Source organism: Streptomyces sp. Ag109_O5-1 (assembly GCF_003814875.1).
GTDB classification, from domain to species: domain Bacteria; phylum Actinomycetota; class Actinomycetes; order Streptomycetales; family Streptomycetaceae; genus Streptomyces; species Streptomyces sasae.
Window position 1 is genome coordinate 6,444,492 of the sequence record NZ_RKQF01000001.1, and the last position, 57,671, is coordinate 6,502,162.

The following is a 57,671-nucleotide window of genomic DNA, read 5'->3' on the forward strand; positions in this document are numbered from 1 at the left end:
GGGAGAGCACCGAGGCCCGACGCGGCCCATGATGAAGTTATGAGACAGGTAGTTCTTTCGTCGGCCGACCCTGCCGCGCGTGTTCATGCGGATCACGGTGGGTGAGCGGATGACGGCCGGACCGGGCGCGGACCGCTCCGAGAGCTTCGGGGAAGCGCTTCTGGGGGCGGTTCTCGACCGGGCGCACGAACTCCCGCCCCACCTCGTCGGACCGCTGTTCGCCGACGTGGTGGAGCGGCTGGGGGGCCGCCGTCCGCAGGTGCTGCTCCAGGACTACGGCCAACTGCTGCTCGTACCTCTGCGCGGTGAGGGCCTCACGGGCGGGGATCCGCAGGACATCGACGACTCCGCCGCGGGCCGGTGTTTTCTCGATGCCCAGCGCGTCGAGGTGCCCGAGGACGACGGCGTGCGGGTCTACCTGCCGCTGCTGGACGGCGGTGACCAGGTGGGCGTCATGGCCGTGACGCTGGACCGGGTCGACGACGACGACCGACGGCTGCTGGGCAGGCTCTCCGGCCTGGTTGCCGACCTGCTGGTGACCAAGCACGGCTACTCCGACCTGTTCTTCTCCACCCGCCGTGGAGAAGAGATGAGCGTCGCCGCCGAGATCCAGTGGTCCCTGCTGCCGCCCCTGGCCATGATCATGCCGCGGGTCGCCGTGGCCGGGATCCTGGAACCCGCCTACGACGTGGCGGGAGACAGCTTCGACTACGCGCTCAACGGTGACATCCTCCACGTGGCCATGATCGACGCGATGGGCCACGGCCTGGGCGCGGCCACGATGGCCACGGTGGCCATCGGCGCCTACCGTCACGCCCGCCGCCTCGGTACCGGCCTGTCGGAGATCTACGCCGCCATGGATGACGCCGTGGCACAGCAGTTCGGTCCCGATCACTTCGTCACCGCGCAGATGATGCGGCTGGACACGGCCACGGGGCAGGTGCACCTGGTCAATGCGGGACACCCGCCACCGATACTCGTGCGCGATCACCGCGTCATGCGCCGGCTGGACGCCCCCACGACCCTCCCCGTCGGCCTGGGCGGCGCGGAGCCGGAGGTCAGCGAGCTGGAACTGGAGCGCGGAGACCGCGTCCTCTGCTTCACGGACGGACTGATCGAGGAGCACGCGGTGGGTGAGGAGCAGTTCGGGGAAGACCAGCTGATCGACTCGGTGAACCGGCTGGAGAGAACCGGCCGCGGGGTCCGGGCGGTGGCGCGCAGCCTGTCGCATACCCTCATGCGGGCGCGGGGCGGACAGACGACGGACGACGCGACGCTGCTCCTGGTGGAGTGGCGCGGCTGACCGCGTCACCGGCCACGACGACGGAGGTCAGCCGGACTGCCTCGCACCGCTTCCCGAGTCGATGAGGATCTGCTCCCCCTCGCTGGCGTTGCCAGCCAGGACGGCCTGTGCCATCGCCGCGCGGGCGGCCTCGGGTGGCGTGTCCGGCGGGACCACCAGCAGCGAGAAGAGGTCCCGGTCGCCCCGGGTGATCAGGACGGTGTCGTCACCCACCGGGAAGGAGTCCACGTGAACTACGTGGTCGCCGACGACGATCCGTGTCGGGAGCCCCTCCCAGGCCGTGGCATCCAGCCCGACGCGGGTCAGAGGCCCCAGGTGTTCGGTGAGGGCGCTCAGAAGCGCGGACAGCTCGGCACCGATGTCGCGCGATCTTGGCCACCACGCCCCGTCGAGGATGCCGTCGCGCGATGCCGTCGTCTTCAGCCGGAGCAGTGCACTTCCCGGCCGAACGGCATGGTGTACACCACTCGGCAGATGCCTGGAACCAGGGGATCTGTCGGAGCCGGTCATGGGGGACCACCCGTCCGGGATCCGTGCGAGCAGCGAATCCGTCTCGCCTTGTCCACGTTACTCCGGGTACTGCATGAGACCCGCGGCGTATTCGATCAGGCGGTCGACTCATCGGTTGCCGGACGGGAGCGGGGGATCAGCTTTGCCGCCTTCTCGGCGATCTTGCGGTCCAGCTCAGGGAGCAGGCTCGTGTACGTGTCCGAGGTCAGCGTGATGGTGGAGTGCCGGAGGGTCTCCTTCAGGGCGTGGATGTCGCCGCCGCCTCCGTGCGTGAGCGTTGCGGCGACGTGGCGCAGGTCCCGCAGGGTGATGGGCGGCAGGTCGGTCGTGGCGAGGATGCGTCGGAAGGTCTCGGAGACCGTCTCGGGGTGGAGCCAGGAGCCGTCCTCCTTGGTGAAGACCTTGCCGGTGTCCTGCCAGGCGTCGCCCCAGTCCGCGCGCTCCTTCTCCTGGCGGGCTTTGTGACGGCGCAGTTCGGCGACGGTCATGCCGTCGAGCGCGATCGTGTTCGCGCTGCCGTCCGTCTTCGGCTCGGACTCGTAGGGGTCCCGGCCGTCCACACCATGAGGCGGTCACAGATCATCTTCGAACCCTGCACATCTCCTCGTTCTGCGGTGAGCCTCTCCGCAACCGCCGGGCGCTGAGGCCGCATCGGTCCGGAAGGCGGTCGTTGCAGGCCGGGTACGCTGGGGCCGCTGCGGCACCCTCCACTGTCATCCGCGTCGGCGCGGTGATCCATGGCCTGCGGCGATCACGACGCGTTCGGGTTCGAGGAAGAGACACAGGTGCTGATAGCGGGCCGGTACCGGCTGCGGGACGCCATCGGGCGGGGAGCGATGGGGGAGGTCTGGAGGGCTTTCGACGAGACGCTCGGCCGGCCGGTGGCCGTAAAACTCCTGCTTCCCCAGGATTCCGACCCCACCGCCGCCTCCCGCTTTCGCCTGGAGGCGCAGACCGCAGGCCGCCTCAGCCATCCGCACGTGGTCGGCGTCCTCGACTTCGGCGAGGACGAGGGCCGCCTGTTCCTGGTGATGGAGCTGGTCGACGGGGACAGCCTCGCCCGGGTGCTCGCCGCCTCCGGTCCGCTGCCGGCCGAGCGGGTGGCCCGTATCGCCGAGCAGGCCGCGGCCGGGCTCGCAGCCGCGCACCGGGAGGGCATCGTCCACCGGGACATCAAGCCCGCCAACCTCCTGCTGGACGCGGACGGCACCCTGAAGATCGGCGACTTCGGCATCGCCCGCTTCCTCGACGACCCCGGTGCCGCGCTCACCGCCACCGGGCAGATCGTCGGCACCGGCCTCTACCTCGCGCCCGAGCGGGCCCTGGGCCGCACCGCCGGCCCGGCCTCCGACATGTACTCCCTCGGCTGCGTGCTCTACCAACTCCTCACCGGGCGACCGCCGTTCCAGGCCGACACTGCCGTCGCGGTGCTTCATCAGCACCTCGATGCCTCCCCCGTGCCGCCCCGGCAGATCGCCGCCGGCCTCCCGACCGCCTTCGAGAGCTATCTGCTCGCTCTGCTGGCCAAGGAACCCGGCCACCGGCCCACGGCCGAGGAGGCGGCCGACTGGTTCGGGCGCGGAGCCTGGCGCGGGGCGCCGGAGCCCCTGCCGCAGGAACGCCGGGACCACAGGCCCCCGGGCGGGCCGTCCATGACCGGCCCGGGTCCGGGTGCTCCCCCAACCTGGATGCCGGGCACGTCGGTGCCCAGCGCCCCCGCGCAGGGTGCCTTCGTCCCGGCGGCGGACGCCGAGTGGAAGACGAGCGTGCACCGAGCCGCGCCCCGCCGCTCACGTCTGCCGTTCCACCGCCGTTCCCCACTGGTGGCAGTGTTGGGCGGCGCCACTCTCTTCACCGTGGCGCTGCTCGTCGGCCTGGCCTGGTTCTCGCCCGGCACGGGCTCGGCACAGAATCCGCAGACCGAGCCGTCCACGAGCACGAGCCCCGCCACGCCACCCACCACCTCGATGCCGTACGGCGCCCCTTCCTCGCCCACGCCGCCGCTGGCCTCTTCCCCGGCGCAACCAGCCGACCAGGAGACGGCGGCCGACAGCGGTCCGGGCCCCGAGAAGGCCGACAAGCGCGGGAACAAGGGCAAGCACTGACCGCAGCACGCAGCAGTGCACAGTGGCTCAGGAACAGAAGCCGGCCCAGGGCATGGTCGACGCCCAGCAGCCGGAGAGGAAGGTCATGGCCGACCTGCTGCACGCACGGGGGTCGGCACCGCAATGATGCCTCGGAAGTTCCCCGCCGGCTGGCACGTCCCCATCGGCCAGCCCTCGGTCACCGGTGCTCCCGCAACAGCGTGAGCTGCCCCGAGGGTGATCAGTTGGCGCCCGGTGCCACCTGAAGACGCGTGACGTGGCCGGGCGGGAGCGGCCTCGGGCCGCGGCCCGGATCCCGCTCATCGCTCCGTTCGTCGCGGGCGCGGCCGTACCGGCAACACGCTGACGCACGACAGCGGCCCCGGCGCGCACAGGCGTACCAGGGCCGCGAACATCCGTACAGGAGGGTCAGTTGGCCGTCCACTGGGACCAGGGCATGTTCCAGCCGTTCCAGCCGTTGTCCGGGGCGATGGTCTTGTCGGGCGAGTTGACGACCTGGACCACGTCTCCGATGAGGGAGTTGGCGTAGAACCAGGCCGCCGGGGTGGACGGGGCGCCGCCGCCCTTGACGTCGTGCAGGCCCACGCAGCCGTGGCTGGTGTTCTCACTGCCGAAGACCGACACCGGCCGCCAGTAGTTGCCGTGCACGAACGTGCCGGAGGTGGACAGCCGCATGCCGTGCGGGACGTCCTTGATGTGGTAGGAGTTACCGAGACCGACGGTGCGGGAGTCCATGTCCACCACCGGGTCCTTCTCCATGATCACCATTTTGCCGTTGTACGTGGTGTGCTGCGGGTCGCCGAGGCTGGCGGGCAGCGTCTTGTACAGCGATCCGTTGCGGTAGATCTTCAAGGTGTGAGCGGTGTTGTCGGCCACCGAGGTCTGCGAGCGGCCGATGGTGAAGGAGACGTCCTTGGACTGCTGCCCGTACACGCCCGGCGCAGTCTTCACGCCGTTCAGCCGCAGGTGCAGCGTCACCTTGGTGCCTGGGGCCCAGTAGTTCTCGGGGCGGAAGTCCAGGCGCTGGTTGCTGAACCAGTGGCCCTGTACGTCCACCTGGGGGCTGGCAGTCACGGTGATCGCCTTGCGCACGGCGGCCTGATCGGCGACCGGCTTGTTGAAGTTCAGCGACACCTCCATGCCCACGCCGTACGTCGCGCCCGGGTCGACGTTGAAGACGCCGTAGTTCACCGCGGAGGGCTTCAACGTGGTGAAGGAGGACCGCTGGACGGTGCTGTGGCCGGCGGTGTCCGTCGCGGTGGCCGCCACCGTGTAGCGGGTGCCGGTGTGCAGGGCGGCGGACGGTATCCAGCTGCTTCCGTCGGCGGATATGGCCCCGTCGACCGTGGCGCCGTCCGCGGAGGCCATCGTCACCTTGGTCAGCTTGCCCTTGGCGGCGGAGACCTTCAGCGCGCCCGTGGTGTCGACGCCGGTCGCTCCGTTCTTCGGCAGGATGCTCACCCCTGCCTGCGACCCGGTAGCGGAACCCGATGCGTGCTTACTGTCGTTGGGCTGTGCTCCGGCGCTGCCGCCGCAGGCTGTGGCTCCGAGCAGGACGGCGCCGAGCGCGAGCGCCAGCAGCCCCTTCGTCGAGCGTCGGCTGCGGCCGCTGGTGCCGCCTGCGGGGGCGGTGCCTATCGCGGCGCCCGCCGTCTGTCGCGTGATCAAGCGAGTCTCCCCATCTCGGATGTCGCGTGGTAGGAGCGCGCGCCCGGGGCGTGCGGTTGCGGCTGTTGCCAGGCTGATACGTCTCATACGGTCCGGTCATATGGTCCGGGGCGGGTCCGGGCAGGCGTTCACCGGGTTGGCGCAGAGCCCGGGGCGGCGGCCCACCGGGGCCGCCACCACAGGAAGGCCGCGACGAGGGTGGCAGCCACGGCGCGGCAACCAGGGCTCAGTCGCGCTGGACGACGATCATCGCCATGTCGTCGTTCAGCCGGCTGCCCGCGTACGCCCGGACGTCCGCGGCGAGCCGCTCGACGAGCGGACCGGGTTCCTTGTCCGCCCAGGCCCCTGCGCGTTCCGCGAGCGGGTAGAAGTCGCCGTCCGCGTTGCGGGCCTCGCTGACGCCGTCGGTGTACAGGAACAACCTGTCGCCGTGTTCGAACGGGAAGGTCGCCGGTACGTAGTACCCGTCGGCACCGTCCGTGTCCCCCAGGCCGAGTGGCGGTGCCGGTTCGGGGACCGTCAGCGCCAGCGTCGTCCTGGTGCGGCCCAGCAGGAGGGGTGGCGGGTGCCCGCAGCTGATCAGATGCACCACGGGCTCGTCGTCCGGGATGTCCATGACGGCGGCGGTCACGAAGCGCTCGGCGGCGTCCTCCGCAGGCTCCGAGAACTCCGCGAGTCCCCAGCGGACGGCGTCCTCGATATAGGCGACCAGCTCCGGCAGCGGGATCCGACGGTGTGCGGCGGCGCGGAAGGCGCCCAGCACGATCGCCGTGTCGCTGATCGAGGGCAGCCCCTTGCCCCGGACGTCCCCGATGAGCAGCCGCGTGGAGCCGGGGATCCGGGCGGCCGCGTACAGGTCGCCGCCGATGGTCGCGTCCACTTCGGCGCTGCGGTAGTGCGAGGCGAGAGTGACGGGTCCGGCCCGCTTCGGCAACGGCCGCAGTACGACGCGCTGGGCCGCGTCCGATACCGAGCGCACCCTGACGAGCTCCCGTTCGCGCCGGTCCCGCAGGTGAGTGAAGAGGACGAGGAAGGCACAGACGGTGACGAGGGCGGCTAGCTCGACGAGGACACTCTCGGTGGCCAGCGTCCGTCGCTCCAGGCCGGCGAGGACCAGTGCGAGAACCGCCAGCGCCCCGATCAGCGCGGTGCTGAGCGGCCCGGTGCCGACCGCGGTGACGGCCACGGCGACGACAAGGAGGTGGGCGAGATGGATGTCCGGCGGCAGGAACCCGTCGGCCACCGGGATCGCGACGATCACCAGGATCGGCCCGGCCAGCCAGCGGGCCGCAGGCGCGGAACGGCGCCATCCTCGCAGGGTCTCGACCAAGGATGTCGTGATCATCGCAGCGCTCACGTCGTGCTCCGGTGCTCGTCCCCCTGCCCCGCCAACACACGGCGACGTCCCTCCCATTCCCGAGCGTCCCCGAGCACGCCCTCCTGCGATCGCGCGACCGCGTCACGTGCCGTCGGTAGGGGTGGGTGTCCGCCCACCTCAGATGTAGGTTTCGGCCCCCGCAACTGGCGCAGGCCGTCGGGATGAGCGATGCGGACCTGCAGGGCGGGATCGGCACTCGCGATCCCGCCCGTCTCGCCGAAGGAGGTCGCGGGGTGGCCCGTCCCCGAACTCGCGGCGATCAGCGGCCTGTCCCGAGCCGCCTTCGCACGCACCTTCCACGAGGCACTCGGCCAGACGCCCATGCAGTACCTGACCGACTGGCGCATGGCGCTCGCACGCGACCACCTGCGCATGGGCGAACCCGGCATGGCGAGCATCGCCAGGAACGTCGGCTACAGCTCGCCGTACGCGTTCGCAGCCGCCTTCCGTCGCCACCACGGCGAACCCCCCGGTGCCTGGCGGCTACGAGAGTCGGCGCGTGACAAGGAAGTCCAGCCGACCGGCCACCACATCCGCTGACACCGGCGACTGCAGGGAACTGGTCGAGACCTACGGTGGTGGCGTCTTCGACGGGACCGTCTGGCTGTTACGGCTGCTCGGGGTGGTGGTTCTCTTCGAGAGCGGGTGGGGAGGAGCCGTCATGGCGTCGGCGGGAAGGGCGGTCGCCTGTGCGGGAGTTGGTCGGTAGGCAGGCGTGCAGGCGTTGCCGGGCTCGGGTCTGCAGCCGTGTCATCAGCTGGAGGGCCTGGGCGGCCGGTACCGGGTCGCTGAGATCGTCGGTCAGGGCCACTTCGACTCCGCCGCTGAACCGCGCGGTGTAGTTGTACATGAAGCTGCACAGGCAGGCCAGGACGGTGCCCAGGACCACCTCCAGCGTGACCACCCCGGAGGCGATGATCAGCGTCTCCCACGGCGTCGGCCACTCGCCCGGGGCCACGATGTCCAGCAGCACCGACGCACCGAGCACGGCGCCGAGGACGCACACCCCCAGGCCTCCCAGGAAGAGGGAGCTCATCACCGTGACCGACCAGGGGTTGGTCTCGGATATGCGCATGTGGGTGGGCCGACGCGGTGGGGCGTGCGGGAGGGCGTGATCACGGGCCGGCGCGGGCTGCGGCGACTCGGGTCCGGGTGTCTTCGGGGTGGGCGCCGTCGGTGCCGTCACGATGCGGGACGCGATCCTCGGCACCCGCTTACGGGCCGTGCTGTGGGTCCTGCTGCGCTTGGTTCGGCTCATGTCCACTCCCTGGCTGGCCCCCACCTGCGACGTTATGTGCGGGTGTGCGGCCGCGCATCCCCGGCGACGACGGTGAGTGAGCGGGAGCGGGCCGGTCTCGGCGGGCTGGTGCGGGGCCCACCCGGTCCTGGGTCCGTACGACAGGACATCACCCGTTCGGCCTACATGCCCGGCCGGTAAGGGCTTGCCAAAGATTTCGGCGGGGGTTGTCCACCGAGGGCTGTGGATACAAGTGACGAGTCCAACAGACGAGTTCGTCAGCCGGGGGGATTCTTGACGCGGTCGGGCAGCCGGGCGTCGTGGTCGCTCGGGCGACGGCGGAGTTCACCCGGTGCACATCCCGCACGGCCCCGGCGGAACACGGCCGGGATCGCGGTCTTCCTCGTGCTGATGGTCGACTCCGTGGTGACCGGGCTGTTCGTCCCGTTGTCCCTGCTGTACCTGTCGGCGAGTTCGGGTGCGTCGCTGGTGCGGGTGGGGACCCTGTCGCCCCGCGCCTGCCGCACGCCGCGTCGGCGACGGGCGCAGCCGGGCGGAGCGCCGCCTGAGACCGCACGGAGTGAGCACGGCGGCGACCGCATCCGGCTGTGCCGCGTGCTGCTGCCACCACCGCGCTACAGCTGCCGGTCCCCTCGCCAGCTGACCGAAGTGATGGCCGCCAGGCCACCGTTGGCCAGGCCCTTGTAGGTCACCGTCCGCGACGAGCCGAGCTCGTGCGCGAGCCGTTGCGCCAACGCCGAGCCCGCGCGGAACAACCGCTCGCACTCGGCGCCGTACCTACCGTCCTCCCGGTCCCGCACGTACCGGTTGAGGGCGTCGTCGATGTCCTTCGCCCACGCGTACAGATCGGCGACGAGGCCCTCGGACAGGTCCAGCGCGGCGGCCGGGTCGTCGGGCAGGAAGTCCCCGAACCCGTCGGACCGCAGGGGACCGTACTTGAACTCGCCTTCGACCGTGATGTCGACCGGGTGCGGCGGCGCGCCGTGGCTGTCGCGCTCCCAGTGGAGACGGTCGCAGCCCCAGCACAGCCACTTCGTCGTGCGACGGCCTTCGTCCCAGTAGCAGACCGCCCAGGACGGGCCGAGGTGCCGGGCCAGCCGCCGGGCGAGGGCCAGGCCCTGTGCGGCGTGCCTGCGCAGGCCGGGACGGGAGGCGACTCCGTCCGCCGGGCGGGAGAGTGCCCATGAGCGCAGCGCGTCCGCCAGCTCCCCGGGCAGGGCGGGCCGGTCGTCGTCCAACGGGACGTCACGGGTGAAGGCGTCCGGGTGCGCTTCGGCCCAGGAGACCTCCGGCTCGTACAGCGGCGACGGACCGCCCCGGGCCCGCACGAGCAGGAACTGTGGTTCTTCGCGGGTCATACCGGGTCAGCGTAGCCGTACGCCGGTCAGCACCCCGTCGCCCACTTCGTGGAGTGCGACGGCGAACTCCTGCTCCATGGTGAGCAGTTCGTGGAACGCGGCCACCTGGTCCCGGTGGCTCGACGCGTTGTCGACGGCCACCACGCCGTACGGCTTCAGGATCCGCCGCAGATGCGGCCAGTAGTCCACGTACGCCGGCCGCTCGGCGTCGAGGACGACCAGGTCGACGGTCGCGTCCGGGGTGCCGGCCAGGACCTCGGCGCCGTCGCCGTGGACGACGTCCACCTGCTCCCGGACCCCGGCGCGCGCCAGGTTCGCCCGTGCGGCCGCGACCCGCGCCCCGTCGATCTCCACCGTCGTCAGCCGGCCGCCGGTGTCGCGGACCGCGTCGGCGAACCAGATCGCCGAGTAGCCGTTGGAGGTGCCGATCTCCAGTACGGACGACGCGCACCGGGCGCGGATCAGGGTGGCGATCAGCCGGGCGGCGTCCGGGGTCATGTTCCGCAGCCGGAGCAGCCGGTCGGCGAGCGGGCCGTCGTGCGCCCGCCCTTCCCGGTGGAGGTCGTCGAGAACATGCGCCAGCTGGTCGTCCACGGAGGCTCCCGTCACAGAGGTGCGTGAGTTCTCGTTGCTAGCACATCCGGCCGGTCCATGCCGGGGCTCAGCCCGCGTTGAGCTCCGTCAACTCGCCCAGCGGCAGGGTGTGCTGGGTGTGCAGGACCTTCGCTCGCAGGTAGCGGACGTTGTGGGCGGTGCTGAAGACACCGGTCGGGACGCGGTCCCGGACGGTGACGTCGAGTCCGCGCAACTGCTCGGCCTTGTCGGGGTTGTTGGAGAGCAGGTCGAGCTCGTCGATGCCGAGGGCGCGCAGCATCTGGGCGGCGGCGGTGTAGTCACGGGCGTCCTCGGGGAGGCCGAGGGCGGCGTTCGCCTCGTAGGTGTCGAGGCCCTGGTCCTGGAGGGCGTAGGCGTCGAGCTTGTTGTAGAGGCCGATGCCGCGTCCCTCCTGGCGCAGGTAGAGCAGGACGCCACCGCGGTCGGCGATGCGCTCGACGGCCTCGCGCAGCTGGGGGCCGCAGTCGCAGCGGGCGGAGCCGAAGACGTCGCCGGTCAGGCACTCGGAGTGCAGGCGGACCAGCGGAAGGGTGCCGGGGGCGGGGTCGCCCAGGACGACGGCCACGTGCTCCTGGCCGTCGGTCAGGCCGTGGAAGGTGACGAGCTCGGCGTTGACGCTGTAACCGTCGTTGAAGCGCAGCGGGACCCGGACGCGGGCGCGCTGGGTGGCGGCGGGGTGGTCGGTCATCGGGTTCTCCTGTGTCCGGGTGCAGGACGGTTGTCCCTGTGGGGGACCTCGCGGGCGCCTGCTTCAGATTTGAAGCAGATCCACGGCTGGAACCATACCCCATGTTTTAAATTTGAAGCAACAGATTTCTGTGGGGATGCTGAACCCGGGGTTCACTGAGAGGAGGAACCGGAACAGGGGGACGAACGGCGCCGCCACGGCACCTCGTCGGACGTCGGCCGCGGGGCCTCCTCACCCTCCAGCGCCCGCGCGATCACGGAGCTGATCTCCTCCAGCTGTTCCACCTGGTCCTCGGAGAGGCGGTCGAACACCGCCGCCCGTACGGTGTTCACATGTCCCGGCGCCGTGCGCTCCAGCGCCGCCATGCCCTCGTCCGTCAGGATCGCGAAGCTGCTCCGCTTGTCCCACTGGCAGTCCTCGCGCCGGATCAGCCCGTCCTTCTCCAGCCGGGTCACGGCATACGTCAGCCGGCTGCGGGTGATCTTCGCCTTCGCGGCGAGATCGGTCATCCGCAGCTTGCGCTCCGGCTCCTCGGAGAGGTTGGCCAGGATGCCGTAGTACAGGTGCGGCATGCCGGCGTCCTGCTGGAGCTGGCGGTCGATCGCGTCCTCCAAGAGGTTCGTCGCCGCCATGAATGCGCGCCATGCGCGCTGCTCCTTCGGGGTGAGCCAGCGAGTCGTCATGGGGCCAGTGTAGGTTTGTTTCAAACTTTAACCAAGCGTCCAGTTCGCAGACTGCGTCCCAACGCCCCCGCCCGCCCGCCGCCGAGAGTGAGCGCGTCCGATGCCGTACCCCCACGTCCTGCTGTCCGCCGCCGTCTCCCTCGACGGCTACCTCGACGACACCGGCCCCGACCGACTGCTGCTCTCGTCCCCGGCCGACTTCGACCGTGTCGACGAGGTGCGCGCGTCCGTCGACGCGATCCTGATCGGCGCCGGCACGATCCGCGCGGACAACCCGCGGCTCCTGGTCAACGACCCCGGGCGGCGCGCGGCCCGGGTCGCCGCCGGGAAGCCCGAGTACCCCCTCAAGGTCACGGTCACCGCGACCGGCGACCTCGACCCGGACGCGAACTTCTGGCACACGGGCGGCGAGAAGGTCCTCTACACGACGGATACGGGTGCGGAGCGGGCGGCCGCCCAGGGCGTCGCCGCCGACATCGTGGCCCTCGGCGCCGACCTCGACTGGCGCCGCCTCCTGGAGCATCTGCACGACGTACGGGGCGTACGGCGCCTGATGGTCGAGGGCGGCGGCACCGTCCACACCCAGCTCCTCCAGCAGGGCCTCGCCGACGAGGTCCAGCTGGTGCTGGCCCCGTTGTTCGTGGGCGACCCGAAGGCACCGCGCCTGTTCGGTCCCGGCGGCTACCAGGCCGGGCGGCTGCGGCTCCTGGAGAGCCGCCGTATCGAGGACGTCGTCCTCATGCGCTACGAGCCCACGGCCCCCGGCGAGGGCGCGCCGGCCTCCGCCGCCGACCGCCACTGGCTGCGGCTCGCCTGCGAGCTGGCGGCCGAGTGCCCGCCGTCCCGGACCGCGTTCAGCGTCGGCGCGGTGGTGGTCGCGGCCGACGGCACGGAGCTGGCCCGCGGCCACTCCCGGGAGGCCGGCGACCCCGTGGTCCACGCGGAGGAGGCGGCCCTGGCCAAGATCGACCCGGCCGACCCCCGCCTGCCCACGGCCACGGTCTACACCAGCCTCGAACCCTGCACCCACCGCTCCTCCCGCCCGCACCCCTGCGCCGAGCTGATCCTCAGGGCGGGGGTACGCCGGGTGGTGACGGCGTGGCGCGAGCCCGACACGTTCGTGGCGGCCGCCGACGGGACGGGGATGCTGCGGGACCGGGGGGTGGCGGTGGTGGTGCTGGGGGAGTACGAGGACCTGGCGAAGGTGCCGAACGCGCACCTCGTGTGACGAGGCCCCCTCGTAACCCGTGTGACTTCCCCTCTTCCGATGGCGTATGCTGGTTTCACCGACGCGGGGTGGAGCAGCTCGGTAGCTCGCTGGGCTCATAACCCAGAGGTCGCAGGTTCAAATCCTGTCCCCGCTACTGAAGACCAGGGCCGGAATCCGAATTCTAGGATTCCGGCCCTGAGTCGTATCCCGTCCGCGCTGATGGGCGCAGCCTCGCCGTTGTCACATCCGGTGTCCGGGCGACCGCCCTCCGCATAACATCTGAGACACCATCAAAACGCGTGTGACTCCTGGTGTGGACAGGAGGTCCGGTCAACTCGCCCGTTTTTCGCCTGTCGTGGCAGGTAAGTCCGTGCTGTGGAAGCTTAATGATCAAGGCGAACATCTTGGAATCTGACGGCTGGGTCTATTAACGTTCGATAACGCAGCGCGGTCGTCCCAGCCGTCACCCGCGACGGCTCCGTGCGCACGCGCCGAATCCCGTAAGGGAACCGGGGAACCACCACCTTGGGGTGAATCGCGAGGCTACCGCCGGGTACAAAACGGCCGGTATACGCGCGTAGGAGACCTTCTGCTCCGAACCCGTCAGCTAACCCGGTAGGCGGCGGAAGGAAAGGAGTGCGCCCGCGTGGCGTCCAACCCACCTGCCCCGACAGCTCCGTTCGTGCCCAGCCAGCGGCAACCCGACACCTTCGGCTACGGCAGCTACCGCACCGACGAGGGCCCCTGGGAGGAGTGGAACCCCACCGAGGAGTCCCTCGACCCGGTACGCGGCCGGCACCGGGTCGCCAAGCAGCGCGGCGGCGGGCTCGCCCGCAGCTCCACGGTTCTCGGCGTCGGTGTCATCGCCGCCGTCGGCGCGGGCGGCATGGCCAGCGCCAACACCGGCAAGCCGCCGGTCTCCATCTCCATGCCGGACCTGTCCTCCGTCGACTCCCTGTTCGGCGGGAACGGCGGCCACCAGGCCACCCAGACCGCGCTGAGCAGCGTCACCACGACGACCGCCACCGACGCGGACTCCTCCTCGTCCGACGCCGGCGAGGCGCTGCGCAACCGGATCATCGCCCAGGCCGAGCGGCAGCAGAACCAGCTCGACACCAAGGCCGTCGCCGCCGCCGACAAGGCGATCTCCGCCGCGGAGGCCAAGGCGGAGAAGGCGGCCGCGGCCAAGGCCGCCGACTCCAAGGAGAAGGCGCAGGTCGCCGAGAAGCAGAAGGCCGAGCAGGCCCGGCTCGCCGCGCTGGCCAAGCAGTACACGCTGCCGGTCGTCTCGTACACGATCACCGGCACCTTCGGCCAGGCCGGCTCCATGTGGTCCTCCGGCTACCACACCGGCCTCGACTTCGCGGCCCCCACCGGCACGCTGATCAAGGCCGTCCACAGCGGCACGGTCACCGAGGCGGGCTGGGCCGGCTCCTACGGCTACCGCACGATCCTGACCCTGGACGACGGCACCGAGCTGTGGTTCTGCCACCAGTCCTCGATCGGCGTCTCGGTCGGCCAGAAGGTCTCCACCGGCGACGTCATCGGCCGCGTGGGCGCCACCGGCAACGTCACCGGACCGCACCTCCACCTGGAGGTCCACCCCGGCGGCCAGGCCACCGGCATCGACCCGATGACCTGGCTGCGCGGCAAGGGCCTCAACCCCTGACGGACACCTCTTGATCCCCGGCGGTCCTGACGACAACCCCCCGACGTCAGGGCTGCCGGTCGGGCGTGTCGGGCCCGCTTCCTGTTCTCTGCCTGTTCTCCGCTTTTACGAGAACTTCGTATTGCCCAGGCATGGGGTGCCAGGTCACCGATGTTGAACTGAAGCATGACTGCTTCTTCCGCTTCCGCTTCCTTCCGTAAGCTCGGCGCCTCCGACCTGGAGGTCTTCCCGCTCGCCCTCGGCGGCAACGTCTTCGGCTGGACGGCCGACGAGGCCACCTCCTTCGCCGTCCTGGACGCCTACGCGGCCGCGGGCGGCAACTTCGTCGACACCGCCGACGCCTACACGGCTTGGATCGAGGGCAACAAGGGCGGCGAGTCCGAGACGATCATCGGCAAGTGGGTCAAGGCGCGCAGCAACCGCGACGACGTCGTCATCGCGACGAAGGTCAGCCAGCACCCCGACTACCCCGGTCTGTCGGCCGCCAACATCAAGGCCGCCGCCGACGCGTCCCTGCGCCGCCTCGACACCGACTACATCGACCTCTACTACACGCATTTCGACAAGCCCGAGGTCCCGGTCGAGGAGATCATCGGCGCGCTCGACGAACTGGTGAGGGCGGGCAAGGTCCGACACATCGCCGCGTCCAACATCACGCCGGAGCGCCTTCAGGAGTCCCTGGAGTTCTCCGACCGCGAGGGCCTCGCCCGGTACGTCGCGCTCCAGCCCCACTACAACCTGGTCTCCCGGGACACCTACGAGGGCCCTCTCCAGGACCTGGCCTCCCGCACCGGCCTCGCGGCGGTCCCCTACTTCTCCCTGGCCGCCGGCTTCCTCACGGGCAAGTACCGCCCCGGCACGACCGTCGACAGCCAGCGAGCGGGCCGCGCCGCCCAGTACCTGGAGTCCGAGCGCGGCCAGAAGGTCCTGACGGCCCTGGACGAGGTCGCCGAGACCCACAACGCCCCGATCCCCACGGTCTCCCTGGCCTGGCTGGCGGCCCAGCCCACGATCACCGCCCCGATCGCCTCGGCCCGCACGGTGGAACAGCTCCCGGCCCTGCTGGCAGTCGCGGACCTGCACCTGACAGAGGAAGACCTGACAAAGCTGACGACCGCGTCGGCATGAGCTGACGGGGGTGGTGGCGGTGGCTTCGGCATGAGCTGACGGGAGCCGGTGGCGGTCGCTCCGGGGCGACGTCGGCGAGGTGTGGCAGTGCTCTCCCCTCCGCCGCGCACCTTCTCTTCCGCCGCGACGGCGTGCAGCCGGGGCGGTGGGTTTCGGCGGTGCCGGGCGATCGCGGCCCTGACGGAGAGCTTTGGCGGCGTCGGGCTGGTGGCGGTGGCCTGGCGCCGTGGTCGGACTTTCGGGGCTGCCGCCTTCGCCGTCCACCCGCTACGCCGCGCACCTTCTCTTCCGCCGCGACGGCGCGCAGCCGCGGCGGTGGGTTTCGGCGGTGCCGACCGGCCGTGGCCCCGACGGCTACGTCTGGTACGGGTTGTACGCCGGATACGGTGCCGCCGTTCCGTACCACCCCGGCGTCCCGTAGGCCGGCGCCGTGTATCCGCCGTACCCCGGCCAGCCGGCCGGCGCGGCCGTCCGGGCCGCGTACTCCAGTGCCGGTCGTGTGATCTCCCGTCGGCTCCACAGCTCCGTCAGCAGCTCCCGCTCGCGCACCACGAAGTCGGCCCCCGCCCGCCCCCGCTGCCCGCGCCGCCGCAGCAGTGCGAGCGTCGTCGCGTACTGCTCGTACTCGGCGACGGCCTTCCCCGCCGTCTTGCCGAAGTGGTACGCGGCGTACTCCCGGGCCATCTGCCGTGCCCGCATCGAGCCGAGGACGAACGGCTCGGCCACTCCGATCCACCCCGCGTAGACGTACGCCGGCAGTTCCTCCCGCACGGTCCGAAGCTCCCGCTGCCGCGTCCAGACGGCCAGCCAGGTCAGCAGCCCGAACACCGGCACCATGAACATGCCGTACACGGCGAAGAACCCGAACTGCCCGAAGGCCGACGAGCCGTTCCAGAACGCGTGCATGCTCATGGCGCACAGCAGCCCGGCGATCGGCAGCAGCACGCGCCGCGCCCGCCGCCGTTCCCCGGAGAGCGCGGCGATGCCGAAGCCGATGCCGGTGAAGACCGTGAACAGGGGGTGCGCGAAGGGCGACATGACGATGCGCACGAAGAAGGTCGCGGCGGTGACGGAGGCGATCCCGCTGTCACCGGTCAGCTGGTCGGTCCCGAAGGCCGTACCGAGGTAGAGGATGTTCTCGGTGAACGCGAACCCGGTGGCGGTGAGCCCGGCTATCACCACCCCGTCGACGATCCCGGTGAAGTCCCGGCGACGGAAGAGGAAGACCAGCAGTACGGCGGCGGCCTTCGCCGACTCCTCGACGATCGGCGCTATGACGGTCGCCCCGAGCGTGTCCGCACTGCTCGGATCCGCGGTCGCGGTCGCTATCCAGCGCGTGGCGAAGCTGTTGGCGACGATGGCTATCAGCGCGGCCGCGCAGGCGCCCCAGGCGAAGGCGAAGAGCACGTTGCGCCAGGGACCCGGCTGGACCCGGTCGAGCCACCGGAACGCAGCCACGAGCAGCGGCACGGGCAGTACGGCGAGCCCCAGCCCGACGAGGAAGCCCTCCGTGCCCGTCTGCTCCCGCACCAGCGCCAGGATGACAAGGCCGGAGAGGGCGAGCAGCGTGCTCAGCGCCCCGTATCGCACCCAGCGCCGCTGCCACCAGTGGGGATGCCGCAGACCGTCGTCGGCGGGGTCCGGGGCATAGGGCGGATACGTCGGATATGACGGCTGCGACGGGTACGGCGGCGGGTAGCTGGCCACGGCATCGACCCTAACGAGGTGACTCCAGTCGGTGCTGCGGACTCTGCCGCACCCGATGCTGTACGCGACGGAAGAGCAGATCGTTCACCACATGTCCCTTGTCCAGTCCCTGGCCCTCGAAACGGGTCAGCGGCCGGTGCCCGGGACGTGGCGCGAAACCGCCGTCGGCCTGTGTGTTCTCGAACTCGGGGTGCGCGGTGAGCACTTCGAGCATCTGCTCGGCGTACGGCTCCCAGTCCGTCGCACAGTGCACAACCGCCCCCGGCTTCAGCCGGGTCGCGGCGAGATCGAGGAACTCGGGCTGGATCAGCCGCCGCTTGTGGTGCCGCTTCTTCGGCCAGGGGTCGGGGAAGTACACGCGCAGCCCGTCGAGGGAGTCGGGGCCGAGCATCTCCCGCAGCAGGATGATCGCGTCGCCGTTGCCGACCCGGACGTTGGACAGCCCCTGCTGGTCGGCGAGGTTGAGCAGATTGCCCTGCCCGGGGGTGTGCACGTCCACGGCGAGGATGTTGGTGTCCGGGTCCCCGGCGGCCATCTGGGCGGTCGCCTCGCCCATTCCGAACCCGATCTCCAGCACCACCGGGTTGCCGTTCCCGAACAGCTCGCCGAGGTCGATGGTCCGCCGGCCGTCGATGTCCAGCCCCCACTTGGGCCACAGCCGCTGCAGCGCGTCGGCCTGCCCGGCGGTCACCCGGCTGCGGCGCGGCTGGAAGCTGCGGATCCGCCGCTCGAAGTGCGAGCCGGCCGGATCGGCCTGGGGCCCGTCCGGGAACCGCGGCTCCCCCTTGGCCCGGGTGTGCCGGACGGACACACCGGGGATGTGGTGGGAGCCGGCGCCGGGGACGGTCCCGGCGGGCTGAGGGGCTTCGGGGGCATTGAGCGAGTCAGACACAGTGCAGTCGATTTTACGGCCCGTGCGCGGCTCGGAGGGGCCTCGGGGCAGCCTCGTGCTTCGGGGGCGCACAGGGCTCACACCGAACCCAGCATGTCCAGCGCCCTCCGTGCCACCTCCCGCCCGATCGGCAGGGAGGCCGTGGCCGCCGGAGAGGGCGCGTTCAGCACATGCACCGCCCGCGGGCCCTCCTTGATCAGGAAGTCGTCGACGAGTGTCCCGTCCCGCAGCACGGCCTGCGCTCGCACCCCGGCCGCCGCCTTCACCAGGTCCGCCTCCTCCGCCACGGGCAGCAGCCGCCGCACGGCCGTCGTGAACGCCCGCTTCGACACCGACCGCAGCAGCTCCCCGCCCCCGTACCGCCAGTGCCGCCGCGCCAGCGCCCACGCCCCCGGCCAGGCCAGCGTCCCGGCGATCTCCCGCGGCCGTACGACACCCCACCCGTATCCCTCCCGGGCCAGCGCCGGCACCGCGTTGGGCCCGATGTGCACGCCCCCGTCGATCCCGCGCGTGAGATGCACCCCGAGGAACGGGAACGCCGGATCCGGCACCGGATACACCAACCCCCGCACCAGCTCCGGGCGCGCCAGCTCGTAGTACTCCCCCCGGAACGGCACGATCCGCATCCCCGGCTCGTCCCCGGTCAGCCGGGCGACCTCGTCGCAGTACAGCCCGGCGCAGTTGACCAGCACGCGTGCGCGTACGACGTCCCCGCGCGAGGTGAGCACGGCCACGCCCCGCTCCGGCCGCCGGTCCACCCGGACGACCTGCGCGCCGTACCGGAGCTCCGCCCCCGAGGCGGCCCCGAGCTGCCGGGCGACGCCCACGAAGTCGGCCACCCCGGTCGTCCCGACGTGTATGGCGGCGAGCCCCCGCACCTCGGGCTCGTACTCCCCGATCTGCGCGGACCCCAGCTCCCGCACCGGTATCCCGTTCTCCCGGCCGCGCTGTACGAGTGCGTGCAGCCGGGGCAGCTCGGCCCGCTCGGTGGCGACGATCAGCTTGCCGGTGACGGCGTGCGTGATGCCGTACTCCGCACAGAACTTGACCATCTCGGCGGCACCCTTGACGGCGTACCGGGCCTTCAGCGACCCGGGCCGGTAGTAGATCCCGCTGTGGATGACCCCGCTGTTCCGCCCGGTCTGGTGCCGGGCGGGCCCGCTCTCCTTCTCCAGCACGGTGACCCGGGTCCCGGGCGCGGCACGGGTGATCGCATACGCGGTGGACAGCCCGACGATCCCCCCACCGACGACGAGCACATCACAGTCGTAAGCAATCCCGGCGCGCACCTGCACCACCTCCCACATCGATAGTGCACTGCGCCACTGACATCACTTTCAAACGCGGGTGCGTGCAGCGCGCCCCTTCAGGGGCGCAGGGAACTGCGCGAGCAACCACAACGCACCCGCACTCGCTCCATGACTGAACCCGGCAGACGCTTGGGCGACTCTCACGCCGGCGCCATCAACAACGGCCGTGCCCGCTCCCGAAGCTCCACCACCCTCGGCTCGTCGCCGTACGGCTCCAGCCGGTGCAGCAGATCCTTCACGTACTCCGTCGTCCGCGCCGACGAGATCCGCCCGGCCACCTCCACGGCCCGCACCCCCTGCTCGCACGCCGCGTCGAGATTCCCCGACTCCAGTTCGGCGACGGCGGAGACGACCAGCCGCAGCCCGTGCGACCGCACGAACTCCTCCGTCGGCTTGGAAAGGGCCTGCTCCGTGAAGCGCCGCACCTGCCGCGGGGCCTTGAGGTCCCGGTAGCACTCCGCGGCGTCCGCGGCGAACCGGTCGTAGCCGTAGAAGCCGAGCCAGGAGGGATCGTTGTCCCCCTCCCGCGCCCGCTCCAGCCACCCCTCCGCGGCCTTGAGCGCGGCCCCGGCGGCCTGTGCGTCATTGGCACGCGCGTGTGCCCGTGCCTCGACCAGCCGGAAGAAGCTCATCGTGCGCGCGGTGGCCAGGCCACGGTTGCGTTCGACGGCGGCCTGCGCGAGATCGACGCCCTCGTCGCCGAACCCGCGGTACGTCGCCTGCAACGACATCGATGCCAGCACATATCCGCCGAGCGGTACGTCCGCCGCCGCGCGGGCGAGCCGCAGCGCCTGGATGTAGTACCGCTGCGCGGCCTCCTGCTGCCCGGTGTCGAAGGCCATCCACCCGGCGAGGCGCGTCAGTTCCGCGCTCGCCCCGAACAGCGCCCGCCCGACCTCGTCGGAGTACGCGCCGAGCAGCAGCGGTGCCGCCTCCACTCGTAAACACTCCGGCACCATCGACGAACGCCAGTCGCCGCCCCCGTACTTGGAGTCCCAGCGTCTGGCGTCCTCGGCGGCCTCCCGCAGCTTCTGCACATCGCTGTGGCCGACTTTGAGCGGTGCGCCCGACCCCTCGGCGGTGTTCGCCTCGCGCGCGACCGAACTGTCGGCGGGGGTTATCAGCCAGCGCGAGGCGGGCGTTGCGTATGCGCTTACTGCGAACGATCCGGCCAGCGACTGCCAGATGCCACCGGAACCGGCCCGGCGGCCGGCGAGGTCGAGACGGTACAGCTCCGTCGCCGACCGCACCGCCTGTCCGACGTCTCTGGGGAAGGCGAGGCCCACTTCGGGCGCGGGATCCGCGTCCGCCAGGCCGATCTCGTGGAGCGGCACCGGGCGGCCGAGTTTCTGGCCGATCGCGGCGGCGATGAGGTGCGGCGCGGCGCCCTGCGGCACCATGCCCTTCGACACCCAGCGCGCCACCGACGTCTTGTCGTAGCGAAGAGTCAACCCGCGTTGAGCGCCAAGATCGTTGACGCGTCGTGCGAGTCCTGCGTTGCTGATTCCCGCGAGGGCGAGAACGGCGCCGAGCTTTTCGTTCGGCCCGCGTTGCTCCCTGGACATGCGCCACCCCTCGACACAGACGGCTGCCGCGCTGGCATAACCACGCGGCATTCGTAAACCCAGCGTAGTTCGCCGCATCCCAAGCGTTAAGGGGCATTGTTCCGGATGGCGGGATTGTGGTCCGTACGCGAGTGCGGCCCATATACGCACCGTGCACGGCCTGTCGCGGCGTGCCCCCGCCGTGTGGCCGTGCGCCTGCCCGTGCGCTCTTCTCCGGCCACCGGGGGAGCGGTTCCATGGCATTGCGTGGGTCGGCCCGCTGTACTGGATCCAGTGGGCTGGGGGACACCGCCACCTTCATCCCCGCGGGTGGCGGACCGGTCCGGGAGGCGATGCCCGCCTCCCGGACTGTGCGCGTTCGAGCACGTGCTCGTGTGATGCGCAAAGCATGTACGGAGCGTGCACAAGCCCGAGCCACCTTCGCCGATTTGGCCGAAAATCGCCCCCACCTTTTGCGGGCGATCAACGCTCCTACCACGGCAATTGAGGGCGTGAAGGGCGTTCTGGGGGAGCGTTCAGGGGGCGCATTCACGTCGCAGTCGCCCTGTGCCGTACGGCGGTTCGCTTCCGCCGCGGCTCCTCCGTGACTCTTCCGCGGCACGCGCGCACGTGCCCGTCCTGCGGCAACTCCCGGAAATCCGCCAGGGATCAATCAGGGATCAAAGGCGGCCCCACCGCCCCTCCGGAGCGCGTCCTTCATGGCAGCATGGGGTCCGGTTCGTACGGTGCACGGTTGTCCACACCCTGTGGAGGCGTCGATGCGGTGGTTGGTGGGATGGAGCAGCACCGCCTCCGGTGCCGCCACGATCGGCTCCGCCGGCGCCACGGGATACGACGGCGAGACCGTCCACCCGGTCGGCTCGATGCTCCTGTGGGGCGACCCGGATCCGCTCTGGGCGGTCGGCGACTGGCGCCCCGACGAGGTGCGGGTCATCAAGGCCGACGCCCAGAACCGCATCGCCGTCCTCGGCACCTGCGGCGCCACCGACGAGGAGCTGCGGCTCGGCCTGTTCACGGCGCGCGGGGGCGCACTCCGGCATCTGACGGCCTGGCCCGGCAGCTACACGGCCGTCGTCCAGGTCGGCCGCCGGGTCACCGTCTGCGGCGACCTCGCGGGCGCCCGCCCGGTCTTCTACAGCCCCTGGGCAGGCGGTACGGCCTACGCCACGGCCGCGCTGCCGCTCGCCGACCTCATCGAGGCCAACCTCGACTACGGCCACCTGGCCGCGCTCCTGGCCGCCCCCGACGTGCCCGCCGCGCTGCACGACTCGACCCCGTACGAGGGCGTACGGCGCATTCCGCCGGGGCATGCGCTGATCCTGCGCACCGGGGCGCGCGAGATCGCCGGGTACGAGCAGGTCGCCTCGCTGGCCGTCGCGGCCCCCTCCGCCGATCCCGACAGCGCGGTGGACGCCGTACGGGACGCGCTCGTAGAAGCCGTACGCGCGCGGCTGTCGGCGCCACGCCACGTACCGGACATCGACCCAGGTCCGGTGCCCGGAATGGGCCCCGCCGAGCGTCGCGCGGCGCGCGGGATGCCGGTCCCGGGCATCGGTGCCGACCTCTCCGGCGGCCCGGCGTCGGCCACCCTCGCCCTGCTGGCCGCGGGCCTGCCCGGCATGCCGGGCACGGTCCTGGGCCACGGCACCGGCGCCGGCGAACGCCTCCTCGCCGTCACCTTCAACGACCTCGCCTCCGGCGGCCGCGAGGCGGAACTCGAACGCGCGGGGACGCTGGCGGCCAACCCGCGCCTGCACCACGTGGTGGTGACCGGCGGCGAGGAGATACTGCCGTACGCCGACCTGGAGGGCCCGCTCACGGACGAGCCGGGCCCGTCCCTGGTCTCCGCCGCCCGGCACCGTGCCCGGCTCGCCGCCGGCAGCGCCGACCACTTCACCGGCTACGGCGCCCGCCAGGTCCTGGACGCGCACCCCGCGCGCCTCGCCGACCTGCTGATGGACCGCAAGCGCCGGCACCTCGTCCGCCCGGTCGCCGCGCTCGCCAAGGCGGACGGCTCGGTGATGGTCCCCGCGCGCGTGTACAGCGCGGCGCGGCGCCTGGCGCGTACGCCGTACGGCGCGGGCGTCGAGACGCTCGCCGAGCGCCTGCTCAGGCGCCGCTTCGACGACCCCGGAGGCGCGGTGGGCGCGTCCCTCGCGGCGCTCACCTGGGCGAGACCGGGGCCCGCGGCGCGCTGGCTGACCGGTGAGGCCCTGGCAGAAGTATCGGTTCTGCTCCAGGGGGCGGCGAACCGCTCCGGCGTCGGCCCCGGACAGCGCCCCGGCGACTACCGCGCGCGTGCCGTCCTCGCCCGCCACGCGGCCGACATCCGCGTCCTGGAACAGGCCGTGGAGATCCGCTCCCAGCGCCTGCACACCCCCTTCCTCGACAACCAGGTGGTCCGCGCCTGCCGTGTGCTCCCCGAGGCGCTGCGGGTCCAGCCGGGCGCCCGCGCGGCCATCCTCCGTACGGTCCTGGAGGGCGCCGGCGTCACCGACCTGCCCTCCGGCTGGGGCGCCCCCTCCCACGCGTCGTCGGCGGCCGCGACCCGCACGGGGCTGCGCGTGGCGGCCGACGACCTGATCGCCCTCTTCTCGACGCCGTTGCTGGCGCAGGCGGGCCTGGTGGAGGCGCGGGTGGTCCGCAAGGCGCTGCGCGCGGCGGCCGCGGGCGAGCCGTTGCCGCTGGACGGGCTGGCCGACCTGGTCTCCCTGGAGCTGTGGCTGCGCCGGCTGCTGTCCCGCCGGGGTACGTGCTGGACGGGGACACCGGCACGCGCGCGTGCGGTCCCTGCGGGGATCAGGCCGATGAGGGGGGCGCTGGCCTCGGGTGCGTGACCAGTCGGGGTGGGCTGCCGTCCCTGGGGGCTGCCGCCCCCAGACCCCTGCTACGGGGTGGACGCCTCGGATCTCGGCTGCGGGCCGGTGGGGGCTGATCGCGCAGTTCCCCGCGCCCCTTACGGGGCGCTGTTCAGCCGTGTCTTTTCAGCTTCAGCCGCGGGCAGTCGTGCCGCCTGCAAGTGCCGGTAAGCGTCCCCCCCCGCCCAGCCCCCACCCCGGTCGGCCCCGAAACCCCGTGCCCCACCCCCTCCCCCCGGCGACAATGACCCGGTGCGGTACCGAATCCTGGGCGTGGCCCAAGCCATCGACGACCAGGGCGCCCCCATACCCGTCGGTGGCCCCCGCCTCCGCGCACTGCTCACCGCCCTCGCCCTCCACCCCGCCCGCACCCTCACCCCCGACATCCTCATCGAGGAGATCTGGGCGACGGACGAACCGCCCCAGGACGCCCCCGCCGCCCTCCAGGCCCTGGTCGGCCGCCTCCGCCGGGCGCTCGGCAAGGACAGCGTCGCCTCCACGCCCGGCGGCTACCGCCTCGAAGCGACCGAGGACGACATCGACCTGCACGTCTTCGAACGGCAGGTGCGCGAAGGGGCGGCCGCCCTCGCCGCCGCCGACCCGGCGGCAGCGCACCGCGTCCTCACCGGGGCCCTCGCCCTGTGGCGCGGCCCCGCCCTCGCCGACCTCCCCGACCGCAGTGCGGCCGCCGCCCGTCCGGACGCGCTCCGGCTGGAGGCCACCCGCGCCCGCGCCGAAGCCGCCCTCCGGCTGGGCCGCGCCTTTGACGTCGTACCGGAGCTGACCGAGCTGACCACGGCGTATCCGTACGACGAACCGCTGCACGCCCTTCTCATCCGTGCCCTGCGCGACACCGGCCGCCCGGCGGACGCCCTCGCCGCGTACGGGACCGCCCGTCGCACCCTGGCCGAAGGCCTCGGTACCGACCCCGGCCGGGAACTCCAGGACCTGCACACGGCGTTGCTCAAACAGCCGCCCGTCCCGGCGGCCCCCGCCCCGCTCGGCGCGCCTCCGCCCCGCACCGGCAACCTGCGTCCACGGCTCACCTCTTTCGTGGGCCGGGAACCCGAACTCGACGCCGTTCGTTCCGAATTGCACAGGGCCCGTCTCGTCACCCTCACCGGACCGGGCGGCTCAGGAAAGACCCGTCTCGCCGAGGAGGCCGCCGCCGGGCTCCCGCAGGCATGGCTCGTCGAGCTCGCCCCGCTCGACCGGCCGGAGGCGGTGCCAGGCGCGGTGGTCAGCGCCCTCGGTCTGCGCGAGACCGTGCTCCTGACCAACGAGCTGGCGACCCCGCAGGCCGACCCCACGGCCCTGCTCGTCGAGCACTGCGCCCCGCGCAGCCAGCTCCTGATCCTTGACAACTGCGAACATGTCATCGAAGCAGCGGCCGCCCTCGCCGAGACCCTGCTCACCCACTGCACGGGGCTCACGATCCTCGCCACCAGCCGTGAACCCCTGGGCGTCCCCGGCGAGTCGGTGCGCCCGGTCGAACCCCTCGTCCCCGAGCAGGCACACCGCCTCTTCGAGGAGCGTGCCGCCACCGTCCGTCCCGACGCCGGCACCGCGCTCGGCGACCCGGCGGCGGTCGCCGCGGTCGACGAGATCTGCCGCCGCCTGGACGGACTGCCCCTGGCGATCGAGCTCGCGGCGGCCCGGCTGCGACTGCTCACGCCCCGGCAGATCGCCGACCGGCTCGACGACCGCTTCCGCCTGCTCACCTCCGGCAGCCGCACGGTCCTGCCCCGCCAGCAGACCCTGCGCGCGGTCGTCGACTGGTCCTGGGACCTGCTCGACGAGCGGGAGCGCACGGTCCTGCGCGAGGTGTCCGTCTTCGCCGGCGGCTGGGACCTCTCGGCCGCGGAGGCCGTCTGCACCGGCCCCGCCGCCGACCTCGTCGGCGCACTCGTCGACAAGTCCCTGATCGTCGCCACTCCGGACGGCCCGGACGGCACCGGCGGTATGCGCTACCGCATGCTGGAGACCATCCACGAGTACGCGGTCGAGCGGGCCGCGGAGATCCCCGGGCTGCGCGCGGCGGCCGAGCGGCGGCACGGCGCGTGGGTGCGCGCGCTGGTGGCGGAGGCGGAGCCGAAGCTGCGGTCGGGGGAGCAACTCCCGTGGATCCGCCGTCTGGAGACCGACCTGGACAACATCCGCGCCGCCCTGGACCGGACGCTGGGCGCGGGTGACGAGGCAGCGGCGGCCAGGATCGCCCTGGCCGTCAGCTGGTTCTGGTGGCTGCGCAACTACCGCCAGGAGGCGACGGACTGGGTGCGCGCGGTGCTGCGCCTGGGCGTCGCCCGGGACACCCTCCCCGAGGACGCCGGCCCGGACGAACTGCGCGCGGCCGCCGAGACGGCGGACCCGGTGGGCGCCCTGCTGGCCGCCCCGACGGCCGAGGCCGGACATCCGCTGCACGAACTGCGCATGGACCTGAGGCTGTTCGACCTGTTCCTGACATCCGAGTCCGGCCCCGTGGACCTGGTGACGGACGAGCGGGTCCCGGAGTACGTCGCGGTCATCCGGGCGTACTTCGCGGAGGGCGGCCCCCGGTCCGCCCGGCTGCCGGGCATCGTCTGGCCGTTCACCACGTACTTCCTGGGCGGCCCGGCGGACGTGGCCCCCGACATGTCCGCCGTGGTCGCCAACTGCCGGGCATACGGCGGCGACTGGGAGATCGGCGCCACCCTGATGTACCGCACCCATGTCCTGGTCGACTCACCCGGCAACCTGCGGGGCGTCGACGAGGAACTGGCCGAGCTGCGCACCCTCAGCCGGCGGGTCGGGGACCGCTGGATGCGGGCGCAGGTGTGCAGCGCGGCCGGCGAGGCGGACATGGCGCGCGGCCGGTTCGACGAGGCACGCGGCGAGTACGAGGAGGCGCTGCGGCTCGCCCACGAGGTCGGCGCGTACGCGGAGACGCCGTTCCTGCTCGCGCGGCTCGCCGAGATCGCCTTCCGGTCCGGCGACCGGAGGGGCGCGCTGGCCGTCCTGGACCAGGCGGGCGCGGCCTCCGACCGGTACGCGGTGGCGGAGTCACGGGCGTATGTGGCGGTGCTGCGGGCGCACATCGCCCAGTACGACGGCGACGCGGTCCGTGCACGCGAGTTCCACGATGCCGCCTGCGTGGCGATGACCGGTGGCACCGCGCCACCGCAGTTCACGGCGGCGCTGGGCGCGGTCGACGCCATGGTCACGGCATTGGAGTCCGGCCCCGCACGGGGGCTGCCGATCCTGGCCGCGGCGCTGCGCGAGGCGGTGGAGTACCACAGCGCCGAGGCGATCACGGCGGCGCTGGTGGACATCGGCGCCGACCTGCTGGCCCGGCTCGGCGATCTGGCGGGCGCGGTACGGCTGTACGCCGCCGCCGATCAGTGGCGCGCCGGGAACGCCCGTCCCGAGCCGGAGCGCACCCGTGCCGAGGAGGTCGACACGGCCGCCCGCGCGGTGCTGCCCCCGGAGCGCTACACGGCCGAGCGCTCGCGCGGTGCGTCCCTCACCGAGCAGGACGCCTTGCGCGAGCTGACCAGCATGTCCACGGCTACCGGCAGCTGAACTTCGACTCGGCCCAGTCGGCGAGCGCCACTGCGTCGAACGCGGTCAGCGGTTCGACCTCCAGGCGCACGGTGCTGTGCCCGGCGAGGTCCACATGGACGGGTACGGCGGCCTGCCCGCCCTCCACCACCCCGGACTGCCACAGCCGGACCCCGTCCGCGTAGACGGCGAAGGTGACCTTGCCGGGCCCGAGTGTGGTGTCGTCGACGCCGACCAGTGCGTCGTAGGCGGTGCACCGGCGGTTGAGGTCGACGGTGACGGAGGACCGGCCGTGCACGGTGACGCCGTTCGCGTACTCCTTGTCGGCGACCGCCATGCCGTAGCGCTGCCACACCCAGCTGCTCTCGCCGAGCCGCATCTCGGGCCGGGTGTGGTCGCCGGTGATGTCGTAGCCCAGCTCGTTCCACTCGTAGACGACCGGGGCCGGCGGTGGCGTGGGCGTCGGGGTGGGGGTGGGGGTCGTCTTCGGAGTCGGGGTGGGGGTGGGGGTCGTCTTCGGAGTCGGGGTGGGCGTCGGAGCGGTGGTCGGCTCCGGCTGCGGGGTGGCCTTCGGGCTCGGCGCCGGTGTCGGGGTCGGGGTCGGGGTCGGGGCCGGCTCGGGGGCGAGGACGACCGGCTCGGGTTCCGGCTTCTTCTTCGGCGGGGTGGGGGTGGGCGTCTGGGGCTGCACCACCGGTGCGGACGGGGAGGGTTCGGCGGTCCCCTTGGCGGGGTGGCTGTCGTTCGCCAGGGCGAGGGCCACCGCGGCGACCGCCGCCGCGACCACTCCGGCGGCGATACCGGCCTTCACCGGCGCCCCCAGCGCCTCCGAGGCGGCCGCGCCGCCACCGCCGCCACCCGCGCCGCCGGACGAGCCGCTCGCCGCGGCGGCCGCGCCCGCGGCCCCCGCTCCGGCGCCACCGGCGATGATCCCGAGCGCCTTGGCGTACCCGGCGGCACCGAACCAGCCGATGACCGCGACCGGGACGACGGCCGGGATACCGGCGGCGACCTCTTCGATCTGGGCGGCGGCCAGCCGGCACCTGGCGCACTCCTCCAGGTGCTTGCGCAGCCCCCGCTCCGCGCGGATGCGCAGCCTGCGGCGGGCGTAGCCGCCGAGCTGGTCGGCGTAGCGGGCGCACTCCTCGTCGTCGACGAGGGAGGCGCTCACATGGGCCTGGAGATAGGCCTGCTTCAGCCCCTCACGGGCCCGGCTGGCAAGGACACGCGTCCCGTTGGCGTCGAGCCCGAACAGGGGCGCCACCTCGCTCGGCGACTCCTCCTCGACCTCGGTGTGCCACAGCACGGCCTGCCAGCGCTCGGGCAGCGAACGGAACGCCTGCATCGCCATCGACTGCTCGGCCTCGTGCATCGCGCGCACATCGGCACCGAGGTCGAGTGTGTGGCCATCGGCCGCCTCGGAGCCGTGCGAGGCCTGCGCCGCGAACACCGCGAAGTCGTCGACCAGCTGCTCCCGCCGGGACGACCTGGTCCACTGCGCGGCGACCCGCCGTACGGAGGTGAGCAGATAGGCGCGCACGGCGTACTCGGGCCCGGCCCCGCCACGCACCGCCTGCAGCATCCGCGCGAACACCTCGGCGGTCAGGTCGTCGGCGGTGTGCCCGTCCCGGCAGCAGGTCCGCGCGTAGCGCCGCACGGCGTCCGCGTGGCGCCGGTACAGCTCCTCGTAGGCGGAGTCGTCGCCGCCCCGCATCCGCTCGATCAACTGACTGTCGGCGGACGGCCGTTCGCGGGGCGGCGGCAGCACACTCCCGCCGCGCTGTGCCGGAACGTTCCCCTCAGTGGCTTTGCCGGCGGTCGGCACATCGGCCCGCCTGCCCTGACTTGGTACCTGCGGCGCGGCGGTCTCGTCACCGACGGACGACTCGTCCCATCCGTCAACGCTCATCGCGGACGCCCCCGATACCTGCCCAATCCGACCGAATCACCGGGTCAGACTGCCACATTGGCCTTTGTTCAGGACTCTGAGGACCAGACCTTCCACTCGTCCGAGCGCACCTGTCAACGCGCTGAACTGACGTTCACTCGTAAGGGGAAACCTCGCGCTCCGTAGGGGCGCGGGGAACTGCGCGATCAGCCACAGTTCACCCGCACCCGCCCACGGTCATCGCGGGACACCGCTAGCGCCGGGACCGCAGCCCCTCCAGCAGGATGTCCAGCAACCGCGACGAGGCCGCCGCCTGCTGCGCGGCATCTGGCAGGGACGGCGCCGCCGTCGCTATCACGAGCAGCACGTCGGAGACGGAGACGTCCGGCCGCAGTTCGCCCGCCGCCCGCGCCCGGTCCACCAGCCGCCCCACGACCTCGAGCAGCGCAGCCGCCCCGGTGTCGTCGCCGACGGCAGCCACCGGCTCCCGCTCCTCCGACACCAGCCGCAACTCACCGGGCCCCGACTGGGTCCGCTGCTGCGGCACCCGAGCCTCCTCGGCCCCGGCCCCGCCGCCGACCTCCTCCGGCACTCCCACGCGCAGCACCTGCGGCGGCAGCAACCGCCCCGCCCCCGACGCCACCGACGTGCGCAGGAAGCGCGACAGCGCCGACCACGGCTCGTCCTCCTGCCCGAGCGCGGCGCGCGCCTGGTCGGTCAGCCGGGAGGTCTCCTCCTCGGCTATCCGCCGCACCAGCACGTCCTTGCTCGGGAAGCGCCGGTACACCGTGCCGACCCCGACCCGCGCCCGCCGCGCCACGTCCTCCATCGGCGCGCCGTACCCCAGCTCGCCGAAGACCTCGCGCGCCGCACGCAGCACATGCTCCAGATTGCGCTGTGCGTCCACCCGCAGCGGCGTCGTACGCGACCCGTCACCGCGTCCGTTGCCCGCCGCCGCGCTCACCGTTCCGCCGCCGGATGCGAGGGCGGAAGCCGTTGACCAATGTGTGTCCTGAATGTGCATCTGTGTTCCCCCGGTTAATGACGTCTCCCCCCGGAGACTCTCCCCGCCACTGATAGCCGGAGTGAGTGGAACCGCCGCCGATCCTCGATCGATCCACGAACGATCCGTGGGCCGTCGGCCGGGCGGACCGCCCGTCGCGGACCGTTCGGCCACACCCCCTGCACCCCGTTGACACACGAACATAGTTGAGAGGCTGTCAATTCAGAAGGGGGACGTTCCGCACAGAGCGCCCCCCGATCGGAGTACGGGTCGTTTACGTCCCGATTCGATGGCTTCACGCCCCCGTGTCCGCCCCCGCTGACCTGGCCCCTTTCCTGCGGCGCGAACCGCGCGGCCGGCGCCCCGCACAGTCGCCCGCCGGTCACACAAATTGCCGGGACTGTGGACAAACAAGAGTCACGGGTGCGTCATGGGATGGTGAAGGAACGTGCGCGCATTCTCGTTGTCGGCGGCGGCTACGTCGGGATGTACACGGCCCTGCGGCTGCAACGGAAGCTGAAGAGGGAGCTCAGGCGAGGTGAGGTCGACATCACTGTCGTCACGCCCGATCCCTATATGACGTACCAGCCGTTCCTTCCGGAAGCGGCCGCGGGTTCGATTTCCCCTCGTCATGTCGTTGTACCCCTGCGCCGCGTTCTGGACCAGTGCCATGTCGTCATCGGTGAGGTGACCTCCGTCCGGCACGCCGAACGCACCGCCGCCGTCGCCACGCTCGCCACCGCCGAGGAGCGAAAAGGCGCCACTTTTCTCGAGTACGACGAACTGGTCCTCGCCCCCGGCTCGATCGCCCGCATCCTGCCCATCCCCGGTCTCGCCGAGCACGGCATCGGCTTCAAGACCGTCGAGGAGGCCATCGGACTGCGCAACCACGTCATCGAGCAGATGGACATCGCCTCCTCCACCCGTGACCCCGCGATCCGCGACGCGGCCCTCACCTTCGTCTTCGTCGGCGGCGGCTACGCGGGCGTGGAAGCCCTCGGCGAACTGGAGGACATGGCCCGCTACACGACGCGGTACTACCACAACGTCCAGCCCGAGGACATGAAGTGGATCCTGGTCGAGGCCACCGACCGGATCCTCCCCGAGGTCGGCCCCGAGCTGGGCCGCTACACCGTCACCGAACTGCGCCGCCGCAACATCCAGGTGCTGCTCGGCACCCGCCTGGAATCCTGCGCCGACCGGATCGCGGTCCTCAGCGACGGCCAGCGCTTCCCGACCCGCACCCTCGTCTGGACGGCCGGCGTCAAACCGCCCCCCGTGCTCGCCGCCTCCGACCTTCCGCTCACCCCGCGCGGGCGCCTGAAATGCACCGCCGAGCTGACCATCGACGGCGCCGACCACGCATGGGCCGCGGGCGACGCCGCCGCCGTCCCCGACGTCACCGCCGCCGAACCCGGCACCGAGACCGCCCCCAACGCCCAGCACGCGGTCCGCCAGGCCAGGGTCCTCGGCGACAACATCGTGCACACACTGCGCGGCGAACCCCTCGACACCTACGAGCACGCCTACGTCGGCTCGGTCGCCTCCCTCGGACTGCACAAAGGCGTCGCCCAGATCTACGGCCGCAAACTGAAGGGCTACCCTGCCTGGTTCATGCACCGCGTCTACCACCTGAGCAGGGTGCCGACCTTCAACCGCAAGGCCCGCGTGCTCGCCGAATGGACCCTCTCCGGGCTCTTCAAACGGGAGATCGTCTCGCTCGGATCACTCGAACATCCCCGAGCGGAGTTCGAACTCGCGGCCGGTGGAAAGCCTCCCCACAGTCCCTCGGACGACTCGAACGGGTCGTCCTGACGGAACTCAGGAACTCCACGGCCCGCCCCGGCGTCTCACGGATGTCGCCGTCGACGGCCACCCTGCCAGACTGCCCTCGACCGAGCACAAGGCTTCTCCCCAGAACTGCACCGGGGGACTTCCCCCGGACTCCCCGGCCGCTCCCGTAGCCGGCCGGAGACGACGACACGAGGCAAGGATTCGTGAACTTCACGCGCTGGAGCGCCCGGCTCCCCGGAACGCAGCGCCGCGCCGCAGCGCGGACCGAGCACATGGTCCCTCCGGACCGACGGGGAGACGGCTCCGTGCCCGCTGCCCGCGCCGAACAACTGACCGACGACCCATCCTGCGTTCCCGCCGTCGACGAACTGCCCGCCCGTGACGTCCTGGACCACGTACCGGCCCTGGTCGCCCTCGTCCACGGCCCCGACCACCACATCGCGTACGTCAACGACGCCTACACGACGGCCTTCGGTGTACGACCACTGGGCGCCCCCGCCCGCGAGGCCCTCCCCGAACTCGCCGAACTCGGTCTCCTCCCCCTCCTCGACCAGGTCCTGCGCAGCGGCAAGCCCCGCACGCTCAAGTCCCGCAAGGCCCTCGACGGCCGCACCTACACGTTCACCTGTACGCCCGTCGCCGAGAACGGCGACCGCGACGGCGGCGTCCTCCTCTTCGCCACCGACGTCACCGACCACGCGGAGGCGGCGGAGCGGCTGCGCGCGAGCGAACGCCGCCAGCGCGAGACGGCCGTGACCCTCCAGCGCAGCCTGCTCCCCCAGGAACTCGAACAACCGGACGACCTGCGCATCGCCGCCACCTACCAGCCCGGCGGCACCGAGGCCGCGGTCGGCGGCGACTGGTACGACGTCATCACCCTCGGCGGCGGCCGTACGGCCCTGGTCATCGGCGACGTCATGGGGCGGGGCGTCCGCGCGGCGGCCGTCATGGGACAGCTGCGCACGGCGGTCCGCGCGTACGCCCGGCTGGACCTCCCCCCGCACGAGGTCCTCCAGCTCCTCGACGGCCTCGCCGCCGAGATCGACCCCAACCAGATCGCCACCTGCGTGTACGCCGTCCACGACCCGAACGAGGGCCGGCTGGTGTACGCCTCCGCCGGCCACCTGCCCATCCTGGTCCGCGACGAGAACGGCACCGTGCTCCGCGCGGACGAACCGACGGGCCCGCCGCTCGGCACCGGCGGCTGGATCCACGCGTCGGGCTCGGTCCCGCTGGGCCCCGGCTCCACGGCGGTCCTCTACACGGACGGCCTGGTGGAACGTCGTAACGAGGACCTGGACGAGGGCATCGCCTCCCTGGAGCGCGCGCTGGCCGGGGCCACCGGCACACCCCAGGTGGTCTGCGACCGCCTGGTCCGCTCGGCTGGCGTGACCGCCGACCACGACGACGACGTCGCCGTCCTGGTCCTCCAGCACCCGGCCCGCACGGGCCACGACAGCGACCTGTTCCGCAACGCCGCGCTGGAACTCCTGGGCGGCATCGAGGCGGCGCCTCGCGCGCGTGCGTTCGCCTCCGGCGTGCTGACCAGCTGGCGCTTCCCGGTCGACCTCCATGACCTGGGCGTCCTCGCCACGAGCGAGCTGGTCGCCAACTCCCTCCAGCACGGCACCCCACCCATGCGGCTGCGGCTCCGCCGCACCGACCGCCGCCTGATCATCGAGGTGACGGACGGCGACGACCACCTGCCGCGGCGGCGGCGCGCGGAACCGGGGGACGAGTCGGGCCGGGGGATCGCGATCGTGGCGACGATCGCGTCCGGGTGGGGGTCACGTCGGACGCCTGGGGGCGGGAAGGCCGTGTGGTGCGAATTCGTGCTGCCTAAGGGGTAGGGGGTGCGGCCGTCGCGCGGGTGCGGGTGAGATGTGGCTGGTCGCGCCCACGCGGCGGAGCCGCACATCGATACAGCCCCGCGCCCCTTACGGGGCGCTGCCCAGCCGGGTCTCTTATGCGGACACGGACTCCGCAGGTGCGCCGCCCCGTGCCACGACCCTGCTCCTCGCGGCGAGCCACGGTTGGTCCTGGGCGACCGTCAGCCGCTTGCCCAGCCGTATCGCCAGCACGCTGATGCTCAGCGAGAACAGCAGGAACGTGACGATGTACGGCGCGGGCAGTGACGCGGCCAGCGGGCCGCCCACCGCCGGGCCGACCGCCAGGGCGAGCTGCTTCACCAGGGCGAACGCCGAGTTGTACTGCCCGGCCATGCCCGTCGGAGCGAGGTCGGCGACCAGCGGAGCGACCGTCGGCGACAGCATCGCCTCACCCAGTCCGAACAGTGCGTACGTCGACACGAACGCAGCCGTCGCCATCTCCCGGCTGCCGTGCCCCAGCCCCGCATACCCCGCCGTGACCCACGCGACGGCCCAGATCAGCCCGACCCCCGCGATCACCCGGGAACGCCGGCTCCGCTCGACGAACTTCAGCACGGCGAACTGGGCGACCACGATCATCAGCGTGTTCGCGGCCAGCGCCGTACCGAGCGCGGATGTCGATATCCCCGCCGCCTCCACGCCGTACGCGCTCAGCCCGGACTCGAACTGTCCGTAGCACGCGAAGAACAGCACAAAGCCCAGCACGGACAGCTGCACCATCGCCCGGTTCCCGAGCAGCTGCCGCCAGCTCCCCTTGGCGGAAGAGGCCGGCGCGTCCCCGATCCGCGGTGCGTGCGGCATCCGAACCGTCGCCATCACACCGGCCAGCAGCAGGAACATCGCCGCCTCGATCGCGAAGAGCAGCGTGAAGGAGGAGACCCGGGTCGTGTCGACGAGGTGGCCGCCTATGAGACCACCGACGCCCAGCCCGAGGTTCTGCAGGAAGAACTGCGTCGCGAAGGCCCGCGACCGGGTCTCCGCCACCGAGCAGTCCACGATCATCGTCGCCAGCGCGGGCTGCATCACGGCCTGTCCGGCCCCGAGCAGCGCGGCCGCGGCCAGCACGGCCGGGCCGTTCCCCGCCAGTCCCAGGCTCATCGCACCGATCGCGGCCAGGACCAGGGCGGTGAGCAGGACCGGGAGCGGGCCGCGCCGCACGATCGCCCGGCCGGCGAACGGCAGCACGATCAAAGCGGCCACGGCGAAGACGGCGAGCACGAAACCCGCCGTCATGGCACCGAGGCCCCGTACCTGCGCCACATAGACGTACAGGTAGGGGACGGTGAAGCCGAGCCCGAACGCGCTGAGTGCGTTGCCCACGTGGATCCGGCGCATCGCTGCGCCCATCGCCCTGGTCACGTTCACCTCTCTCAGGTAGTCAAGTCAGGGACTACTGAAGTCTCAAGACTTAGAAGCTAAAGTTCGAAGCTAAATACTACATCTCGAAGGACTTCAACGCCAAGCGTGCCCATGCGATACTTCGACCCATGGCCGACACCCCCGACGCCGGCGAGCCGACACTCGACGAACAGATCGCCGCCTACCAGCGCGAGTTCCAGGACCTCGACCCCCAGGTCGAGAAGGTCGTCTCGGCGCTGTCCCGGCTCAACCGCCGGATGAACGTCGCCTACGGCCGCCAGACCTCCGCCCTCGGCATCAGCAACGCCGAGTGGGAGGTCCTCAAGGCCCTCGTCCTGTCCGGTGCCCCCTACCGGCTGGGCCCCAGCGACCTGGCCAAGCGGCTCGGCCTCACCCCGGCCGCGATGACCCACCGCATCGACCGGATGGTCGCCGAGGGTCTCGTCACCCGCGAGCGGGACGAGACCAACCGGGTACGGGTGATCGTCGAGCTGACCCCCGAGGGCCGTGAGAAGTGGCTGGAGGCCATGCGCCTCGCCTCCGTCTTCGAGGAGGACCTGCTCCAGGACCTCACCCAGGCGGAGCGTGCGGTGCTGGGCGAGGTCCTCACCCGGCTGCTGCGCCGCGTGGAGCACGCCCAGCCCGACGCCGGCGGCCGGCTCACCGACCTGGACTAAAAGATCTTGACAAAGGGGCCTTGACACGCCCCCGGGCGATCCGTAGAGTTCTTCGGGTTGCCACAGAGCCGGAACGGTTCTTCGGTGACACTCCGCCGCTTCGAGCGGCACCTCAAACCACAGCATGATCTCCCGACGGGGTTGATTTCGGCGTGCCCGAATTCAATTCGAATGGGAGCGGCGAGCCCCGATTGGGAATCGCCCAGCGGATCCGCTAAGGTTTGAGACGTCGGAACGGCCCAACAGCCGGGATGACAACCCCCTCTGACTGGGAATCAGACGCCGAAAGGATCTGATAGAGTCGGAACCGCCGGAAAGGGAAACGCGAAAGCGAGAACCTGGAAAGCACCGAGGAAATCGGATCGGAAAAAGATCTGATAGAGTCGGAAACAGCGAAGGGAAGCCCGGAGGAAAGCCCGAGAGGGTGAGTACAAAGGAAGCGACCGTTCCTTGAGAACTCAACAGCGTGCCAAAAATCAACGCCAGATATGTTGATGCCCCGTCCGTCGGAACATTCCGATGGTCGAGGTTCCTTTGAAAAAACACAGCGAGGACGCTGTGAACGGTCGGATCATTCCTCCGACTGTTCCGCTCTCGTGTGTGTGCACCGGATTACCGGTAAACATTCACGGAGAGTTTGATCCTGGCTCAGGACGAACGCTGGCGGCGTGCTTAACACATGCAAGTCGAACGATGAACCACTTCGGTGGGGATTAGTGGCGAACGGGTGAGTAACACGTGGGCAATCTGCCCTTCACTCTGGGACAAGCCCTGGAAACGGGGTCTAATACCGGATAACACTTTCACGGGCATCTGTGAGGGTTAAAAGCTCCGGCGGTGAAGGATGAGCCCGCGGCCTATCAGCTTGTTGGTGAGGTAATGGCTCACCAAGGCGACGACGGGTAGCCGGCCTGAGAGGGCGACCGGCCACACTGGGACTGAGACACGGCCCAGACTCCTACGGGAGGCAGCAGTGGGGAATATTGCACAATGGGCGAAAGCCTGATGCAGCGACGCCGCGTGAGGGATGACGGCCTTCGGGTTGTAAACCTCTTTCAGCAGGGAAGAAGCGAGAGTGACGGTACCTGCAGAAGAAGCGCCGGCTAACTACGTGCCAGCAGCCGCGGTAATACGTAGGGCGCAAGCGTTGTCCGGAATTATTGGGCGTAAAGAGCTCGTAGGCGGCTTGTCACGTCGATTGTGAAAGCCCGAGGCTTAACCTCGGGTCTGCAGTCGATACGGGCTAGCTAGAGTGTGGTAGGGGAGATCGGAATTCCTGGTGTAGCGGTGAAATGCGCAGATATCAGGAGGAACACCGGTGGCGAAGGCGGATCTCTGGGCCATTACTGACGCTGAGGAGCGAAAGCGTGGGGAGCGAACAGGATTAGATACCCTGGTAGTCCACGCCGTAAACGGTGGGAACTAGGTGTTGGCGACATTCCACGTCGTCGGTGCCGCAGCTAACGCATTAAGTTCCCCGCCTGGGGAGTACGGCCGCAAGGCTAAAACTCAAAGGAATTGACGGGGGCCCGCACAAGCGGCGGAGCATGTGGCTTAATTCGACGCAACGCGAAGAACCTTACCAAGGCTTGACATACACCGGAAACGTCTGGAGACAGGCGCCCCCTTGTGGTCGGTGTACAGGTGGTGCATGGCTGTCGTCAGCTCGTGTCGTGAGATGTTGGGTTAAGTCCCGCAACGAGCGCAACCCTTGTTCTGTGTTGCCAGCATGCCCTTCGGGGTGATGGGGACTCACAGGAGACCGCCGGGGTCAACTCGGAGGAAGGTGGGGACGACGTCAAGTCATCATGCCCCTTATGTCTTGGGCTGCACACGTGCTACAATGGCCGGTACAATGAGCTGCGATACCGTGAGGTGGAGCGAATCTCAAAAAGCCGGTCTCAGTTCGGATTGGGGTCTGCAACTCGACCCCATGAAGTCGGAGTCGCTAGTAATCGCAGATCAGCATTGCTGCGGTGAATACGTTCCCGGGCCTTGTACACACCGCCCGTCACGTCACGAAAGTCGGTAACACCCGAAGCCGGTGGCCCAACCCTTGTGGAGGGAGCTGTCGAAGGTGGGACTGGCGATTGGGACGAAGTCGTAACAAGGTAGCCGTACCGGAAGGTGCGGCTGGATCACCTCCTTTCTAAGGAGCACATAGCCGACTGCAGGCGAATGACCTGCACGGTTGCTCATGGGTGGAACGTTGATTATTCGGTCTGACTCTCGGGTCGGAGGCTGCAAGTACTGCTCTTCGGAGCGTGGAACGCATGATCTTCGGGCGGGGTTCGGCCGGGCACGCTGTTGGGTGTCTGAGGGAATGATCTTCCTTCAGTCGCCGGCCCCAGTGAACTCCAGGCTCTGGCTTGGGGGTGATGGGTGGCTGGTCGTTGTTTGAGAACTGCACAGTGGACGCGAGCATCTGTGGCCAAGTTTTTAAGGGCGCACGGTGGATGCCTTGGCACCAGGAACCGATGAAGGACGTGGGAGGCCGCGATAGTCCCCGGGGAGTCGTCAACCAGGCTTTGATCCGGGGGTTTCCGAATGGGGAAACCCGGCAGTCGTCATGGGCTGTCACCCACTGCTGAACACATAGGCAGTGTGGAGGGAACGAGGGGAAGTGAAACATCTCAGTACCCTCAGGAAGAGAAAACAACCGTGATTCCGGGAGTAGTGGCGAGCGAAACCGGATGAGGCCAAACCGTATGCGTGTGAGACCCGGCAGGGGTTGCGTATACGGGGTTGTGGGATCTCTCTTTCACGGTCTGCCGGCCGTGAGACGAGTCAGAAACCGTTGATGTAGGCGAAGGACATGCGAAAGGTCCGGCGTAGAGGGTAAGACCCCCGTAGCTGAAACATCAGCGGCTCGTTTGAGAGACACCCAAGTAGCACGGGGCCCGAGAAATCCCGTGTGAATCTGGCGGGACCACCCGCTAAGCCTAAATATTCCCTGGTGACCGATAGCGGATAGTACCGTGAGGGAATGGTGAAAAGTACCCCGGGAGGGGAGTGAAATAGTACCTGAAACCGTGTGCCTACAAGCCGTGGGAGCACTTCGGTGTGACTGCGTGCCTTTTGAAGAATGAGCCTGCGAGTTTGCGGTGTGTTGCGAGGTTAACCCGTGTGGGGTAGCCGTAGCGAAAGCGAGTCCGAATAGGGCGTATGAGTAGCACGCTCAAGACCCGAAGCGGAGTGATCTAGCCATGGGCAGGTTGAAGCGGAGGTAAGACTTCGTGGAGGACCGAACCCACCAGGGTTGAAAACCTGGGGGATGACCTGTGGTTAGGGGTGAAAGGCCAATCAAACTCCGTGATAGCTGGTTCTCCCCGAAATGCATTTAGGTGCAGCGTCGTGTGTTTCTTGCCGGAGGTAGAGCACTGGATAGGCGATGGGCCCTACCGGGTTACTGACCTTAGCCAAACTCCGAATGCCGGTAAGTGAGAGCACGGCAGTGAGACTGTGGGGGATAAGCTCCATGGTCGAGAGGGAAACAGCCCAGAGCATCGACTAAGGCCCCTAAGCGTACGCTAAGTGGGAAAGGATGTGGAGTCGCAGAGACAACCAGGAGGTTGGCTTAGAAGCAGCCACCCTTGAAAGAGTGCGTAATAGCTCACTGGTCTAGTGATTCCGCGCCGACAATGTAGCGGGGCTCAAGCGTACCGCCGAAGTCGTGTCATTGCAGCATATAGCCCCAACGGGTGCTGTGATGGGTAGGGGAGCGTCGTCTGCCGGGTGAAGCAGCACCGGAAGGTAGTTGTGGACGGTTGACGAGTGAGAATGCAGGCATGAGTAGCGATTCACACGTGAGAAACGTGTGCGCCGATTGACTAAGGGTTCCTGGGTCAAGCTGATCTGCCCAGGGTAAGTCGGGACCTAAGGCGAGGCCGACAGGCGTAGTCGATGGATAACCGGTTGATATTCCGGTACCCGCTGTGAAGCGTCAAACATCGAACCAGGCGATGCTAAGTCCGTGAAGCCGTTCCGGACCCTTCGGGGAAAGGAAAGTGGTGGAGCCGACGGACCAGACTTGTAGTAGGTGAGTGATGGGGTGACGCAGGAAGGTAGTCCATCCCGGGCGGTGGTTGTCCCGGGGTAAGGGTGTAGGCCGTGCGATAGGCAAATCCGTCGCACATGAGGCTGAGACCTGATGCCGAGCCGATTGTGGTGAAGTGGATGATCCTATGCTGTCGAGAAAAGCCTCTAGCGAGTTTCATGGCGGCCCGTACCCTAAACCGACTCAGGTGGTCAGGTAGAGAATACCGAGGCGTTCGGGTGAACTATGGTTAAGGAACTCGGCAAAATGCCCCCGTAACTTCGGGAGAAGGGGGGCCACACCTGGTGAGAGAGTTTTCCTCTTGAGCTGGGGGTGGCCGCAGAGACCAGCGAGAAGCGACTGTTTACTAAAAACACAGGTCCGTGCGAAGCCGTAAGGCGATGTATACGGACTGACGCCTGCCCGGTGCTGGAACGTTAAGGGGACCGGTTAGCTCTGATTCGTCGGGGCGAAGCTGAGAACTTAAGCGCCAGTAAACGGCGGTGGTAACTATAACCATCCTAAGGTAGCGAAATTCCTTGTCGGGTAAGTTCCGACCTGCACGAATGGCGTAACGACTTCTCGACTGTCTCAACCATAGGCCCGGTGAAATTGCACTACGAGTAAAGATGCTCGTTTCGCGCAGCAGGACGGAAAGACCCCGGGACCTTTACTACAGTTTGATATTGGTGTTCGGTTCGGCTTGTGTAGGATAGCTGGGAGACTTTGAAACTCGGACGCCAGTTCGGGTGGAGTCGTCGTTGAAATACCAGTCTGGTCGTGCTGGATGTCTAACCTGGGTCCGTGATCCGGATCAGGGACAGTGTCTGATGGGTAGTTTAACTGGGGCGGTTGCCTCCTAAAGAGTAACGGAGGCGCCCAAAGGTTCCCTCAGCCTGGTTGGCAATCAGGTGTTGAGTGTAAGTGCACAAGGGAGCTTGACTGTGAGACCGACGGGTCGAGCAGGGACGAAAGTCGGGACTAGTGATCCGGCGGTGGCTTGTGGAAGCGCCGTCGCTCAACGGATAAAAGGTACCCCGGGGATAACAGGCTGATCTTCCCCAAGAGTCCATATCGACGGGATGGTTTGGCACCTCGATGTCGGCTCGTCGCATCCTGGGGCTGGAGTCGGTCCCAAGGGTTGGGCTGTTCGCCCATTAAAGCGGTACGCGAGCTGGGTTTAGAACGTCGTGAGACAGTTCGGTCCCTATCCGCTGTGCGCGTAGGAGTCTTGAGAAGGGCTGTCCCTAGTACGAGAGGACCGGGACGGACGAACCTCTGGTGTGCCAGTTGTTCTGCCAAGGGCATGGCTGGTTGGCTACGTTCGGGAGGGATAACCGCTGAAAGCATCTAAGCGGGAAGCCTGCTTCGAGATGAGGACTCCCACCTCTATAAGAGGGTAAGGCTCCCAGTAGACGACTGGGTTGATAGGCCGGATCTGGAAGCCAGGTAACTGGTGGAGGTGACCGGTACTAATAGGCCGAGGGCTTGTCCTCAGTTGCTCGCGTCCACTGTGTTGGTTCTGAAACCACGAACAGCCCCATGCCAGGGTCACGGCATGGTGCGGCATTCACAGTTTCATAGTGTTTCGGTGGTCATAGCGTGAGGGAAACGCCCGGTTACATTCCGAACCCGGAAGCTAAGCCTCACAGCGCCGATGGTACTGCAGGGGGGACCCTGTGGGAGAGTAGGACGCCGCCGAACAAATATTGGGAAAGCCCCCGCATCGAAAGATGCGGGGGCTTTCTGCGTTCAGGGGTTATTGCCTCTTCAGAAGGTCACGTCCGCCGTGTCGGTCGTGCCGGCCTTTCGGCCCGGGGCCTCCTGCCAGCTCCAGTACATGTTGGTGTGCGAGATGACCAGCTCGGGGGCCGGCGCGCCGTACTCCGTGAGGTTCTCCGTCGTGTGGGCGTCCCCGACCAGTGTCGCGTCGTAGCCGCGGGCCACCGCGCCGTGCAGGGTGGAGCGGATGCAGGCGTCGGTCTGGGCCCCTGTCACCACCACGTGGCCCACACCGCGTTCGGCGAGGACGGACTCGAGCTCGGTGTCCTCGAAGGAGTCTCCGTAGCGTTTGTGGACGAGTGGCTCGGCGGCCTCGCGGATCAGCTCCGGGACCCACTGCCAAGGCGCGGAGTCCGGCTTCAGTTCATCGCTGGAGTGCTGGATCCAGACCACCGGGACTGCCTCGGAACGGGCTTTGGTGAGCAGGGTGTTGATGTTGGCGATCACCTCGTCGCGGTTGTGGGAGCTGTCCACCACACCGTTCTGCACATCCACGATCAGCAGGGCGGTGTTCGGGCGGTTCTGCAGAGTCGTCATGACGTCCACCGTAGACGGGGGCACTGACAACGGGGCCCGGTGCGAGCGTCGTAAACGAGGTAAACGAGGTGAGAGGGGTGCTTGGCGAGGGCTACCGTGGCCGCATGAGTGCTACGACCAGCGGTGATTACGACATTCGTGCGATACGGAGTGATGAGTGGGAGGCCGTCAAGCGGCTGCGGCTCGTCGCGCTACGGGACCCGGTGGCATACATCGCGTTCTTCGAGACCTACGAGGATGCCCTGGCCCGGCCGGACTCGTTCTACCAGGACCGGGCCGCTCGGTCGGCCGAGGAGCCCAGTGGTGCGCGGCAGTTCATCGCCGAGGCGCCGGACGGGGAGTGGGTAGGTTCGCTGACCGTGCTGGTGGAGGAGGCCGGGTCGACGGACTTGGCAGGATTCGCCATCGAGCGGCGGCAGGGGCATGTCGTCGGGGTGTTCGTACGGCCCGAGCACCGTGGGAACGGGCTGATCAAGGCGCTGTTCGATGCCGGAGTGGCCTGGGCGCGGGAGCGGGGCGTGGAGCGGGTGCGGCTGCTGGTGCACGAGAAGAACCCGCGGGCCCAGGGCGCCTATCGCAAGGCGGGGTTCGTACCGAGCGGGGTGGTTGTGCCGTTCTCCAAGGACGAGACGGAGAACGAGGTGGAGTTCGTGCTGGAGCAGCCGTCCTAGACCGGCAGTTCCCGGTGCGGCCAGCGGGCGCGGGCCTGTTCGTGGGAGCGGAGCAGGGCGAGGGTGGGCAGGCCCTGGCCGGTGCCGGTGGCGAGCAGGTCGGGGAGTTGGGGGAGCGGGGCCACGGCGGCCACGTCGTCCAGGACCAGGGTCAGTGGTGGGTCGAGCCGACCGGAGGATGACCGTTCGGCCATGCGCCGGCCGCGCTCGACCACGCTGGAGACGAGGGCCGTCAGGAGGGGCATCGCGCCCGGGTTGGTCCTGGGGTCCTCGATGGATTCACCGACCACATAAAGCGTGCCCCCTTCGTCCACGAAGGAATCCAGGGCGAGGGCATCGGATCGGTTGGGTGTGCAGGCCTCGCGGATGTTGACCGTGAAGAGAGCGGCGAGCGCGCGGGCGGTCAACTCCTGGGCGATGTCCCGGCGGTCGGGGTGGCCGGTGAGCGCGGCCTCGAGTTCGCCGGCCGCGCCGGGGGCCGCCTTCGGGTGGGTGCGGAGGGTTCGTACGGCGTCCTGGACGCCGGTGCCCTGGGCCCAGCGGTGTACATGGCGGATCGTGCGGTTCTCCAGGGCGGCGGCGTGGAGGTAGCTGCGAAGGAGTGTCTCCGCCGTGTCCGTGACCGCCTGGTCGATCTTCGCGGTGGGTTTCACGGGAGTGAGGAGGGCCCGGGCGCGGTGGATCGCCGTCTGCTTGTCCTCGCAGTCGGCGGTCGGCGACCAGTGGAAGCGGGCAGGGGTGTCGCAGAGGTGGTTCGGGTCGTAGAGGAGGACCGGGCCGAGTTTGGCTCTGGCGTCCTTGGTCTCCGCCCAGAGGGCGGGGTTCGAGGTGACGACGAGGGCGGGACCGGCTGCGTCGCGGATGGCCTGCATCGCGGTTGCCTGGCGGCTTTCCGCGGGTGCGGTGTGGATTTTCGTCCACCCGCCCATCTGTTCACCGTTGGTGGAGGGGTGGGCGTAGAGGCCGGTGGACGAGGGGAGCTCGGGTCCGGGGCTCGCCTGCCCTCCGAGTGGACCCTGGTCGTCGTACTCGATGCGGGCCGTGGGGGCCGTGCGGGCTGCCGGAAAGGCTGGGCCCGTCACGCGAGCCGTTTCCTGCGCGATCTCCTGAGCCCTCTCCTGCACCGTCTCATGTGCCCTCTCATGTGCGGTCTGCGCCCCCGCACGCGGCTCCGGCACCCCGGCCGCCGCCGTTTCGCGCTGGGCTGTTGCCGCCGCCCGCCTTCTTCGGCGGCCCGCCCGCCACCGCGCCACCGTCCCCAGCACGAACACGCTGAGGACGACCAGGACCATCAACTGCCCGATGAACAGGCCCCAGAACAGCCCCCACCCCGACAACTGCGCCGCCGGCGTGTCCGGCCAGGCGCCCGTGATGTCGTGCGGTTCGCCGATGAGGTGGCGCATCGCCGGCGGGGTGTGGGAGAGGCTGACGGTCGACGGCCAGCTGCCGTGGGAGAACCAGGCCGCCAGTCCCGTCGCCGTCCACACCAGGGCGGTGATGCCGAGCAGGAACCCGAGTATGCCGATGAGCAGGCCGTCGGGAATTCCGCCGCCGCCCTGATGCTCGCGTTCCTGCCGAGGGTCCGGTCTCACGAACGGTCCTCCCTACGCCACCGTCGATTCGGAGTCGCCGAGATGCTGCTCCACGAAGGCCGCCGCCCGTTGTTCCGCCTCCAGCTCGGCGGCGCGCAGGGCGTCGTCGGCGTCGGAGAGGTCGGCCGACGACTCGGTCATCGCGCGGTCCGTGAAGACGAGGGGGCGTTCCGTCTCGGTGACCAGGTGTTTGACCACCTGGACATTGCCGTTGACGTCCCAGACCGCGATACCCGGGGTGAGGGTGGGGATGATCTCCACGGCCCACCTGGGCAGGCCCAGCACCCGGCCTGTGGCCCTCGCCTCGTCCGCCTTCTGGGCGTAGATCGTCCTTGTCGACGCCATCTTCAGGATCGCCGCCGCCTCCTTCGCGGCCGCTCCGTCCACGACGTCGGACAGATGGTGGACGACCGCCACGAACGACAGACCGAGCCGTCGGCCGAACTTCAGCAGGCGCTGGAACAGCTGGGCCACGAAGGGGCTGGCGATGATGTGCCAGGCCTCCTCCACCAGGAAGATGCGCTTCTTGCGGTCCGGGCGGATCCAGGTGTGCTCCAGCCACACGCCGACGATCGCCATCAGGATCGGCATGGCGATGGAGTTGCGGTCGATGTGGGAGAGGTCGAAGACGATGAGGGGGGCGTCCAGGTCGATGCCGACCGTCGTCGGGCCGTCGAACATGCCGCGCAGGTCACCGTCGACCAGGCGGTCGATGACCAGGGCCACGTCCAGGCCCCACGCCCGTACGTCGTCTATGGCGACGTTCATCGCCTCGGCCGACTCCGGCTCCGGGTGCCGTAGCTGCTCGACGATGTCCGTCAGAACGGGTTGCCGGTCGAGGATCGTCTCATTGACGTACGAGTGCGCGACCTTGAGGGCGAAGCCGGAGCGTTCGTCGAGGCCGTGGCCCATCGCCACTTCGATGATGGTGCGGAGCAGCGCCAGCTGTCCGGTGGTGGTGATCGCGGGGTCCAGCGGGTTGAGCCGGATCCCGTGGTCCAGGGCCGCCATCGGGTCCAGGCGGATCGGCGTTATCCCCAGCTCTTCCGCGATGAGGTTCCACTCGCCGACGCCGTCCTCGCCCTGCGCGTCCAGGACGACGACCTGGCGGTCGCGGAAGCGCAGCTGTCGTAGGACGTATGTCTTCTCCAGGGCCGACTTGCCGTTTCCGGACTCGCCGAGGACCAGCCAGTGCGGGGCCGGGAGCTGCTGGCCGTAGAGCTGGAACGGGTCGTAGATGTAGCCCTTGCCGGAGTACACCTCGCGGCCGATGATCACGCCGGAGTCGCCCAGGCCGGGGGCGGCCGTGGGGAGGTAGACCGCCTGGGCCTGGCCGGTGGAGGTGCGGACGGGTGAGCGGGTCGTCTCGACCTTCCCGAAGAGGAAGGACGTGAAGGCTTCGGTGAGGACGGACAGCGGGTCCCTCATCAGCGCATCAGCCTCTACCTTCGGATTCCGGTGGCGAAGGGCAGGGTGTTCACGAAGGCGCGGTGGTGCTCCCGGTCGCACCACTCCAGTTTCAGATACGACTTTCCGGCGGACGCCCTTATCGTGCGCTTGTCGCGGTTGAGGGCCTCGGGGGAGCGGGAGGAGACGGTGATGTAGCCGACCAGGTTGACGCCGGCGGCGCCGCTGGCCAGGTCCTCGCCGCGCTGGTCGAGGCGGTTGTGGGCGGCGATGTCGCGCGGGTCGACGGTCCGGTTCATCTTGGCGGCACGGGAGGCCTCGGCCTCGTCGTTCGTCTTCTCCGTGAGCATGCGCTCGATGGCGACCTCGGTGGGTTCGAGGTCCATGGTGACGGCGACCGTGCGGATGACGTCCGGGGTGTGGACCAGGAGCGGGGCCAGGAAGTTGACGCCGACCGGGGTCATCGGCCACTCCTTCACCCAGGCCGTGGCATGGCACCACGGCTCGCGGGTGGAGGACTCGCGGGTCTTCGCCTGGAGGAACGTCGGCTCCATGGCGTCGAGTTCGGCCGGCCAGGCGTTGCGTTGGGTCATCGCCTGGATGTGGTCGATGGGGTGGTCCGGGTCGTACATGGAGTGGATCAGGGACGCGAGACGGCCCTGGCCGAGCGGCTGCCGTACCCGGATGTCCGCCTCCTGGAGGCGGGAGCAGATGTCGGTGAGCTCGCGGGCCATGACGACCGCGAGGCCGGCGTCGCGGTCCAGCTTGCGGCCGGACTGCGGGCGGACCGCGCGGGCCATCGCCTGGGCCTCGGCGGCCAGTTCGCGGGAGTAGTGCATGCAGGCGACGAGGTACGCGCGGTGCTGCTCGCTGCTGGTGGAGACCATGGACTGCAGCTGGTCGTACGACTGCGCCAGCCAGCCCGGGGCCTTATCGTCGCCGCGCTGGGTGACGTCCTTGGCGTGGGCGTCCGGGTCGGCGGGGAGGGTGCGGGCGAGCATCTGGAGGCGGGTGACGAAGCCGTCGCCGTTCGCCACGTGCTTGAGGAGGGTGCCGAAGCGGTCGACGAGGGCTTCCTGGTCCTCGGAGTCGCGCAGGCCGACGCCGGGTCCTTCGATCTCGATGGCCGCGGTCACCGTCTTGCGGTCGGCGTGCAGGAGCACGGCGATCTCGTCGGGGCCGAAGGGCGCGGCGAGCCAGCTGATCCGGCCGATGCCGGGCGGCGGGCCGATCTCGACCTCACGGCCGTCGATACGGGTGCCCGCCTCGGCGGCGGTGGAGCGGTAGACCGTGCCCGTGCGCAGGGTGCGCTTGTAACTGCGGTTGATCTCGAACCACTTGTAGAACGTACGGCGCTTGTACGGCACGTAGACCGCGGCCAGCGCGAGCAGCGGGAAGCCCATCAGCAGCACGATGCGCAGGGAGAGGACGGGGACGAGGAGCCCGCACATCATGCCGAGGAACGCGCCGACGATGATCAGCCCGATCTCGCCGGACTCACGGTTCCTGCCGACGATCGCGTTCGGCCGGGCGCGGCCGATGAGATACGTACGGCGGGGCGTGAGCGGATGGGACAGGTGGGACTCGGTCGTCAACGCCCTTCACCTCCCGAGCTGTTGTTGCGGGTGTTGCTGGCGTGCGGGGTGTTCGCCGGGCTGGGCGCCCGGGGTGCGGGTGCGGCGGAGGGGACAGATCCGCCGCCACCACCGTTCTGGGTGCGCGTGCTGTGCGCGGCGACGCCGCCCGAGACGGGGTTGGACGGGCGGGCATTGGAGGCGCCGGAACCGCCGCCCCCGCCGCCGTTGTTGTCGGCGCGGGCGCTGTGCGTCCGGATGCCCTGGGCGACGAGGTTGGCGGGGCTGCTGATGACGGCGGCGGCCTTGCCCTCGGCGCCCTGCATGATGCGGTTGTTGCGGCCGGCCGCGATCTCGTCGCCGAAGCCGGGCACGAAGCGGTAGATCATCGCGCTGGCGAAGATGGCGAGCAGGATGATGGCGAGGCCGGAGACGACGGCGGCCACCGAGTCCGGTCCGTTGTCCGCGGCCAGCGCTCCGGCCAGCCCCAGTACGATCACGATCACCGGTTTCACCAGGATCACGGCGATCATGATCCCGGCCCAGCGGCGGACATGACCCCACAGGTTCTTGTCCACGAGCCCCGAGTACACGACGACGCCGAGCAGCGCGCCGACGTAGAGCAGGACGGCCCGCAGGAACAGCTCCATGTAGAGGACGCCGGCCGCGAGGATCGACACGAGCGACACCAGGATCAGCATGATCGGGCCGCCGCCGATGTCGTCGCCCTTGCGGAGGGCGTCGGAGAAGGTGCCGAAGAACACGTCGGTCTGGTCTCCGGTGCCCTTCGCGAGCACGTCGGTGACGGCGTCCGTCGCCGACACGATCGTGTAGAGGATCAGCGGGGTGAAGGCCGAGGCGAGCACGGTCAGCCAGAGGAAACCGACCGCCTCCGAGATCGCGGTCGTGAGCGGGACGCCTCGAACGGCTCGTTTGGCCACGGCCAGCAGCCACAGGAGAAGGGTGAGGATCGTCGACGCGGCGAACACGAGGGCGTACTGCTTCAGAAAGGCGTTGTTCGTGAAGTCGACGCTGGCGGTGTCCTTCACGGCTTTGCTGAGCACGTCGATGGTCCAGGAGGCAGCCTTGGCACACCCCTGCGCGAGGGAGGAGAGCGGGTCGAGGGTGGAGGTGAGCGGGTCGGTGGTGGTCCCGCCGGAGCTGCCGCTTCCACTGCCGCTCTCGCAGTACTTCTTCGCGGGCCCGGCGATCAGGCCGCAGGCGTCACTGCTCGTTGTGGGGGAAGGGCTCGCGGAGGGAGACGTACTGGGGCTGGGCGCCGCGACAGCGTGGGTGGCCAGGAGGATGAGGGAGGCCTGTACGGAGGCCACCAGGGCGCTGAGCTTGAGCGTGCGGTGCTGGCTAGCGGGCATAGGTGAACCCTCCGAACTCCTGGACCGCCTTGCTGATCTCGTCGGCTCCGGACACAGGGTTGTCGCCGGTGACCGGGGTGGGGCCGGTCTTCTGGCTGGATTCGAGGACCTTCCAGTCACCGCCGCTCCAGTTGAGCTTCGTGGTGACGGTGAACCAGTTACTGGTTACGGGGTTGGTCGAGCTCTTGCCCGCGATGCCGAACAGTCCGTTGCACCAGACCTCGACGGTGGCCGTGCTGTCGCTGTATGAGGTCACTTTGGTGCCGACCGGCAGGGTGCGGCTCACGAACGTACTGCCCGAAGGGGCCGTGCCGTCGTTGTTCAGGCCGACCTTCTTCAGGAAGTCGGCCGAGTAGTCCGAGTCGAAGCCGGACTGCTGTTTGTCCAGGGTGCTGGGGTCGGCGACGGTCTGCACGATCGTGTGCCGTTTGGCCGTGTTGAACATGGCGTCGGAGCCCAGCACCGTCGAGTAGTTGGCCGCCGCACTCTGCGCCCCCTGGGCACTGTGTGCGAAGCCCGTGGGGATTCCGCCGCTCTTCGTCTCCACCGGCTTCGTTCCGGTTGCCGCCGTTGACGAGGTCTTCGGCTGGCTGCCGTTGGCGCCGCCGCCGTTGGCCGTCGTGGACGACGTCGACGAGTCGTTGCCGTCGCCTCTGTTCGCGAACGCGATCGCCGCGATGAGGAGGACGACCACGCCGACGACCGTGACCAGGCTCCGGGACGAGGAGCGGCCGCCGCGGCGGGACGCACCGCCGTACGGATCGTCGGGCAGGCGCGTGCGGGTGTGGCCCGTCTCCGGGTAACCGGGCTCGTCTCCGAGGCTCATGCCGCGTACTCCCCCTCCACGTCGTACCGGAACGCGTAGGAGTACGACGGTAGCCGTGCTGGTTCCCGCGCGGGCGCGGTGTTATGACTCGACATCAGGGAAACGCAACCTCGGAGCGGGGAGGGAAGAGGTCCAGGCGGCTAGACGGCCATGCCGTACACGATGGTGAACAGGGTGCCGAGTGAGCCGATGATGAAGACTCCGGTCAGTCCGGCGATGATGAGGCCCTTGCCCTGTTCGGCGCTGAAGGTGTCGCGGAGGGCCGTGGCGCCAATGCGCTGTTTGGCGGCACCCCATACGGCGATACCGAGGCAGATCAGGATGGCTACGGCCATGACCACCTGGATCATCGTCTTCGCCTCGTTGCCCAGGCTGCCGAAAGGCCCCCAGTCCGGAGCGATTCCGCCGATGATGGTGTTGATGTCTCCCTTGTCGGCCGCATAGAACACGTAAGTCACCGCCCCTGGTGGGTAGTTCTGTCCGCCTCTGCCGGGTGCAGAGGTCACGCATCATTGTCCCCGACAACGCTGCCGGAGTATGTCGACTTGACGTCATTGATTGGCGGGTTTCGTACGAAAGGCTCGTGCGGTCACTCTGTGTATCACGGCAGGTCACGCCGGGCAATGAGGCCTGGGCGAAACCTGTCACGTGGTTCCGTCGTTGACCCCTTCTATGACCTGCGCCGTTTCTGACGGCAGGTCGGGGGATCGGTTGGATGGGTGGTCGCGCCGATGTTCTGCGGGTGACGGATGTTCTCCCGAATGAAGAGTATCCCGGTGCCGCGAAACGGGCCGCAGCTGGTCGCCGCGACCTACTCGGTGACGGAGGGTCAGTCGAACGCCGCGTGGACACGCTCCTGCGGCTGGAGACGGAGGACGACGAGCCGTTGCTCCTCGCCATCGAGTCCCAGGGCACGAAGGACCTGGACAAGCCCGCGAGCTGGGCGTATTACGCCTCGTACCTGCTCGCGAAGTACCGGTTGCAGCCGATGCTGCTGGTCGTCTGCCAGGACCGTGCCATCGCGGAATGGGCTGCGCGAGAGGTCAGCTTCGGTCCTCGCCAGTGGCCCCTGCTGACCCTGCGGCCGCTGGTCGCGGGACCGCACAACATGCCGGTGATCACGGATCCGGCCGAGGTCCGCAAGGACCTCGCCCTCGCCGCGCTGGCCGCGATCACGCACGCCACGAGCCCGGATGCCGGGCCCATACTGAAAGCAGTGGCGACCGTTCTGCGGGACACCCCGCAGAGCATCGCCAACCCGATCATCGAACTCATCGCACAAGGCCTGGGCAAGCACCAGGCCGCACAACTGTGGAGGAAACTGGTGGCCGTGGACCTCTCTTTCTACAAGTCTCCCCTCTCCGAAGAGATCCGGGAGGAAGGCCGAGCCGAGGGTGAGACCACGATCGAGGCGGGTACGGATATGCCGTGCATCAACTCGACCGGCAGGTAGAGGTCGAGCCCGTCGGCCTCCTGGGCGTCTCGGATGCGCTGCCACAGACTTGCCTCAAGATCCCGCCGGTAGGTGAACACCTCGTCCCGGGGCAGGTTCTCGAAGGCATGGTCGAGTACGCGTTTGACAGCCCGTTCCGTGCCGTTACGGAGGGGAATTTGTCGCCAGCCAGGAGGCAGGACGAGGCTGTAAGAGGTCGGGGGCGACGAGGATTCCTGGGGTGCGTTCACCGCGTGGTCCCCGCCTTCTGCTGAGCTGCGCGGCGACGGGCTGCGCGGCGGGTGAAGACGCCGTGGGTGAGGATGGCGAGGGAGGCGATGCAGGCTGCGAAGGCCGCCGTAAAGGGAATCGTCCAATAGTCACCGGTCGGCACGCCGAAACTCGTCACTGCTCCGTAGCAGCTGAAAAACGTGAACAACACTCCGACCAACCAGAAATGCCCCGGTGGCGCGCTGGTGTCGAGAACCAGCGGTATGGATCCGTCGAACACGCCTTTGTCGGAGTTGCGCAGCAGGTAGCCCACGAAACCCTTCGCGGTATGAGGCCGAGGGCCGAGCTCCCGCTTGAGCAGTTCAGGCGCGTGCCACAGCAAAGTGGCCGGGAACAGCAGAACCCAGCAGAAGAACCAACCTCCGAAGAGGATCGGGATGCCGACTGAGTTCTTGTCGCCGTGGGGCAGGAACCAGAGAACGAGGCATGCCGCTCCCGTCCACAGCCAGTACCCCAGAAAGCTCACCGTCAAGAGCACGTATGCGTACTCCCGGATGAGCGGTGGCAGGGCCTGCGGCCTTCCTGTTCTGGCCCTTTGCTGTTCGACGGCCCGGCGTTTGAGCTCCACCTCGATGGGCGAGTCTTCCCTCGCCTTGCGCCGTGAACGCTCGTTGGTACTCACCACGTGGATCCCGTCTCTACCGTCGCCCATGTCTTCGTGTCGGTCCAGAAGGTGGTACCGCTGCCGCCCGTCACACCGCTTACCCACGGCGCGACCATGCCGGCTCCCTTGTCGAACGCGTCCACCGCCGTCCCCGCATAGAACGCCCCCTGGCTGAGCCGGATGGATCCCGCCCCCTTCGCGATCTCCCCGGCGATCCGCGAGGACTCCGGGAAGCGTTCGACTGCCCCGTCGAGGTACGCCTTCAGTGAGGCGGCCTCTGGGCCACCGCCGACCAAGTTCTTCAGGGCGCTCAGCTTGGGAAGCGACTGCCCGGCCAACGCCTTCGCATCGGCCAGCGCACCCTTCTTCGCCGCCCACATGGCCTTCATGCCGTCGCTCATCGACTTGCGGGCAGCGTTCCACTCCTCGCTTCCGCGTACCCCGGTCTTGAAGATCCGTCCGGCTTTGGACAGGTCGGCGGCGTTCTCCAGCTTGGACGCGTTCCAGGCTGCCTTTCCGAGCTTGATCGCCCCAGCCCCCCGCATACTGGCGCGCACTCCCTGCTCTGCCGCCTCCATGCCCGGTGCGGCGAGGCGCCCCATCCCCATGGTGGCGAGCGCGAAGATGTCCAACCCCACGTCGATCCAAACGGGCCGGCTCCGGGTCGCCGTATGGGACACCGACCCCAGGGTGCCGCCCGGGTTCGGAGGCGACTGCCTGCCGTCCGCCCTGCCGCCGGAGGACGCCGAGGGCGGGCGTGGGCTGCATCTCGTGCGGACCTGTGCTGACGCGGTCGGCGTCTCCGTGCTGCGGGAGCTCGGGGCTTCCAGGGGCGGGAAGCTGCTGTGGGCCGAGTGTCAGTGACGCGATCCTTCCCCGAACCTCCTAGCACCCCGGACGACGTGGCCGCCGCTCTTCCGCCTGCGCAGCGGATGGAGTTCTACCGGGAGATCGGTACTCCCACCGAAGAGACGATCAGCGGGGTCCTGCGCCGCTGGCGCTTGCGGATCCACCTCTATCGGAGGCCCGACCCCGGTGAGCGGATGCTGCGCGAACACAAGGACGAAACCCGGCCGGGACTGCCCGCCACCGCCGCTCTTCGTGCTGCCACGGAGGCCCGCGGCGGTGAACGGTGAACAACACCACCGTGTTGAGTCGTCGTCGGCCGTCGGTGACGGGGTCGACGGCTGGGGGCCTCTTCGACGGACCGCCGGACCTCGCGAGCCGTGTGCACGAATGCCTGCGAAGCGGGAGCGCGAAGGGGCTCCGGCGCACCGGCGCCGGAGCCCCTTCCCCCTGTCGGGTGATCAGTTGGCGAAGGCCGCGGTGCCTTCTGGTGTGCCCCAGCCGGTCGGGCCGTCGTAGCCGGTCTCGGCGGTGCAGAAGTACGCGGTGGAGCAGGAGCCGTTGTAGCCGCTCGTCACGTCGTTGAGGGACGAGGTGCCCGCGTAGTCGTAGGGGTACTGCGCCGGGTAGGTGCCGCTGGCCGGGGTGCCCGCCAGGGCGTAGACGCCGGCGATGATCGGCGCGGAGACGCTGGTGCCGCCGAAGGTGTACCAGCCGGCGGTGACGCCGTAGGAGTCGTAGACGGAGACGCCGGTGGCCGGGTCGGCGACCGCGGAGACGTCGGACTCCATGCGCTTGGTGCAGCCGGTGTCGGTCTGCCAGCTGGGCTTGGCGTCGTAGGAGGAGCAGCCGGAGCCGGTGCCCTCGGTGCTGGAGGTGCGCCAGACGGACTCGGTCCAGCCGCGGGTGGTGGAGGAGGTGGACAGCTTGGTGCCGCCGACGGCGGTCACGTACTGGGAGGTCGCCGGATACTCGGCGCCGTAGGCGCTGTCACCGGAGGAGACGGTGATGGCGACGCCCGCGTGCTTGTAGTACGAGGTGTCGTACGACGTCTGGGAGGAGGACTCGGAGCCGCCGTAGCTGTTGGAGACGAACTTGGCGCCGAGGGCGACGGCCTCGTTCTCGGCGGTGCCGAGGTTGGCGTAGCTGGCGCTGGTGGCCTCGACGAGCGTGATGTTGCACAGCGGGCAGATCGCGGAGGCCATGTCGAGGTCGAGGGAGATCTCCTCGGCCCAGCCGGAGTCGGACGAGGGCAGCGAGGTGGTGGAGCCGGTCTGGGAGACCTTCTTGAAGCAGCCGTTGGCCGTGGTGCAGGCGGACAGGCCGTAGTACGAGCGGTAGGTCGCGAGGTCGGACTCGGCGTTCGGGTCGTTGTACGCGTCGACGATCGCGATCGTTTCGCCGGAGCCGTTGGAGGCGGCGGCGGAGGTCAGGCCGTAGGCGGACCGGAGGTTGGTCGGGCTGTAGCCGGACGGGGTGGAGGCGTCGGCGGCCTTGGGGGTGATGCCCGTCTTCGCGGCCTGCTGCTTCTGGAAGGCGGTGAGGCCGCCGGTGACGCGGTAGGACTTGCAGGTGAGGTCGCCCGTGTGCTTGGGGGTGGCACAGGGGGTGGCGACGTAGGTCACCTTGCCGGATGCGGTGGTGGCCGCGTCGGCCTGGACGGCGGTTCCGAAGCCGGCGAACACCAGCGCGGCGGTGGTGGCCACGGCGGCGCCCAGGCGGCGCCAACCGCTGTGCCTGGACGATCTGTTGGGGGGAGTGGAACGCATGCGTGCAGCCTCCTGATGTTCCTGAATGGGGTGGAACAGTTCGAACAGGGGCGGTGCGGGTGCGATCTCGTGCGCTGTCGGTTGTCGCCCGGGGCATTGTCGCCTGGTGCGTTGCCGCCGGTCCGGGTTCCCCGGCGGCGTGGCGGCGACCCGCGAAGAGAATCCTTTGTTGAGTACGCGACAACAAGAGGTCCAGGGAATCCTGACTTCCACATTGCCGAACGCGGCGTTCGCGTGACCTGACGATGGCCACCCGTTGGCCGGAGAGTGGCGGTCGCTTGACGCAACTCACAGGTAATTCAAGGGAGTTGCCAAGACGCGAAAAACGGGCCACGGCCGGCTGCCGTGGCCCGTTCCTCTTTCCCTGCCGCCGAGGGGACCCCACGTCCCCCTCACGGTGGCGGCTCCCCGTGACCCGACGGGGAGGTCATTCTCTGAGGGATCGTCAGCCGGTGAAGGCGCTGGTTCCCTCGGGGGTGCCCCAGCCGGTCGGGCCGTCGTAGCCCGTCTTGGCGGTGCAGAAGTACGCGGTGGAGCAGGAGCCGTTGTTGCCGCTCGTCACGTCGTTGAGGGCCGAGGTGCCGGCCGCCGCGTACGGGTACTCGGCCGGGTAGTCGCTGCTGCCCGGGGTGCCGGCCAGGGCGTAGACCGAGGCGATGAGCGGCGAGGAGGCGCTGGTGCCGCCGTAGGTGTTCCAGCCGGTGCCGTCGGAACCGTAGGAGTCGTAGACGGAGACACCGGTGGCCGGGTCGGCGACCGCGGAGACGTCCGAGATCATGCGCTTCGAGCAGCCCGTGTCGGTCTGCCAGCTGGGCTTGGCGTCGTAGGAGGAGCAGCCGGAGCCGGTGCCCTCGGTGCTCGACGTCTTCCACACCGACTCCGTCCAGCCGCGGCTGTTGGAGGAGGTGGACAGCTTGGTGCCGCCGACGGCGGTCACGTACCGGGAGGCGGCCGGGTACTCGGCGCCGTAGGCCTCGTCACCGGCGCTGGCCGTGATGGCCACGCCCGCGTGCTTGTAGTACGAGGAGTCGTACGTGGTGTCGGAGGAGGACTCCGAGCCGCCGTAGCTGTTGGAGACGAACTTGGCGCCCAGCTTGACGGCCTCGTTCACCGCGGTGCCCAGGTTGGCGTCGGAGGCCGACTTCGCCTCGACCAGCAGGATGTTGCAGTTCGGGCAGGTGGCGCTGACCATGTCGAGGTCGAGGGACTCCTCACCGGCCCAGCCGCTGTCGGCGGACGGGAGCGAGGTGGTGGAGCCGGTCTGGGAGACCTTGGTGAAGCAGCCGTTGTCGGTGGTGCAGTCCGACAGGCCGTAGTACGACCGGTAGGTCGCGAGGTCCGCCTCGGCGTTCGGGTCGTCGTAGGCGTCGACGATGGCGACCGTCTCGCCCGAGCCGTTGGAGGAGGCGGCGTCCGTCAGGCCGTAGGCCGACTGGATGTCCGAGGGGCCGTATCCGGTGGGGGAGTCGGACGCGGCGTTCGGCTTGATCGTCTTCGGCGTGACGCCCTTGAGCGCGGCCTGCTTCTCCATGAAGGCGGTGGTGCCGCCGGTGACGCGGAAGGCGTTACACGCGGCGAAGCCCTTCTTCGGCGTGGCGCCGCAGCCGGCCTTCTCGTACTGGACGTGGGCCTTGGCGACCTGGGCGGCGATGGCCTTGGTGCTGACCTTGTGGGTCGTGGTCGCGGTGGCCGCGGTGGCGTGGGCGGCGGTGCCCAGGCCGGCGACGGCGAGCGCCGCGGTGGCCGCGAAGGCGGTCCCGATCTGGCGCCATCTACCGCGTATGTGGGGGGTGTTGGGGGTGGTCGTACGCAACGTACAGCCTCCTGGAAGAGGGGACAGAGGCCTGCGGGTGGGGGGCCACCGGTGTGGTTGCCGGTGGGGGCGGCGGCCCGCGACGACCATCGCCTTGTTGGGTACGCGACAACAAGGTGGGTTTCGGAATCCTGACTTCCGCGTTACTCAAGCGCGGCAAGGGCTTACTGATCATTGGGCGCCGGATGGCCGGAAGTTGGGGTTCGATTGACCTGGGCGGCCTGCGGGCGTCACCGCAATGCGCGTTGATCGGGGCGTACCGAGCCGTTGGCCGACCCCGACTCGGCCGGATTCAGCGGGGTTTGAGGCCGTGCAGCAGAAGGTGGACGTAGCCGTCCAGACCGGACAGGGCCTCGTCCGCGGAGAGGGCGCAGGCGGCGATCAGGGTGGCGAGGCCGTGGATGCCGGCCGCGGCGGCGAGGGTGAGGTGCTCCGGGTCGCCCTCGACGATCTCGCCGCGCCGCTGCGCCTCGGCGGTCAGCCGGACGAAGGAGCCCATGGACAGGTCGACGGCTTCGGCCAGCTGCGCGTCGATGTCCGGGTCGTGCTTGCGGGCGAACATCAGCTCCAGCAGCTCGGGGTTCTCGATGGCGAAGGTGAGATAGGCCCGGGCGAGCGAGGTGAGGCGCGGTTCGAGGGGGGCGTCGGGCAGGTCCGCCGCGGCCAGGGCCCGGTTCAGGCGGTCGTATCCGCTGAGCGCGAGCGCGTCCAGCAGGGCCTGCTTGTCCTTGAAGTGCCGGCCGGGGGCGGCGTGGCTGACGCCGATGTCGCGGGCCAGTTCGCGCAGGGACAGGGCGGCGGAGCCCTTCTCCCGCAAGGTGCGCTCGGCGCTGGCGAGCAGGGCGGCGCGCAGGTCTCCGTGGTGGTAGGGGCGGCTTTGCGACATGGGGGCCATCGTATCCCGATGTAGCCGCTGCCAGCTTTGTAGGCGGTGCCATCTTTGTTGTCGTTGACAGCATTGTTGTCGACGCCTACATTGGCGGGCATGGCTGAGAAGAACGACAAATGGAACGTGACCGATCTCCCCGACCTCCCCGACCTCTCCGGCCGTACGGCCGTGGTCACC

General features: G+C 69.7%; 44 protein-coding genes, 1 tRNA gene, 3 rRNA genes, 2 pseudogenes and 1 riboswitch (2 of these 51 cut by a window edge). Of the genes and pseudogenes, 21 read left to right on the top strand and 29 right to left on the bottom strand.

The window, feature by feature from the left end; translation table 11 throughout:
- Both EDD90_RS29150 and EDD90_RS29155 read left to right on the top strand, forming a co-directional pair.
- Window positions 1-32, top strand: partial view of a DUF5994 family protein gene (locus EDD90_RS29150; protein WP_260328147.1) — the end only. 469 nt of this gene lie to the left of the window's left edge; only the last 32 of its 501 coding nucleotides appear in the window; its start codon lies off the left edge, out of view; its stop codon occupies window positions 30-32.
- A 77-nt stretch (window positions 33-109) separates the two neighbouring features.
- Entirely contained in the window at window positions 110-1,303 is a 1,194-nt protein-coding gene (locus EDD90_RS29155) for a PP2C family protein-serine/threonine phosphatase (RefSeq protein WP_123981772.1), read from the top strand.
- A 27-nt stretch (window positions 1,304-1,330) separates the two neighbouring features.
- Here the strand turns inward: EDD90_RS29155 and EDD90_RS29160 are convergent, their stop codons facing one another.
- A complete protein-coding gene (locus tag EDD90_RS29160; protein WP_123975917.1) occupies window positions 1,331-1,813 on the bottom strand; it encodes a DUF5994 family protein in 483 nt (160 codons plus the stop codon).
- 95 nt (window positions 1,814-1,908) lie between these two features.
- Window positions 1,909-2,373 (bottom strand): annotated as a pseudogene (locus EDD90_RS29165) (site-specific integrase); the annotation flags it as partial.
- A gap of 225 nt (window positions 2,374-2,598) precedes the next feature.
- Between EDD90_RS29165 and EDD90_RS29170 the strand changes: the two are divergent.
- Window positions 2,599-3,918, top strand: a complete 1,320-nt coding sequence (locus tag EDD90_RS29170) for a serine/threonine-protein kinase (protein ID WP_185149634.1) — start codon at window positions 2,599-2,601, stop codon at window positions 3,916-3,918.
- A gap of 408 nt (window positions 3,919-4,326) precedes the next feature.
- Here the strand turns inward: EDD90_RS29170 and EDD90_RS29175 are convergent, their stop codons facing one another.
- Window positions 4,327-5,586 (bottom strand): Ig-like domain-containing protein, encoded by a 1,260-nt coding sequence (locus tag EDD90_RS29175; RefSeq protein WP_123975919.1) that lies wholly within the window; start codon window positions 5,584-5,586, stop codon window positions 4,327-4,329.
- Window positions 5,587-5,812: 226 nt separating this feature from the next.
- Entirely contained in the window at window positions 5,813-6,931 is a 1,119-nt protein-coding gene (locus tag EDD90_RS29180) for a PP2C family protein-serine/threonine phosphatase (RefSeq protein ID WP_123975920.1), read from the bottom strand.
- Between the two features lie 201 nt (window positions 6,932-7,132).
- On the opposite strand from EDD90_RS29180, the gene EDD90_RS29185 reads away from it, so the two are divergent.
- Window positions 7,133-7,504, top strand: a complete 372-nt coding sequence (locus EDD90_RS29185) for a helix-turn-helix transcriptional regulator (protein ID WP_260328148.1) — start codon at window positions 7,133-7,135, stop codon at window positions 7,502-7,504.
- Window positions 7,505-7,571: 67 nt separating this feature from the next.
- Here the strand turns inward: EDD90_RS29185 and EDD90_RS29190 are convergent, their stop codons facing one another.
- The 6 genes from EDD90_RS29190 to EDD90_RS29215 all read right to left on the bottom strand — a co-directional run bounded on the left by EDD90_RS29190 (window position 7,572) and on the right by EDD90_RS29215 (window position 11,566).
- Entirely contained in the window at window positions 7,572-8,222 is a 651-nt protein-coding gene (locus EDD90_RS29190; RefSeq protein WP_123975921.1) for a DUF3566 domain-containing protein, read from the bottom strand.
- Window positions 8,223-8,479: 257 nt separating this feature from the next.
- On the bottom strand, window positions 8,480-8,728 hold the full coding sequence (locus EDD90_RS29195) for a hypothetical protein (protein WP_123975922.1): 249 nt from the start codon (window positions 8,726-8,728) through the stop codon (window positions 8,480-8,482).
- A 108-nt stretch (window positions 8,729-8,836) separates the two neighbouring features.
- Complete coding sequence (locus EDD90_RS29200; protein WP_123975923.1) at window positions 8,837-9,580, bottom strand: hypothetical protein; 744 nt, start codon at window positions 9,578-9,580, stop codon at window positions 8,837-8,839.
- Window positions 9,581-9,586: 6 nt separating this feature from the next.
- Complete coding sequence (locus tag EDD90_RS29205; RefSeq protein WP_123975924.1) at window positions 9,587-10,174, bottom strand: O-methyltransferase; 588 nt, start codon at window positions 10,172-10,174, stop codon at window positions 9,587-9,589.
- A gap of 67 nt (window positions 10,175-10,241) precedes the next feature.
- On the bottom strand, window positions 10,242-10,883 hold the full coding sequence (gene ribA, locus EDD90_RS29210; RefSeq protein WP_123975925.1) for a GTP cyclohydrolase II: 642 nt from the start codon (window positions 10,881-10,883) through the stop codon (window positions 10,242-10,244).
- A gap of 152 nt (window positions 10,884-11,035) precedes the next feature.
- Window positions 11,036-11,566, bottom strand: a complete 531-nt coding sequence (locus EDD90_RS29215) for a MarR family winged helix-turn-helix transcriptional regulator (RefSeq protein WP_123975926.1) — start codon at window positions 11,564-11,566, stop codon at window positions 11,036-11,038.
- 100 nt (window positions 11,567-11,666) lie between these two features.
- On the opposite strand from EDD90_RS29215, the gene EDD90_RS29220 reads away from it, so the two are divergent.
- The 4 genes from EDD90_RS29220 to EDD90_RS29235 all read left to right on the top strand — a co-directional run bounded on the left by EDD90_RS29220 (window position 11,667) and on the right by EDD90_RS29235 (window position 15,573).
- A complete protein-coding gene (locus EDD90_RS29220; protein ID WP_123975927.1) occupies window positions 11,667-12,794 on the top strand; it encodes a dihydrofolate reductase family protein in 1,128 nt (375 codons plus the stop codon).
- A 62-nt stretch (window positions 12,795-12,856) separates the two neighbouring features.
- Window positions 12,857-12,930, top strand: a tRNA-Met gene (locus EDD90_RS29225).
- Window positions 12,931-13,255: 325 nt separating this feature from the next.
- Window positions 13,256-13,415: riboswitch (cyclic di-AMP (ydaO/yuaA leader) on the top strand.
- Between the two features lie 7 nt (window positions 13,416-13,422).
- The gene (locus EDD90_RS29230; RefSeq protein ID WP_123975928.1) at window positions 13,423-14,445 is read left to right on the top strand and encodes a M23 family metallopeptidase; all 1,023 of its coding nucleotides are present in this window, start codon (window positions 13,423-13,425) and stop codon (window positions 14,443-14,445) included.
- A gap of 165 nt (window positions 14,446-14,610) precedes the next feature.
- The gene (locus tag EDD90_RS29235; protein WP_123975929.1) at window positions 14,611-15,573 is read left to right on the top strand and encodes an aldo/keto reductase; all 963 of its coding nucleotides are present in this window, start codon (window positions 14,611-14,613) and stop codon (window positions 15,571-15,573) included.
- Window positions 15,574-15,927: 354 nt separating this feature from the next.
- On the opposite strand, the gene EDD90_RS29240 is transcribed toward EDD90_RS29235, so the two are convergent.
- The 4 genes from EDD90_RS29240 to EDD90_RS29255 form a co-directional block, all read right to left on the bottom strand.
- Window positions 15,928-17,280, bottom strand: coding sequence for a PrsW family intramembrane metalloprotease (locus EDD90_RS29240; RefSeq protein WP_185149259.1), 1,353 nt, complete (start codon window positions 17,278-17,280; stop codon window positions 15,928-15,930).
- Between the two features lie 10 nt (window positions 17,281-17,290).
- Window positions 17,291-18,172, bottom strand: coding sequence for a tRNA (guanosine(46)-N7)-methyltransferase TrmB (trmB, locus tag EDD90_RS29245; RefSeq protein WP_185149260.1), 882 nt, complete (start codon window positions 18,170-18,172; stop codon window positions 17,291-17,293).
- A gap of 77 nt (window positions 18,173-18,249) precedes the next feature.
- Window positions 18,250-19,470, bottom strand: a complete 1,221-nt coding sequence (gene lhgO, locus EDD90_RS29250; RefSeq protein ID WP_123975930.1) for an L-2-hydroxyglutarate oxidase — start codon at window positions 19,468-19,470, stop codon at window positions 18,250-18,252.
- Window positions 19,471-19,622: 152 nt separating this feature from the next.
- Complete coding sequence (locus EDD90_RS29255) at window positions 19,623-21,047, bottom strand: MFS transporter (RefSeq protein ID WP_123975931.1); 1,425 nt, start codon at window positions 21,045-21,047, stop codon at window positions 19,623-19,625.
- Between the two features lie 758 nt (window positions 21,048-21,805).
- Here EDD90_RS29255 and EDD90_RS29260 point away from each other — a divergent pair.
- Together EDD90_RS29260 and EDD90_RS29265 are read left to right on the top strand one after the other, a co-directional pair.
- Window positions 21,806-23,884, top strand: a complete 2,079-nt coding sequence (locus EDD90_RS29260) for an asparagine synthase-related protein (RefSeq protein ID WP_123975932.1) — start codon at window positions 21,806-21,808, stop codon at window positions 23,882-23,884.
- A gap of 273 nt (window positions 23,885-24,157) precedes the next feature.
- Window positions 24,158-27,463 carry a BTAD domain-containing putative transcriptional regulator gene (locus tag EDD90_RS29265; RefSeq protein WP_185149261.1) on the top strand — a complete coding sequence of 1,102 codons (3,306 nt, stop codon included), beginning with the start codon at window positions 24,158-24,160 and terminating at the stop codon, window positions 27,461-27,463.
- Here EDD90_RS29265 and EDD90_RS29270 read toward each other — a convergent pair.
- Both EDD90_RS29270 and EDD90_RS29275 read right to left on the bottom strand, forming a co-directional pair.
- Window positions 27,450-29,351 (bottom strand): sigma-70 family RNA polymerase sigma factor, encoded by a 1,902-nt coding sequence (locus tag EDD90_RS29270; RefSeq protein WP_123975933.1) that lies wholly within the window; start codon window positions 29,349-29,351, stop codon window positions 27,450-27,452. The two genes, EDD90_RS29265 and EDD90_RS29270, sit on opposite strands and share 14 nt — an antisense overlap.
- Window positions 29,352-29,583: 232 nt before the next feature.
- On the bottom strand, window positions 29,584-30,354 hold the full coding sequence (locus tag EDD90_RS29275) for a TetR/AcrR family transcriptional regulator (RefSeq protein WP_123975934.1): 771 nt from the start codon (window positions 30,352-30,354) through the stop codon (window positions 29,584-29,586).
- 414 nt (window positions 30,355-30,768) lie between these two features.
- On the opposite strand from EDD90_RS29275, the gene EDD90_RS29280 reads away from it, so the two are divergent.
- Window positions 30,769-32,148, top strand: a complete 1,380-nt coding sequence (locus tag EDD90_RS29280) for an NAD(P)/FAD-dependent oxidoreductase (protein WP_123975935.1) — start codon at window positions 30,769-30,771, stop codon at window positions 32,146-32,148.
- Between the two features lie 182 nt (window positions 32,149-32,330).
- Entirely contained in the window at window positions 32,331-33,977 is a 1,647-nt protein-coding gene (locus EDD90_RS29285; RefSeq protein ID WP_123975936.1) for a SpoIIE family protein phosphatase, read from the top strand.
- A gap of 114 nt (window positions 33,978-34,091) precedes the next feature.
- On the opposite strand, the gene EDD90_RS29290 is transcribed toward EDD90_RS29285, so the two are convergent.
- Entirely contained in the window at window positions 34,092-35,363 is a 1,272-nt protein-coding gene (locus EDD90_RS29290) for an MFS transporter (protein WP_185149635.1), read from the bottom strand.
- A 140-nt stretch (window positions 35,364-35,503) separates the two neighbouring features.
- Here EDD90_RS29290 and EDD90_RS29295 point away from each other — a divergent pair, with 140 nt between their 5' ends.
- The 4 genes from EDD90_RS29295 to rrf all read left to right on the top strand — a co-directional run bounded on the left by EDD90_RS29295 (window position 35,504) and on the right by rrf (window position 41,792).
- Complete coding sequence (locus EDD90_RS29295; RefSeq protein ID WP_123975938.1) at window positions 35,504-36,052, top strand: MarR family winged helix-turn-helix transcriptional regulator; 549 nt, start codon at window positions 35,504-35,506, stop codon at window positions 36,050-36,052.
- Window positions 36,053-36,677: 625 nt separating this feature from the next.
- Window positions 36,678-38,201: ribosomal RNA gene (locus EDD90_RS29305) — 16S ribosomal RNA — on the top strand.
- Window positions 38,202-38,481: 280 nt separating this feature from the next.
- Window positions 38,482-41,584 (top strand): 23S ribosomal RNA (locus EDD90_RS29310).
- Between the two features lie 91 nt (window positions 41,585-41,675).
- Window positions 41,676-41,792, top strand: a 5S ribosomal RNA gene (rrf, locus tag EDD90_RS29315).
- Together the 16S, 23S and 5S rRNA genes form the textbook arrangement of a ribosomal RNA operon.
- A 66-nt stretch (window positions 41,793-41,858) precedes the next feature.
- Here the strand turns inward: rrf and EDD90_RS29320 are convergent.
- Window positions 41,859-42,407 (bottom strand): isochorismatase family protein, encoded by a 549-nt coding sequence (locus tag EDD90_RS29320; RefSeq protein ID WP_123975939.1) that lies wholly within the window; start codon window positions 42,405-42,407, stop codon window positions 41,859-41,861.
- Window positions 42,408-42,511: 104 nt separating this feature from the next.
- Between EDD90_RS29320 and EDD90_RS29325 the strand changes: the two genes are divergently transcribed.
- Entirely contained in the window at window positions 42,512-43,078 is a 567-nt protein-coding gene (locus tag EDD90_RS29325) for a GNAT family N-acetyltransferase (RefSeq protein ID WP_123975940.1), read from the top strand.
- Here the strand turns inward: EDD90_RS29325 and EDD90_RS29330 are convergent.
- The 6 genes from EDD90_RS29330 to EDD90_RS29355 all read right to left on the bottom strand — a co-directional run bounded on the left by EDD90_RS29330 (window position 43,075) and on the right by EDD90_RS29355 (window position 50,299).
- Window positions 43,075-44,670 carry a type VI secretion protein gene (locus tag EDD90_RS29330; protein WP_123975941.1) on the bottom strand — a complete coding sequence of 532 codons (1,596 nt, stop codon included), beginning with the start codon at window positions 44,668-44,670 and terminating at the stop codon, window positions 43,075-43,077. The genes EDD90_RS29325 and EDD90_RS29330 overlap by 4 nt on opposite strands.
- Window positions 44,671-44,682: 12 nt before the next feature.
- Complete coding sequence (locus EDD90_RS29335; RefSeq protein ID WP_123975942.1) at window positions 44,683-46,098, bottom strand: ATP-binding protein; 1,416 nt, start codon at window positions 46,096-46,098, stop codon at window positions 44,683-44,685.
- Between the two features lie 14 nt (window positions 46,099-46,112).
- The gene (locus tag EDD90_RS29340) at window positions 46,113-47,672 is read right to left on the bottom strand and encodes an SCO6880 family protein (RefSeq protein ID WP_123975943.1); all 1,560 of its coding nucleotides are present in this window, start codon (window positions 47,670-47,672) and stop codon (window positions 46,113-46,115) included.
- On the bottom strand, window positions 47,669-49,024 hold the full coding sequence (locus EDD90_RS29345; protein WP_123975944.1) for a hypothetical protein: 1,356 nt from the start codon (window positions 49,022-49,024) through the stop codon (window positions 47,669-47,671). Before EDD90_RS29345 ends, EDD90_RS29340 begins: the two co-directional genes overlap by 4 nt.
- Window positions 49,014-49,850 (bottom strand): hypothetical protein, encoded by an 837-nt coding sequence (locus EDD90_RS29350; protein ID WP_123975945.1) that lies wholly within the window; start codon window positions 49,848-49,850, stop codon window positions 49,014-49,016. Before EDD90_RS29350 ends, EDD90_RS29345 begins: the two co-directional genes overlap by 11 nt.
- Window positions 49,851-49,990: 140 nt before the next feature.
- Window positions 49,991-50,299, bottom strand: a complete 309-nt coding sequence (locus tag EDD90_RS29355) for a hypothetical protein (RefSeq protein ID WP_046732870.1) — start codon at window positions 50,297-50,299, stop codon at window positions 49,991-49,993.
- A 395-nt stretch (window positions 50,300-50,694) separates the two neighbouring features.
- On the opposite strand from EDD90_RS29355, the pseudogene EDD90_RS29360 reads away from it, so the two are divergent.
- A pseudogene (locus tag EDD90_RS29360) lies at window positions 50,695-51,249 on the top strand (hypothetical protein); the annotation flags it as partial.
- Window positions 51,250-51,529: 280 nt separating this feature from the next.
- On the opposite strand, the gene EDD90_RS29365 reads toward EDD90_RS29360, so the two are convergent.
- Complete coding sequence (locus EDD90_RS29365; RefSeq protein ID WP_123975946.1) at window positions 51,530-52,195, bottom strand: hypothetical protein; 666 nt, start codon at window positions 52,193-52,195, stop codon at window positions 51,530-51,532.
- Entirely contained in the window at window positions 52,192-52,815 is a 624-nt protein-coding gene (locus tag EDD90_RS29370; RefSeq protein WP_123975947.1) for a hypothetical protein, read from the bottom strand. Before EDD90_RS29370 ends, EDD90_RS29365 begins: the two co-directional genes overlap by 4 nt.
- Here EDD90_RS29370 and EDD90_RS29375 point away from each other — a divergent pair.
- The gene (locus EDD90_RS29375; protein WP_260328152.1) at window positions 52,802-53,041 is read left to right on the top strand and encodes an ATP-binding protein; all 240 of its coding nucleotides are present in this window, start codon (window positions 52,802-52,804) and stop codon (window positions 53,039-53,041) included. The genes EDD90_RS29370 and EDD90_RS29375 overlap by 14 nt on opposite strands.
- Before the next feature lie 38 nt (window positions 53,042-53,079).
- A complete protein-coding gene (locus tag EDD90_RS29380; protein ID WP_123975948.1) occupies window positions 53,080-53,313 on the top strand; it encodes a hypothetical protein in 234 nt (77 codons plus the stop codon).
- Window positions 53,314-53,484: 171 nt separating this feature from the next.
- Here EDD90_RS29380 and EDD90_RS29385 read toward each other — a convergent pair whose 3' ends face one another.
- From EDD90_RS29385 to EDD90_RS29395, 3 genes are all read right to left on the bottom strand, one after another.
- On the bottom strand, window positions 53,485-54,792 hold the full coding sequence (locus tag EDD90_RS29385; RefSeq protein WP_123975949.1) for a S53 family peptidase: 1,308 nt from the start codon (window positions 54,790-54,792) through the stop codon (window positions 53,485-53,487).
- 445 nt (window positions 54,793-55,237) lie between these two features.
- Complete coding sequence (locus EDD90_RS29390; RefSeq protein WP_123975950.1) at window positions 55,238-56,605, bottom strand: S53 family peptidase; 1,368 nt, start codon at window positions 56,603-56,605, stop codon at window positions 55,238-55,240.
- Between the two features lie 292 nt (window positions 56,606-56,897).
- Window positions 56,898-57,500, bottom strand: coding sequence for a TetR/AcrR family transcriptional regulator (locus EDD90_RS29395; RefSeq protein WP_123975951.1), 603 nt, complete (start codon window positions 57,498-57,500; stop codon window positions 56,898-56,900).
- A gap of 90 nt (window positions 57,501-57,590) precedes the next feature.
- Here EDD90_RS29395 and EDD90_RS29400 point away from each other — a divergent pair, with 90 nt between their 5' ends.
- Window positions 57,591-57,671 carry the beginning of an oxidoreductase gene (locus tag EDD90_RS29400; protein WP_123975952.1) on the top strand. 837 nt of this gene lie beyond the right edge of the window, so the window shows 81 of its 918 coding nt (coding positions 1-81); it begins with the start codon at window positions 57,591-57,593; the stop codon falls past the right edge of the window.

Excerpts from the sequence above, each read along its gene's own strand:
- EDD90_RS29155 (WP_123981772.1), top strand. The coding sequence starts at position 110 with ATGACGGCCGGACCGGGCGCGGACCGCTCCGAGAGCTTCGGGGAAGCG.
- EDD90_RS29160 (WP_123975917.1), bottom strand. The coding sequence starts at position 1,813 with ATGACCGGCTCCGACAGATCCCCTGGTTCCAGGCATCTGCCGAGTGGT.
- EDD90_RS29180 (WP_123975920.1), bottom strand. The coding sequence starts at position 6,931 with ATGATCACGACATCCTTGGTCGAGACCCTGCGAGGATGGCGCCGTTCC.
- EDD90_RS29185 (WP_260328148.1), top strand. The coding sequence starts at position 7,133 with ATGCGGACCTGCAGGGCGGGATCGGCACTCGCGATCCCGCCCGTCTCG.
- EDD90_RS29190 (WP_123975921.1), bottom strand. The coding sequence starts at position 8,222 with ATGAGCCGAACCAAGCGCAGCAGGACCCACAGCACGGCCCGTAAGCGG.
- EDD90_RS29200 (WP_123975923.1), bottom strand. The coding sequence starts at position 9,580 with ATGACCCGCGAAGAACCACAGTTCCTGCTCGTGCGGGCCCGGGGCGGT.
- ribA (WP_123975925.1), bottom strand. The coding sequence starts at position 10,883 with ATGACCGACCACCCCGCCGCCACCCAGCGCGCCCGCGTCCGGGTCCCG.
- EDD90_RS29215 (WP_123975926.1), bottom strand. The coding sequence starts at position 11,566 with ATGACGACTCGCTGGCTCACCCCGAAGGAGCAGCGCGCATGGCGCGCA.
- EDD90_RS29220 (WP_123975927.1), top strand. The coding sequence starts at position 11,667 with ATGCCGTACCCCCACGTCCTGCTGTCCGCCGCCGTCTCCCTCGACGGC.
- EDD90_RS29235 (WP_123975929.1), top strand. The coding sequence starts at position 14,611 with ATGACTGCTTCTTCCGCTTCCGCTTCCTTCCGTAAGCTCGGCGCCTCC.
- EDD90_RS29255 (WP_123975931.1), bottom strand. The coding sequence starts at position 21,047 with ATGTCCAGGGAGCAACGCGGGCCGAACGAAAAGCTCGGCGCCGTTCTC.
- EDD90_RS29260 (WP_123975932.1), top strand. The coding sequence starts at position 21,806 with ATGCGGTGGTTGGTGGGATGGAGCAGCACCGCCTCCGGTGCCGCCACG.
- EDD90_RS29270 (WP_123975933.1), bottom strand. The coding sequence starts at position 29,351 with ATGAGCGTTGACGGATGGGACGAGTCGTCCGTCGGTGACGAGACCGCC.
- EDD90_RS29275 (WP_123975934.1), bottom strand. The coding sequence starts at position 30,354 with ATGCACATTCAGGACACACATTGGTCAACGGCTTCCGCCCTCGCATCC.
- EDD90_RS29280 (WP_123975935.1), top strand. The coding sequence starts at position 30,769 with ATGGTGAAGGAACGTGCGCGCATTCTCGTTGTCGGCGGCGGCTACGTC.
- EDD90_RS29290 (WP_185149635.1), bottom strand. The coding sequence starts at position 35,363 with ATGGGCGCAGCGATGCGCCGGATCCACGTGGGCAACGCACTCAGCGCG.
- EDD90_RS29295 (WP_123975938.1), top strand. The coding sequence starts at position 35,504 with ATGGCCGACACCCCCGACGCCGGCGAGCCGACACTCGACGAACAGATC.
- EDD90_RS29320 (WP_123975939.1), bottom strand. The coding sequence starts at position 42,407 with ATGACGACTCTGCAGAACCGCCCGAACACCGCCCTGCTGATCGTGGAT.
- EDD90_RS29325 (WP_123975940.1), top strand. The coding sequence starts at position 42,512 with ATGAGTGCTACGACCAGCGGTGATTACGACATTCGTGCGATACGGAGT.
- EDD90_RS29335 (WP_123975942.1), bottom strand. The coding sequence starts at position 46,098 with ATGAGGGACCCGCTGTCCGTCCTCACCGAAGCCTTCACGTCCTTCCTC.
- EDD90_RS29345 (WP_123975944.1), bottom strand. The coding sequence starts at position 49,024 with ATGCCCGCTAGCCAGCACCGCACGCTCAAGCTCAGCGCCCTGGTGGCC.
- EDD90_RS29350 (WP_123975945.1), bottom strand. The coding sequence starts at position 49,850 with ATGAGCCTCGGAGACGAGCCCGGTTACCCGGAGACGGGCCACACCCGC.
- EDD90_RS29375 (WP_260328152.1), top strand. The coding sequence starts at position 52,802 with ATGTCCAACCCCACGTCGATCCAAACGGGCCGGCTCCGGGTCGCCGTA.
- EDD90_RS29385 (WP_123975949.1), bottom strand. The coding sequence starts at position 54,792 with ATGCGTTCCACTCCCCCCAACAGATCGTCCAGGCACAGCGGTTGGCGC.
- EDD90_RS29395 (WP_123975951.1), bottom strand. The coding sequence starts at position 57,500 with ATGGCCCCCATGTCGCAAAGCCGCCCCTACCACCACGGAGACCTGCGC.